Consider the following 42,648-nt stretch of genomic DNA (forward strand, 5'->3'; position numbering starts at 1 on the left):
ATTTTCGTCACCGGCGGTGTTGTGTCCTCTTTGGGCAAAGGTATTGCGTCTGCCTCATTGGCAGCCATCCTGGAGGCACGCGGCCTGAAGGTCACTATTCTCAAGCTGGACCCTTACATCAATGTGGATCCCGGCACCATGAGTCCGTTCCAGCACGGAGAGGTGTTTGTCACCGAAGACGGCGCTGAAACCGACCTTGACCTTGGCCACTATGAGCGTTTTATTCGTACGCCGATGAGCAAGCGGAACAACTTCACCACCGGTCGGGTGTATGAAGAAGTGATTCGCAAAGAGCGCCGAGGCGATTATTTAGGCGGTACGGTTCAGGTGATTCCGCACATCACCGATGAAATTAAGCGTCGTGTTATCGAAGGTGCTGCTGGTTCCGACGTGGCGATGATCGAAGTCGGTGGAACCGTGGGTGATATCGAATCCCTGCCATTCCTGGAAGCGTGCCGTCAGCTGAAAGTTGAAGTGGGTGCTCAGCGTGCTTTGTTCATGCACCTGACATTGGTGCCGTACATTGCGACTGCCGGTGAGATCAAAACCAAGCCGACTCAGCATTCCGTGAAAGAAATGCGTTCTATCGGACTACAGCCCGATATTCTGTTGTGCCGTTCCGAGCACGAAGTCGATGCCAGCTCTCGCCGCAAGATTGCTCTCTTCACTAACGTAGAAGAGCGCGCGGTTATCCCGATGCAGGATGCCAAATCCATCTACGCCATCCCGCGTATGCTGCATGAATACGGTTTGGATCAGCTGGTTATTGATCGTTTCAATCTCGATGCTCGCGAAGCAGATTTGGGTGAGTGGGACGAAGTTGTGGAATCTTTGATGAATCCGCAGCAAGAAGTCACCATTGCGATGGTTGGTAAGTACATGGAGCTTCTGGAGGCCTACAAGTCTCTGATTGAGTCCTTGTTGCACGCCGGCATCAAGACCCGCACCAAGGTCAACATCAATTACATCGATTCCGAAGACATCGAGCGTGACGGTACTCAGGTACTGGAATCCGCTGACGCGATTCTGGTCCCCGGTGGTTTTGGTGAGCGTGGCGTAGAAGGCAAGATTCGTACAGTCCAGTATGCCCGTGAAAACAAGGTTCCGTATCTGGGCATCTGTCTGGGTATGCAGGTCGCCGTTATCGAATACGCCCGTAACGTGGCTGGTTTGAAAGATGCGCACAGCACCGAGTTCCGTGAGCACTCTCCGGCCCCGGTTGTTGGTCTGATCACCGAGTGGCTGGACGCCAGCGGCAACACAGAAGAGCGTACTGAAGCTTCAGACTTGGGCGGCACCATGCGCTTGGGCGCTCAGGATTGCGTGTTGACCGACGGCTCTACTATTGCAGCCTGCTACGGCAAGAAAACCATCCGTGAACGTCATCGTCACCGTTATGAGGTTAACAACCACTATCTGCCGAAACTGGAAGAAGCCGGTTTGAGAATCTCTGGTCGTTCAACCGACGGTCGTTTGGTAGAAGTTGTGGAGGCTCCTGAACATCCGTGGTTTGTGGCGTGTCAGTTCCACCCGGAATTCACCTCAACGCCTCGCGATGGCCATCCGCTGTTCAAAGGCTTTGTTGAGGCAGCTTTGGCGAACAAAAAAGGATCGTAAGCATGGCCAAGAGCGTGGTTAATGTCGCTGGCATTGAAGTCGCTAACGAAAAGCCGTTTGTGCTTTTTGGTGGCATGAACGTACTGGAATCCCCTGAGTTGGCTATGGAGGTTGCTGAAGCCTACGTAGACGTTACCAGCAAACTGGGCATTCCCTACGTATTCAAGGCCTCTTTCGACAAGGCTAACCGCTCATCCGTGAATTCGTTCCGCGGCCCCGGCTTGGATAAAGGCCTGCAGATACTGGCGGACATCAAAAGCAAATTTGGTGTTCCTATTATCTCTGATGTCCACGAGCCGGCGCAGGCTGTACGTGCGGCAGAAGTGTGTGACATTATCCAACTGCCAGCTTTCTTGAGCCGTCAAACCGACCTGGTGGTTGCCATGGCAAAAACCGGCGCGGTGATTAACATCAAAAAAGCCCAGTTCCTCGCCCCTCAGGAGATGAAGCACATCATCACCAAGTGCGAAGAGGCGGGTAACGACAACATTATTCTGTGTGAGCGGGGCAGTAGCTTCGGTTACAACAACTTGGTTGTCGATATGTTGGGCTTTGGCATTATGAAGTCGATGAATGTCCCGGTGATGTTCGACGTGACTCATTCGCTACAGATGCCCGGTGGTCGAGCCGATTCGGCAGGTGGCCGTCGTGCTCAAGTGACCGACTTGGCTCTGGCCGGTATGTCTCAAGGGCTGGCGGGCTTGTTCCTCGAAGCGCACCCTGACCCTGATCAAGCCAAATGCGACGGCCCATGCGCTCTGCGTCTGAGCCAGCTGGAGCCGTTCCTTCAGCGGCTGAAAGCCGTAGACGATCTGGTTAAAAGTTTTAAACCTATAGACACCGCCTGATTGGCGGTGTCCGCAATTTGAAAGCCCGCATATTCCTGGCGTTATTACCACGAAGGCAGACTGCGGACTTGAAGAGCGAACGATTGGAAGGGCCTGGCGAAAATGTCGTAGGCCATGGCTGGCCGGAGAGCTGCGCACATAGATGTGCTCGTAGCGGTTTTCGCCAGGCCCTTCCAGTTGATCGCTTCAGCACCAAAATTGATAACCGGTACAGTATTTAGAAGATAAAATCTGGAGAAATTTTCGAATGACCAAGATTGCCAACATCAAAGCTCGTGAGGTTCTGGATTCACGCGGTAACCCTACCGTTGAAGCCGACGTGATTCTGGAAAATGGAACGCTGGGCCGTGCCTGCGCGCCATCCGGTGCTTCTACCGGTTCCCGCGAAGCGCTGGAGCTTCGTGATGGAGACAGCTCCCGCTACCTTGGTAAAGGTGTTCGCAAAGCGGTTGCAGCTATCAACGGCCAGATTCGTGACGCTCTGGTAGGAACAGTTGCAGCTGAGCAGCGTGCTCTGGACCAGATCATGCTTGATCTGGATGGTACTGAAAACAAAGCCAACCTGGGCGCAAACGCCATTCTGGCGGTGTCTTTGGCTGCGGCTAAAGCGGCTGCAACATCTCTGGGCAAGCCTCTGTACGAGCACATCGCGGATGTAAACGGCACGTCTGGCAAGTTCTCTATGCCGGTCCCGATGATGAATATCCTGAACGGTGGTGAGCACGCCGACAACAACGTCGACATTCAGGAATTCATGGTGCAGCCGGTTTCTGTAACCAGTTTTGCCGAAGCTCTGCGTGTGGGTGCTGAAATCTTCCATAGCCTCAAGAAGGTTCTGAAGGCTAAGGGCCTGAACACTGCCGTCGGTGACGAAGGTGGTTTTGCGCCGAACCTACCGTCCAACGAAGCCGCACTGGCTGCTATTCAGGAAGCGGTTGAGCAAGCCGGTTATGAGCTGGGTAAAGACGTTACCTTGGCTTTGGACTGTGCATCTTCTGAATTCTACAAAGACGGTCAATACCAGCTGACAGGTGAAGGCAAGAGCTTCGATTCCGAAGGCTTCGCGGATTATCTGGCCGGTTTGTGCGAGCGTTACCCGATCGTGTCCATCGAAGATGGTATGGACGAAAGCGACTGGGACGGCTGGAAGGTTCTGACCGACAAGTTGGGCAGCAAAGTTCAGTTGGTAGGTGATGATCTTTTCGTCACTAACACCAAGATCCTCAAGCAGGGTATTGAAATGGGTGTTGGTAACTCCATTCTGATCAAGTTCAACCAGATTGGTAGCCTGTCTGAAACTCTGGATGCTATCAAAATGGCCCAGGATGCTGGTTACACTGCGGTTATTTCGCATCGTTCCGGTGAGACAGAAGACACCACCATTGCCGATTTGGCGGTAGCGACCTGTGCTGGTCAGATCAAGACCGGTTCTTTGTGCCGTTCTGACCGTGTAGCTAAGTACAACCAGCTGCTGCGCATTGAAGATGATCTTGACGGCAAAGCGCCTTACCTCGGCCTGAGCGAAATCAAAGGGCAAGGCTAAACACTAGCCTGAGGTATACCTGATACGTTTATCCATCAGGTAACAAAATGTTAAGGCTATCGCGTTCTGGATGAAAATTCAGACACGATGGCCTTTTTTTCCAACTAGTTGGGACATTTTCTTGTTAATCTACCTGAGCGTCTATACTTAATCCCTGACGTTAATTTTAAACTGGTTATTTTCTGAGCTGATTTGCATGAAAACGCTTTGGGCTATTCTTGCTGTGCTGATTCTCCTGCTACAGGTTCGCCTGTGGGTCGGGGAGGGTAGCTTTGCGCAAGTTTGGGCGCTGGAGGAAGCGATTGGCAAGCAGCAGGCTGAGAATGCCGGGTTAGCGGCTCGGAATGATCGGCTTTATGCAGAGGTTCGTAACCTGCGGAATCAGCAGGGGGCTGTGGAAGAACGAGCCCGTATGAACTTGGGGCTTATTCGTGATGATGAGACCTTTTTCCTCGTTGTCGAAAAGTAGGTTGTAGTTTGGGTGTTTCGAGCGCCGGAGAGTGTCTCTCCGGGAACCGCTACGAGCACTTCCATGTGCGCTTCTCTCTGGCCATCCATGGCCTGCGACATTCCCGGAGAGACACTCCCCGACGCTCTTCTAACATTGTGCGGGTTTTCCCATGAAATATTCTGATCTTTGGCTTGTGGTTCCTGCAGCTGGTATCGGCCAGCGTATGAAAGCCGAATGTCCCAAGCAGTACCTGAAAATCTCTAATCGTTTTATCCTCGATATAACCCTGTCCCGTTTGCTGGATAACGCACCGTTTAAAGGCTGTATGGTGCCGCTGAATCCGCAGGATCAATGGTGGCCCGACAGTGAATCCTCTAAGGATAATCGTATCCAGACCTGCACCGGCGGAAAGGAACGGGCAGACTCTGTGCTTTCCGCGCTACATGCTCTGGATGAGCAGGCGGATGATAACGACTGGGTATTAGTGCACGATGCCGCGCGGCCATGTTTACATCCTCATGATCTATCCAATCTGATTGATACTCTTTTTGAGCATCCGGTAGGCGGACTGCTGTCGGCGCCAGTGGCGGATACGTTGAAGTTGGCCTGTAAGGGCGCAGAGCCTGAGGTGCAGGAAACGGTAGATCGTAGCCAACTATGGCGAGCGTTGACGCCTCAAATGTTTCGCTTCGGTGCTTTGAAGGCGGCGCTGGAATTGTGCCTCGAAAGTGGCCATGGCGTGACGGATGAGTCCTCTGCCATGGAGTTTTCCGGTAATATGCCTCTTTTGGTGGAAGGCCGGGCGGATAATCTGAAGATTACGGTGCCGTCGGATCTTGCCTTGGCCGAGTTCATTCTGAGCCGGCAGTAAGGTTTTCGCCTCCTCGTACATTCTTGTTTTGATTCGGAGATGACCATGCGTATTGGCCAGGGCTTTGATGTCCACGCCTTTTGTGAGGGCGATTTTGTCATTTTGGGTGGGATTAAGATTCCCTTCAGTCAGGGGCTGAAGGCGCACTCGGATGGTGACGTTCTTTTGCATGCGCTGGCGGACGCCCTGTTAGGTGCGGTCGCGTTGGGCGATATCGGTCATTTGTTTCCGGATACCAGTGATGAGTGGGCCGGGGCAGATAGTCGGGATTTGCTGCGAACGGTGATGCAGAGGGTTCAGGATGAGGGCTTTTCGGTGGTCAATGTGGATGCCACGATCATTGCGCAAGCGCCTAAGATGGCGCCTCATGTTGAAGCCATGCGGTTGAACATCGCTGCTGATCTGGGCGTGCCGGTTAATCGGGTGAGTGTAAAGGCTACAACCAGTGAGAAACTCGGATTCACCGGTCGAGGTGAGGGCATTGCCTGTCAGGCGGTGTGCTTGCTTGAGCCGGTGACACTGTGAGTCAGTCAGAGGTAGTAACTGCACGCTGGCGTCTTGATTGGCCCACCTCTTCGGGCACGCGACCCGCATTTGCTGCACTCAAGGTTTGCCCTGAAGATTTTCGGGTGACTGAGTATCTGTGGCCAGATTTTGAGGAGCCGCAGGCAGGTGACTCGGGCGCTGGTGAGCATTTGTGTGTTCGGCTGGAGAAAAAAGGTGATAACACCGAGTACGTTGCTCGTGAGCTGTCGCTCTTGGCAGGTACGAAAGCGTTCGAAGTGGGCTTTTGTGGTCTGAAAGATCGTCATGCGGTAACGGTGCAATGGTTCAGTTTGTACCGCCCCGGGATGGAGGCGGACGATGTCCAGTTACTGGCAGCCATTGCTCAACGTTGGCCCGTGTTGGCTCACCGGCGTCATGCCCGAAAGCTTCGCCGCGGAGAACATGAACATAATGGTTTTGAGCTAGTGCTGCGAGACGTTGCCGGCGAGCGCGTTCAGATTGACGCTGCGCTCGCGTTGTTAGCGGAACGTGGTGCGCCCAATTATTTTGGCCCTCAGCGGTTTGGACTGGGTGGTGGGAATCTGGAGAAGGCGGTCAACCTCGACCCTACTCGCTTGAATCGAAAGCGCGGCGGCCGCCGTGGCAGTGGCGGAAGTGCCTCGAAAAACGTATTGTACTTTTCGGCGGCACGTTCGTGGCTGTTCAATGAGGTGCTGGCGGAGCGTGTCAGTGCCGGTAACTGGTTTACGCTATTGCCCGGAGAGCCCGCTGAAGACGGCTATCCAACCGGGCCGCTTTGGGGTGATGGTGGTACTCACGCCACTGAAGAGCAGGAATTGCTGGAGCGGTCGGTCATAGCGAGGAGCCCGGAATTTGAACAGTTGTTTCTGAGTACTCGCATGAAGCCGGAACGTCGCACGTTGGTCACTCGGCCCGAACAGTTACGTTGGGAGTGGGTGGATGAAAAGACCCTGAGGCTGCACTTTTTGCTGCCACCGGGGCAGTATGCAACCACAGTGTTGGGTGACGTGTATGAGCTGCAGGACATGAGCCTCAGCCGTGATAATAAGTAATAAGCGAGCTAGCTGGAGATCACTTTGCGAATTCTACTGTCTAATGATGATGGCGTTCATTCGCCTGGCCTAGTGGCTCTGTATGAGGGGCTGCAGGGATTGGGTGAACTGGAGGTGGTTGCGCCGGATCGCGATCACAGTGGCGCTAGTAACTCCCTCACATTGAGTCGACCGTTGACGGTTGAAAAACATCCTAACGGTTTTCAATCTGTTGATGGCACACCTACGGATTGTGTCCATCTTGCAGTCAACGGCTTGTTCAACAAGCCTTTCGATCGTGTGGTTTCGGGAATCAATACGCACGCCAATCTCGGTGACGACATTATTTATTCCGGTACCGTGGCGGCAGCCACCGAAGGCCGGCATCTTGGGTTGCCCGCAATCGCCGTTTCGTTGGTGAATGAAGGGCGCTTCCATTACGACACAGCCGCACAGGTTGTGCGTCGTCTGCTTGAAAATCCTCGTACCTTGGCTCTCGGACCAAGGTCGATCCTCAATGTTAATGTTCCCGATGTACCGTGGGATGAGCTGACAGGATTTTGTATCACTCGTTTGGGGCATCGTGAACGCGCTGAAGGGGTTGTTCCTGTGACATGCCCGAGAGGTAAGCAGCGATACTGGATCGGGGCAGCTGGTCGTGGCGGTGATGCAGGGCCGGGAACTGACTTCTACGCAATCAGTCAAAAGTGTGTGTCGATTACTCCGGTGCATACCGATATGACGCGTCACGCAGCACTTCCTGAACTCAAAAACTGGCTGGATGGCATAGATGGAGTAGAGGTCGTAGATCAATGAATGCCCAGATTGAAGGTATTGGAATGACCTCCCGGCGCACCCGGATGCGCCTTGTACAGCGTTTGCGTGAATCGGGCATCGAGTCCGAGCGGGTATTGGACGTGATCGGCCAGATCCCACGACACATTTTCTTGGATGAGGCTCTGTCTCACCGAGCCTATGAAGATACGGCGCTACCCATCGGCTACAGCCAAACCCTTTCCCAGCCCTACATTGTTGCGCGTATGACAGAGCTGCTCCTCGCCCATGAACCGTCCAGAGTGCTGGAGCTTGGAACCGGATCGGGCTATCAGACCTCCGTTCTCTCGCAGCTATTCAAAGAGGTCTACAGTGTTGAGCGAATCCGGCCTCTGCAAGAGCGGGCACGGGATCGACTTCGCCAGTTGAACATCCGCAATGTCGTGCTCAAGCACGCGGATGGAGGTATGGGCTGGCCGGACCGTGGACCCTTTGATGGCATCATCGTCACGGCGGCGCCGGCAGATGTCCCTAAAGAATTGCTGGACCAGCTGGCGGATGGCGGCGTGTTGATTGCGCCAGTGGGCGAGGATAAGCAGGTATTGGTGGAAATTGTTCGCCAGGGCGATAGCTTTGAACGTCGTGAACTGGAACAGGTGAAATTTGTTCCCTTGTTGGGTGGGGTTGTTCGTTGATGTCCGATTCGAGTGTGAATGGGGAAAGCCGAAAGCACCATCCGGTCGGTATTTTTTTCAGAGGCATGGCTATGGGGGCGGCAGATATCGTCCCCGGCGTATCTGGCGGCACTATCGCCTTTATTACCGGTATCTACTTCCGGCTGCTGGAGGCCATCAGCGCCGCGCCGGTGGCATTTTTTCGGCAATTTATCCGTGGCGATTTCGTGGGTTTCTGGCGATCTATCGATGGCTTTTTCCTGGTCGCGTTGTTGGCGGGTATTCTGACCAGTATTGCCAGCCTTGCCTCACTTATTACCTGGCTGTTGGCTCAGCATCCCATTCTTATCTGGAGCTTTTTCTTCGGTTTGATCGTTGCGTCTGTATGGCATGTGGGGCAACAGATCAGAGACTATGCGTTTGGACTGTTAGTGCCTTTGTTTGTCGGTGCGATTTTCGCGTGGTGGGTAACCACATTGCCAGCCAGTGAAGTTGAACCCTCGGCCGTGGCGTTTTTAGGCGCAGGGGCGTTGGCCATCTGTGCCATGATTCTACCGGGCATCTCGGGCAGTTTTCTGCTACTGATCATTGGCATGTACGCTCCTGTCTTGTCTGCGATTAAAAGCGCTGCTATTGGGGATCTGGGCATGTTCATGGCAGGCTGTCTGATTGGTCTGTTGTCTGTGGCCCGCCTCATCACTCTGGCATTTAAGTATTTTCACGATGCCGTGCTGGCCTTGTTAACCGGATTTATGATTGGTGCTCTAGTGAAAGTGTGGCCATGGCAGGAAACGTTAAGCTGGCGCACTAGCAGCTCCGGGGAACAGGTGCCTTTGAGTCAGTTGCCAGTAGGCCCGGAGACCTGGGCTACACTATACGGGCAAGAGCCAATGGTGGGCCTCGCTGCGTTAATGGCGTGCTTCGGATTGTTGATCGTCGTGGGGTTGGAAATGATCGGTAGGAAACGTTCTGATTTTCAGGAATAAGTGGTCTGTTGGGTGAAATGTGTTACTTGGCGCACAAAAAACGTGTTCCGGAAGGTAACAAACCTGAGCCAGCAGTAACTTGGAATCACTGCTGAAACGTGCAATATATTAAAAGGTTAGTCCTGAAACATAAGAATGTGCGTGCAGCACGCCCAGTTTCTTAGATGGATTTATTATAATCAGGCGATGACTTATTTGTGATTTTTTTTAGCAGGCACAATCATTCAGCGGCACCAGACAGGAACCGGCCTCCAAGCGGCGGTTTAAGTTTTTGTCGTTCGCATGTGACTCGTCTGCTGACCGCTCTTAGCTTTTTCTTTTCTGTGATTTTTCTTTCCGGGTGTAATACCTCTGCAATCTACAACGACGATCGTTATAACCCACCGGTCTACTGGGGGAGCCACGTGGTTAAAAGTGGCGAAACCCTTTATGGCATTGCTTGGCGTTATGGTCGGGATTACCGGGAACTTGGTGATGCCAATGGCTTGAAGCCGCCCTGGAATATAAGGGCCGGTCAGGTATTACGGTTGGATCGAAAGGGACGGGTAAGGCAAACCGCAACCTCATCTAGCCAGACTGGGCAAAAGGCGGTGGCAAAACCGCCGGCATCGCGAACTTCAGCGAGTAAAGCGGAGCCGGTTAGGTCGGTATCAAAAGTGCCCCCGGTTCAAAGTTCCCGGTCGGAAGGAAGTCAGACCGTCGCTAATGTCAAATGGCGTTGGCCTCATGCTGGCACCGTAATTGCTTCATTCTCTACGTCGGGGAAAGTCAATAAAGGCATTGATATTGTTGGTCGACCCGGTGATGCTGTAAGAGCAGCCGCAGATGGAAGTGTGGTGTACGCAGGAGATGGTTTACTGGGTTACGGTAACCTGATCATCGTGAATCATAATGAGCACTATCTGAGCGCATACGCACATAACCGTAAGATTTTGGTGCAAGAAGGAGAGGGGGTAAAAGCCGGACAGGTAATTGCTGAACTTGGTAGTAGTGGAACGGAAAAACCGATATTGCATTTTGAGATCAGAAAAAATGGTAACCCGGTCGATCCTTCCAGATACCTGCCAAGGCGCTAAAAAAGGGTTCCCGAAGGGAGCCGGGATGTACCAAGAAGTAAAACAACAAAAACGGCAACGGAAATAGCCAATTAAAACGTTAATGTCCTGAATAGAAGCAAAACCGATGGGCCCGAGATAAAAAAAAGAAGTGCTGGGCAATCACAGGATTATTGAGAGGCGGGATGCATCATGTCACTTGAACAAGAAGACGTCATTGATCGCGTAGCAGAAGCAGACGAATTGGAAGAGCCGGTGTTGTCCGAAGGTAAGCCAGGCAAAGCGCCAGCTACCAAACCGGCAGCCGGCAAAGCAGATGACCTCACATATCGCGGGAAGTTTCTTTCCTCCCAGAAGCAGCTAGACGCAACGCAGCTGTACCTCAACGAAATTGGTTTTTCCCCCCTACTGACTCCAGAAGAAGAAGTGTACTTTGCACGCTTGGCCCGCAAGGGTGAGGAGTCGGGTCGCAAGCGAATGATTGAAAGTAACTTGCGGCTGGTGGTTAAAATTGCCCGGCGCTATGTCAATCGCGGGCTCACCCTCCTCGATTTGATCGAGGAAGGGAATCTGGGGCTCATCCGGGCTGTAGAAAAGTTCGATCCTGAGCGCGGATTCCGGTTTTCAACTTATGCAACCTGGTGGATTCGCCAAACGATCGAACGGGCTATCATGAACCAGACCCGCACGATTCGTTTGCCCATACATGTGGTCAAAGAGTTGAACCTGTACTTGCGTGCGGCGCGAGAGCTGACCCAAAAGCTTGACCACGAGCCGACCTCAGAAGACATTGCCCGGTTGGTTGATAAGCCCGTAAAAGACGTTAAACGCCTGTTGGGGCTTAACGAGCGGGTCGCTTCCATGGATACGCCACTGGGCGCGGGGAGTGATAAGTCCCTTCTGGACACCGTCGCGGATGAAGGCGCGTCGGATCCAGCAGATGTATTGCAAGACAATAATATGAGTTCTTGTCTGGAAAACTGGATAGATCAGCTGAGCGATAAACAGCAGGAAGTTTTGTCACGTCGATTTGGTTTACGCGGCTATCCGATCAGTACTCTGGAAGAAGTAGGGCAAGAGATCGGTCTGACACGGGAGCGTGTTCGTCAGATTCAAGTCGAAGCTCTTCGCCGTTTGAGGGAAATCCTTGAAAAAGAGGGCCTTTCTAGTAACCTATTGTTCGAATAGCTTTCGGTCGATCTAAGACGGTAAAAAACCGGCCATGGAAACATGGCCGGTTTTTCACTTTTGGTCGCCATCAAATGAGAACCAGGTGCCGATGACGGCTTCAGCTTCATTGCTAGAATGTGGTTTCGGTTGGAGGTCGGGAGCAGGCCTCGAAGCCAAAAACACGTTCGACAATAATGACTGAAAGGAAAGGACGATGAAGAAGACTCTTACAACAGGATTTGCATCTCTGCTTCTCGCTGGAGCATTAGTAACGCCTGTACACGCTCTTGAAGTGGCTGGCGTGGATGTTCCGGATACCTTCACAGGAGTGGGTCAGGAGCTTCAGTTGAATGGTGCAGGTACCCGGTCCAAATGGTTTATGGACCTTTATGTCGGCGGCCTTTACGTTCAGGATAAAGTCAGCGATGGCAATGCCGTTATCAATGCCGACGAGCCTCAAGCCATTGCCTTGCACATAACCTCAGGTATGATCACCAGCGATCGTATGACCGAAGCGACAATGGATGGCTTCAAGGCAGCAACAGAAGGCGATCTGTCGTCCATTCAGTCCGATGTTGACCAGTTCTTGGCTGTGTTCCAGGACGAAATTAAAGAAGGTGATGTGTTTGAGCTGGTGTACGTACCCAGCAATGGTGTGCAGGTGTTGAAAAACGGTGAACAGAAAGACACCGTGGGCGACCTGGAATTCAAGAAGGCGCTATTCGGCATTTGGTTATCAGACGATCCAGCTCAGGAAGACCTGAAAGCCAAGATGCTTGGTCAGAGCTAAGTACTGGTTCCGGCTTGGATGACATTAAAAAAACCGGCGACAGCCGGTTTTTTTATGCGTGAGATAAGCTCAGGAAAAGCCTACTGGTAATCTCGTTTCTGTTTGAATTCACAGAGATCTTCGATCAGGCAAGCACCGCATTTGGGTTTGCGGGCCACACAGGTGTATCGGCCGTGGAGAATGAGCCAGTGATGCGCATCCATCAAAAACTCTTTCGGCACTAGCCGCATCAACCTTTTTTCGACTTCGAGTACCGTTTTCCCTGGCGCTATACCCGTGCGATTAGAGACTCGGAAGATGTGAGTGTCTACCGCCATAGCGGGCTGGCGGAAAGCGGTATTCAGCACGACGTTCGCGGTTTTACGGCCAACGCCGGGCAGAGCTTCAAGATCTTCACGATTATCGGGCACCACACTGTTGTGTTGGTCGATAAGGATCTTGCAGGTCTTGATCACGTTTTCGGCTTTGCTGTTAAACAGTCCGATGGTTTTAATGTATTCCTTCAGTCCGTCGACGCCGAGTGCATAGATGGCTTCTGGTGTATTAGCCACCGGGTATAGCTTGTCAGTGGCTTTATTTACGCCCACGTCAGTGGCTTGTGCCGACAGAATGACAGCAATCAACAGCTCGAAAGACGAGCTGTAGTTCAGCTCGGTTGTCGGGTTCGGGTTTTCGTTCCGGAGCCGTGCGAAAATTTCAGTGCGCTTTTCTTTGTTCATGATCTTCCTGGATTAAAGTCGTGCACGGGGGAGTCAGGAAATGCTGCCGGTTACCCGAACCCGTTTGCTACCCGCTTCTGCTTGCGCAGGCTCAGCCGCTAGCCGTCTCTCTTTCAGACGTTGATCAATACCATTCTTCAGTGCGATCAGAAGACCTAGCCCAACGAATGCACCTGGTGGCAGCACCATAAATAGCATGTCGGGGTATTGTTCGAATGGACGAATGGTCCAGTTTGCTGCCTCCGGGCCAAGCAGCAAGTGCATGTCAGCAAACAGCGTGCCTTGGCCGAGTATTTCCCGCATACCACCGAGTACGATCAATACTAAGAGGAAGCCTAACCCCATCATGGCGCCATCCAGTAGCGCGGGCAGAGGCGGGTTTTTTGAGGCAAAAGCATCGGCACGTCCAAGAATGGCGCAGTTGGTCACGATCAGCGGAATGAAAATCCCGAGAATCTGGTAAAGCTCGTAGGTGAACGCCTGCATCAGTAATTCCGCGCACGTCACGAACGAGGCGATGATCATGACGAAAGCCGGCAGACGAACGGATTCGCTGACAAAATTGCGGATCAGCGAGACGGACAGATTAGAGCCGATCAGCACCAGCAAGGTCGCGAGGCCCAAGCCGATGGCGTTGACCACGGTGCTGGTTACCGCCAGAAGAGGGCAGAGCCCAAGTACCTGAACCAATGCCGGGTTGTTGGTCCAGAGGCCATCTTTTATGATTTCAGAGGAGGTTTTGGTGGCCATAATCAAGAATGCTCCGCAGGATTGAGTTCACCCGCAATGGCTTCGGGGCGCTGCGTTTTGGGGTTGCTTGGCGGTGCTTCATTCAAGCGTTCGCGAATTTCTTGCCGGTGTTGCTGGAAGTAGATTAGCGATTTTTGGACGGCTTTCACGATGGCGCGGGGGGTGATTGTGGCGCCGGTGAATTGGTCGAATACGCCGCCATTCTTTTTAACGTTCCAAAGCTTGGTACGTGGGTTGGTAAGGGAACGTCCTTCGAAATTGTAGATCCAATCCGACTTTCGTGTTTCGATTCGGTCGCCCAAACCCGGTGTTTCCCGATGATTAGTCACGCGAACGCCGAGTACTTCACCGGTCATGTTGATGCCGACGAGCAATCGAATTTCACCGGAGTAGCCGTCAGGGGCTATGGTGGGCATGATTATGCCAATGGGCTGCTCGTTGCGCCGGGCAACCCACACATGAACCGGTTCTTGCGGATGCTCTTGATATGAGGCCGGCAGCGCCACAACGTCTTTCAGCAAGTCATTGTCGTGCTGGTTTTCCGGGATAATCTCAAACAGCGCTTTCGCTTCTGCCCGTTCGGCCTGTTCGGTTATCCGGTCCTTGGTGATGCCCTGGGTCAGCGCGATGGTGCCGCCGGTAATGACGGCAAACAGACCAAGGCCAATAGCGCTGCGGCGAATGGAGGTCATCATTGCATTCATGATTTGGCTCCATTCTTACTGGGTAGGCCGCGGCGAGCCTTGTGGTGTCCGTAGGTGCGTGGTGGCGTGTAATGGTCAATAAACGGCACCGCAAAGTTCATCAACAAAACGCTAAAGGCGACCGCATCCGGATAGTTGCCCCAGGTGCGGATGAGGTAAATCAGCACGCCGATGCCTGCCCCGTAGATCGCCTTGCCTTGATGACTGCTTGCAGCGGATACGGGATCGGTGGCAATGAAAAACGCACCGAGCATGGTGCCGCCGGCCAATAGGTGAAGCTGCAGGGGAGCGTACTGGTCAGCATTGCTACCGAATGCCAGGCTCATAATGCCAATGGCGGCAAGGAAGGCTACCGGAATGTGCCAGGTGATGATTTTCAGGGCAATCAGAACCAGACCGCCAAGCAGAAACGCTAGATTAATCCACTCCCAGCCACGAGCGATCTGGTCGCCAAAGGTGGGATGCTGAAGCACTTCGGCGGCAGTATGAGTGGCGATTTTATGTTTGTATTCATCCAATGGCGTCGCCATGGTCCAGCCGTCGACAGCGGTTTGGCTGGCGGAGAAAATCGTGGATAGGGTCTCACCAAACCCGGGCGCACCAGCCCAAAGGGTGGCTGGCTGGGCCCAGTTCGTCGTCATCGCCACTGGAAATGACACAAGTACCAGAGCATAGCCCACCATGGCGGGGTTGAATGGGTTAGAGCCCAGGCCGCCGTACAGCTGTTTCGCTACTACAATGGCGGTAATGACAGCAACGCCCGATACCCACCAAGGAGCGAGCTGGGGCAGGGAAAGGCCAAGCAAAAGGCCGGTCACAGCCGCGGTGTTGTCACGCAGGAAAAATGAAATGGGCTTGCTTCGGAGTTTCAGGATCGCAGCTTCGGTCGCCATAGCCAGTGCAACGCACCAAACCACATTGATTAGGTTGCCCCAGCCGAAGAACGCCGTTTGGGCGAGTAAGCCCGGAAGAGCTGCCAGAATAACCCAAAGCATCACGCGCGAGGTGGAGCGAGCGTTGTGAGCATGAGGGGAAGACTGTTGAATTAATGCCATGAACTATCAGCCTGTAATAAGTTACTCGGACGACGGAGTTTCGGGTTCAGCCGCGACCTGTTTCCTCGCCTCGGAAAGTGCTTCTTCTGCTCGTTTAACGCGATCGTGATTCTTCGCGACTGCACGTTCCAGCTTGTCCACGTTATCAGCTTGCTGGGCCTTCGCTTCGTCCAGCATCCCTTGCATCGTGTTGAGCTTGGCTTTGGCCTGCATTAACTGCTTCTCAAGTGCGTCGAAGTCTGGTTGCTCTTTGGTTTCAGCGGGTGCCGTTGGCGAAGGCTCAGCGCTGGTTTCTGAAGCCTTGGCTTTTTTGCGTTCCAGTGCCTGCTGAACCAAGGCAGCTTTCGCTGCACGGTCATCAACAGCCTCGCCTTGGGCTGCGGCTTGTTCGGCTTCGGCCTGCTTCTTCGCCTGAGCTTCGGCGGCGGCCTTAGCTCGTTCCTTGCGGCGCTGCTCTTTCTCTTGCTGCTCCCGCTCAAGACGTGCCTGACGGGCTTCGAACCGCTCTCTTGCCCGATCGGATTTGAGCTGTTCTTCGCGCTGGTTGCGGATTTCACCTTTGGAAAAACGGTAGTACTGCACCAATGGAATCGAACTGGGGCAAACGTAGGAGCATGCGCCACACTCGATGCAATCGAACAGGTTAAGGTGCTCTGCTTTCTCAAACTCTTCCGCTTTGGAGTACCAGAACAGTTGCTGCGGCAACAATTCCATCGGGCACACTTCAGCGCATTGGCCGCAGCGGATACAGGGTTGTTCCGGTGCTGGGGCCTGCAATTCCTGCGCGGTGGCAGCAATCACACAGTTGGATGTTTTGACCACGGGTACGGCGTCTGTGGTGAGCGTGTAGCCCATCATCGGGCCGCCTTGTATCAGGCGATTTAGCAAATTTGATTGCAATCCCGCTTCGGCCAATAACGCACTAACTGGTGTGCCAATCAGAGCGTCGAAATTGCCGGCTTCCTGAACTGCGTCACCGGTGATTGTCACGGTGCGAGAAATCAGTGGTTTGCCTTCAAATATGGCTCGCGAAACGGCCACGGCGGTACCCACGTTTTGGCACATCACGCCGATGTCGGCTGGAATGCCTCCGCTGGGTACTTCCAGGCCGGTAAGGATTTGGACCAGCTGTTTTTCGCCACCCGATGGGTATTTGGTCGGGATGACGGTTACTTCAATCTGAGTGCCTTGTACCGCTTTGCGCAGAGCAGCAATGGCCTCGGGTTTGTTGTCTTCGATGCCGATAACACAGCGGGAAGGCCTGAGAATCCAAGCCATGACTTGCATGCCTGTCACAACCTCGGAGGCGCGCTCACGCATGGTCATGTCATCAGCCGTGATGTAAGGCTCGCATTCCGCACCGTTGAGAATCAACGTCTCAACTTTGCGATCACGGGGCGGTCGTAACTTAATGGTCGTTGGGAAGCCCGCGCCGCCCATGCCAGCGATACCCGCGTCACGGATATGCCGTAACACCTCATCCCGCTCGAGTTTCTGGTAGTTCTCGACCGGTTGCAGGTCTACCCATTGATCTTCTTCATCAGGCTTTAAGATGACACACAGATCTGACATGCCAGAAGGGTGGGGGACCTGCTGGAGTTCAATGGCCTCGATAATACCCGAAGTCGGTGCGTGAACCGGGACGCCCATGCCGGTGGTGACATCTGCAACTTTCTGGCCCTTAAGAACTCGATCACCCACGTTGACCAGCGCCTCAGCTTGCACGCCAATATGCTGCTGCAAAGGCAAGATCAGGCGTTCCGGAATACTCGCTGTCCTGATGGGGCGGCGGGTGGATTGAATTTTGTTTTCGGGCGGATGAATGCCGCCTGAAAAATCCCACAACTGGCTCATCAGACGGTGGCTCCCTGGCGGTCAGTGGCAATGATTTCGGGGGCGGGCGGTGTCCAGGTTCGGATGTCTGGCTCGATGGTAATCATGTCAATGCAATCGACGGGGCAAGGCTCCACGCACAAGTCGCAGCCGGTGCATTCGCTTTCGATCACCGTATGCATGTGTTTGGCTGCGCCGAGTATGGCGTCGACCGGACAAGCCTGAATGCACTTGGTACAGCCAATGCATTCGTCTTCCCGGATGACCGCAACGCGCTTGGCCTGCTCGGCACCGTGTTCGGCGTCCAGAGGCTGAGGCTCGATATCGAGAAGGTCAGCCAGAGCCTTGATTGTGCCTTCGCCGCCCGGCGGACATTTGTTGATGGCATCGCCTTCGGCGATAGCATCGGCATAAGGGCGGCAGCCCGGATAGCCGCATTGCCCGCATTGAGTTTGTGGCAGCAGGGAGTCGATTTGATCAACCAGAGGGTTGCCTTCTACTTTGAAACGCTCGGAGGCAAAGCCCAGCAGCCCGCCAAACACCAAGGACAACGCAAGGAGGACGGCAACGGCAATCAGGAAGCTTATCCACATAGTGCGTGCTCCTTTACACCGCGACCAGGCCAGTGAAGCCCAGAAACGCCAGAGCCATTAGACCGGCGGTGATCAAACCGATCGAGGCGCCGCGAAAGGCCACGGGCACGTCTGAAACAGCGATGCGTTCGCGCATAGCCGCAAATAGAACCAGCACCAGCGAAAACCCGGCAGCCGCCCCGAAACCGTAAAGAACAGACTCGATGAAATTGTTGTTCTTGTTGATGTTAAGCAGAGCGACACCCAGAACGGCGCAGTTGGTGGTGATCAATGGCAAGAAGATTCCCAGCACCCGGTACAGCAAAGGGCTGGTTTTGCGGACCACCATTTCGGTGAACTGAACCACCACTGCGATCACCAGAATGAACGTGATGGTGCGCAAAAAGGTGAGGTCGAGAGGCTCCAGCAGGTAGGTATACGCCAGATAGCTGCATACCGATGCCAGCGTCAGCACAAAAGTAGTGGCCAGAGACATGCCCATGGCGGTTTCCAGTTTCCCGGAAACCCCCATGAAAGGGCATAGCCCAAGGAATTGAACCAGCACAAAGTTGTTTACCAAAATCGTGCTGACCAAAATAAGCAAATACTCTGTCATCGGGAGCGTCTCTGCCTGATGCTGCTTACATCACCCGCATGCCCGGCGTAGCGCCGGAATCCGGGGACAAAATGAAGATGTCTTTGCCACCTGGCCCAGCGGCCAGAACCATGCCTTCCGACAGACCGAATTTCATCTTCCGGGGCTTCAGGTTGGCAACCATCACCGTCAAGCGGCCTTCCAGCTCTTCCGGTTTGTAGGCAGATTTGATACCAGCAAACACGTTTCGCTCGCCATGCCCTACATCAAGAGTCAGACGAAGAAGCTTGTCGGCACCTTCAACATGCTCGGCCTTGACGATTTTGACCACTCGCAGATCCACTTTCGCGAAATCACCGAACTCGATTTCATCCGCGATGGGTTCCAGATCAGACGCGGGCGCCTGCTGCTGGCCTGTGGCGGCGGGCATTTCTTCCTTGGAGGCGTCCAGCATCTTCTCAACATGGGCCATATCGACACGGCTCATCAGAGGTTTGAACTTGTCGATGCCGTGATTTTCCAGCAGATTCGCTCGCTCATTCCAGGTCAGGCGAACATTCAAGAACGATGCGGAAGCCTTGGCTGTTTCCGGCAATACCGGTGTCAGATATGTCATCAGCAAACGGAACATGTTGATCGCATTGGTGCAGATCGCTTGCAGTTTATCGTCCTGACCTTCCTGCTTGGCGATGATCCACGGCTGCTCGTCGTTAACGTATTGGTTGGCAATGTCTGCCAGCTCCATAATCCGGCGCATGGCACGGCCAAACTCACGGGTTTCGTAGAACTCGGCAATTTGCTCGCCAGCGTCGATGAATTCCTGCAGCTTGTCTTGCTCTGTGACTTTGCCCAGCTGGCCATCGAAACGCTTGGTGATAAAACCGGCGCTGCGGCTGGCGATATTGACGACCTTGCCCACGAGATCGGAATTCACTCGTGCCGCGAAATCCTCAAGGTTGAGGTCCATATCATCGACACCGCCGGTGAGCTTGGCGGCGAAGTAATAGCGCAGGTATTCGGGATTGAGGTGATCCAGATAGGTGCGAGCCATAATGAAGGTGCCACGGGATTTCGACATCTTCTTGCCATTCACCGTTACAAATCCGTGCGCCCAAACCGCAGTTGGCGTGCGGAAGCCCGCATCATGCAACATGGATGGCCAGAACAGCGCGTGGAAATTGATGATGTCCTTACCGATGAAGTGATACACCTCGGCAGTGGAATCTTTCTTCCAGAAATGCTCGAAATCGATGCCTTCACGGTTACAGAGGTTCTTGAAGCTGGCGAGGTAGCCAATGGGTGCGTCTAGCCAGACATAGAAGAACTTGCCGGGCGCATCCGGAATCTCAAAGCCAAAGTAAGGCGCATCACGGCTGATGTCCCACTCTTGAAGCCCCGCATCCAACCACTCGGCCAGTTTGTTGGCCACTTGCGGCTGCAAGGAACCGCTGCGAGTCCATTTGCTCAGGAAGTCCTGGAACTCCGGCAATTTGAAGAAATAATGCTCAGACTCTTTCTCCACCGGCGTGGCACCGGAAACCGCGGAACGAGGGTTGATCAACTCGGCCGGTGTGTACGTTGCACCACAGGCTTCACAGTTGTCGCCGTATTGGTCGTCCGCCTTACATTTCGGGCAGGTGCCCTTGATGAAGCGGTCCGCCAGAAACATCTCTTTCTCAGGATCAAAGAACTGCGTGATCTTGCGAGTCGCGATATTGCCGTTGGCTTGAATCTGCCGGTAGATATATTCGGAGAAATATTGGTTTTCCTCCGAATGAGTTGAGTAATAGTTGTCGAACTGGATGTGAAAGCCAGCGAAGTCTTGCTGATGCTCTTCGCGAATCCGGTCAATCAGCTGTTCAGGAGTAATGCCTTCTCGCTCGGCCCGCAGCATGATAGCCGTACCATGGGCATCGTCGGCGCAAACGTAATAGCAGTTGTGACTACGCATTTTCTGGTAACGCACCCAGATATCGGTCTGAATGTATTCCAGCAGGTGCCCCAAGTGGATGGGCCCGTTGGCGTAGGGCAGAGCGCTGGTAACCAGAATATCGCGCTGTTGATTGCTCGCTTGCGTCATGGTGATGTCCGAACCTTTTGTTGATACGGGTTGGAAAGACAAACGGGGTTTTGGTGACAATCAGAATTGATTGTTCCAGACGAAGACCCCATATGGTCAGAAACGGCCACAGATGATACCTTCCAAGCCATCAATTTTCACCTTCATTCAGGGTGATAAGCTTATTCCGGAGACCTCGATGACCCAGATTCCCCAAAAGGCGCTTGAAGATGCTGTGCGCGAATACCGTGACCCCTACCTGAACAAAGACTTGTATGAGCTGGGTGCGGTGAAAAATCTGACGGCAGACGAGCAGGGAAATGTTACCTTGATGGTCGAGCTGCCATACCCTTCAAAAGGGATAGCGGGCGGCCTGAAACAAATTGTCGCCAACGCTATCGAATTTGTTAAGGGCGTAGAAAGTGCCGAAGTGCACGTGGCTCAGAAAATCCACGCCTGCAAAATCGATAAAGAAATTGCCTCCGTCCCTGGCGTGAAAAACATCATCGCCGTGGCCTCCGGCAAAGGCGGCGTCGGCAAATCCACTACCGCCGTCAACCTGGCACTGGCCCTGCACGCCGAGGGCGCCCGAGTCGGTATTCTGGATGCAGACATATACGGTCCCAGCATCGGCATGATGCTCGGTGTTCCCGAAGGCAAGCGCCCGGACGTGCGCGAAAATAAATACTTCGTACCCATGCAGGCCCACGGTCTACAAGCTAATTCCATGGCCTTTGTCACCACCGACAAAACCCCCATGGCCTGGCGTGGCCCTATGGTCAGCGGTGCCGTCATGCAGTTACTGCAACAAACTCTCTGGGATGAGCTCGACTACCTTGTGGTCGATATGCCCCCAGGTACCGGCGACATCCAGCTCACCCTCGGCCAAAAAGTCCCGGTCACCGGTACGGTTATCGTCACCACCCCGCAAGACATCGCCTTGCTGGACGGTAAAAAAGGTATCGAAATGTTCCGCAAAGTGGACATCCCGGTGATCGGCGTTATCGAAAACATGAGCGTCCACATCTGCAGCAACTGCGGCCACGAAGAACACCTGTTTGGCTGCGAAGGCGGCGCGCGCATCGCAGAAGAATATAACACCACTCTGCTGGGGCAGCTGCCCCTGCACATGACCATCCGCGAACAAACCGACAGCGGTTCGCCAACTGTCGTTGCCGAGCCGGATTCTGAAGTGGCTCGCCGCTACCGCGATATTGCTCGCAGAGTGGGTGCGGAGCTGTCCACCAGGGAGCGGAATCTAGGCGGAACGATTTCAAGCGTTTCAGTAGTTGAGCCGTAAAAAAACAAGCGGGTCCGTAGGGCGGCTTTCACAAAAATTTGATCGCGGCATCGGGCACGCCTTCCAAAAATGTCGTAGGCCATGGAAGGCTGGTGAGAAGCGCACATGGATGTGCTCGTGGCGGTTTTTGGAAGGCGTGCCTGATAAAAGCCCAAGCCTTCGACACAACCCCAAGGACAAGGTAAACTACGCCCCAATTTTTCCCAGCTGGAAACGAGAATTCCCCCATGAGCATAAAGTCCGATAAGTGGATCCGCCGGATGTCCGAAGAGCACGGCATGATCGAACCCTTCGAAGCCGGGCAAGTTCGTGAAAACGAAAGCGGCCGCGTCATCTCCTACGGCACCTCAAGCTACGGCTACGACGTACGTTGCAGCAACGAATTTAAAATCTTCACCAACGTACACAGCGCCACCGTAGACCCAAAGAACTTCGACGAAAACAGCTTCGTTAACATCACCAGCGATGTCTGCATCATACCGCCGAACAGCTTCGCACTGGCGCGCACAGTTGAATACTTCCGTATTCCCAGAAGCGTACTCACTATCTGCCTCGGCAAAAGCACTTACGCACGTTGCGGCATCATCGTGAACGTAACCCCGCTGGAGCCGGAATGGGAAGGTCAGGTGACTTTGGAATTCTCCAACACCACCAACCTGCCAGCGAAAATATACGCCAACGAAGGCGTCGCCCAGATGCTGTTCTTCGAATCTGATGAAATGTGCGAAACCAGCTACAAAGACCGTGGCGGTAAATACCTTGGCCAGACAGGCGTGACCCTGCCTCGGACATGAACGCCAACCAGTTTTTGAAAGCCGTCTCACAAATGCAGGGCTGGCGCGAATGCGCCTACCTGCTGGCCCTTGCCGAGCGCTCCTTCCCCAACTACGCCCTGTTCGCAGATGCGGTAGGCATGAAGAGCGGCGGTAAAATGCGCCAGCTGCTCGATCTCGCTTGGGGAACGCTACAGCTGGAGACCGTCGAAGCGGCGATCCCGCAGTTGCTCAGCAAACTCGAAACTCTCAGTCCGAATGTCGATGAGTACGACGCCTATGGCGTATACCCCGCCTTCGACTTCTGCCAGTTGCTGGAGCAAGCACTGCTCAACCGCCTGAACCCGAGTAAGCATCGGGCAACGGAAGCGTCACAGCTGGCCACAAAAACCGTGATGGATTTTGTGGAAATGTCTGAAGGTGAGGGGATGGATGATGACGAACTGATTCGATTGTTCGAACAGCACCCCTTGCTTAAAGAAGACAAAGTTTTTCAGCGCGACACCGTGCTTGCCTTGAAGCGACAGCGCGTGCCCAGTGAAGACTTTATCGAAGATCTGCGAAATGACGCTTCGAACGAAGGTGTCAGCAATCTGGGTATCTCTCTCGATACCTGATTGCCGCAGTCCGCAGTAGAATTAGTCCAAACTTTCTTAATCGCTTTGCAACGGATAAGAGACATGAAACTCTCTGCTTTTGGTCGTAAGTTCACAGCTGATGCCGGCATCACTTCTCTCATGGATGACTTGGGAAATGCCATGGCGTCCGGTGAAGATATGATCATGATGGGGGGCGGCAATCCCGGTCACATCCCTGAAGTGCAGCAGAGGGTGCAAGAGATTTTGGCGAATATGGCCACCGATGAGAATCAGGTGCGCCGCTTGGTGGGGATTTACGATCCTCCCCAAGGTGAAAAGCAGTTCATTGCCTCGTTGGCTGAGCTGCTGAGCAAAGAATACGGATGGGGACTTAAGCCAGGGAATATTGCGCTCACCAATGGCAGTCAGGCGGCCTTCTTCATGTTATTTAACATGTTTGGCGGTGAATACGGCAATGGACAGCGTAAGCACATTCTATTGCCTCTGGCGCCGGAATACATTGGTTATGCCGATGCGGGCATTGAGCAAGGCTTGTTTCATGCCGTGCGGCCTGATATTTCGTTTACCGATGCCCATGAATTCAAGTACCGCGTCGACTTTGATGCGGTTGAAGTGACGGGTGAGACCGGAGCCATCTGCGTATCGCGCCCTACGAACCCCACGGGTAACGTCATTACCGATGACGAGTTGGCCCGTCTTGAGGGGATGGCTCGTGAACACGACATTCCGCTGATTGTAGATGGCGCTTACGGCACGCCCTTTCCGAGCTTGTTATTTGTGGATGCAAAGCCCACCTGGAACGAACAGATCATCCTTTGTCTGAGTTTGTCCAAGCTTGGTTTGCCGGCCGCCCGAACCGGTATCGTGATTGCCTCTGAGGCGGTTATCAAAGCATTGTCGGGTATTAACGCCATCATGAACCTGGCAACCGGTAGTTTTGGTGCGATGCTGGCTGAGCCGCTGGTTAAATCTGGCGAGATACTGACCCTTAGTCGCGAAGTGATTTGCCCGTTCTACAAGGAAAAGATGGAAAGGGCGGTAGAGGCGTTCCGCTTAGCGATGGGTGAAGACAGCTGTCGCTGGTATATCCACAAACCCGAAGGTGCCATGTTCCTCTGGTTGTGGTTTCCGGATCTGCCTATTTCGAGTCTGGAGCTCTACCAGCGCTTGAAGGAGCGGGGCGTCCTGGTCGTTTCCGGCCATTACTTCTTCCCGGGTTTGCCGGATGATGATTGGAAGCATCGCCACGAATGCCTGCGAGTTACCTACTCCCAGGATGATGAGCAGGTCGCGAAAGGGTTGCGCATTATCGCGGATGAAGTGAAAGCGGTGTGGGCAGAGCACGGCGTCGTGGGTCAGTCCTGAACCTGGGCATCCTTCAGGCGTAATTCGTATTCGCTGCCGTCTGGTTCTACCTGAAGCAAGCGGGCCAGCAGGTAGTTCTGTTCCGGGTCGAACCACATCAAGGTTTGGCGTTTGGAATCCTGATCCCGGACCTTCTCCGCTTTTAGTGTTTTCATGTTTCGGCCATGGTCGCTTAGGCTTTCTTCCGCAATAACGGCAAAGCGATCGGTGTCGTAATCACCTTTGTCCAAGACCCGGTAGGTAACGTCCCGTTTTCCCGCCTTCAGGTCCTGATGGAGCTGTAGTTGATAGCCCAGCGGATCCAGAGTGCCTTTCTCAAGTTTTACTTCGAACGAGTCGTCGCGATATTTTCCTTTCGCTATGCCTGTTTGCCAGTTGAAATCGATCGATTGCTGCCGGTCTTTGATAAGGAAGCCGGATAGCCGATAGCGGTAGCGTAGGGGGATAACGTGCCCGTTTTCCCATTTGAAGATAAGTGATTCGTTGATGTCGGCAATAAAAGAGTCAACGTCGGTGCGGTAAAGCCATACGTTGTTGCCTTGGCTGCTCAGCGTGCGGACACCACGGCCGTTTAAACTCACCCCTTTAGACATGGACGCGGTGTAGCTGGCCTCGTACGGGGTCAGTTCGGCTTTGGTGGTGCTATCTGTTGAGGCGCTCACAGCGAGACTGGAAAAAACAAGCCCCGCGAGCAGGAAAAGAATTCTGGTTGGCTTTTTGTAGCGTTGCATCCGAAGGCCTCTTCACGGTCTTTGCATGTGACAGTCTAGCCGTTCCTTGGCCTAGAGGGGATGACAATCTGTTCAGTTGTCAGCGAGGCGCATAGGTGCTGAGAGGTGTGCTCCGTCGAATTGCACGCCATCGGCCGTAAGCTGGATGCGCCCTTCGCAGAACCAGCGCAGAACGATCGGGTAGAGCAGGTGCTCCTGCTGTTGAACGCGCTCTGCCAATGATTCCGGAGTATCATCGTCATTCACCGCAATTTCGGATTGCGCGACGACGGGGCCGCCGTCGAGCTCCTCCGTCACAAAGTGTATGGATACACCGTGTACTTTGTCGCCGGCTTCCAGCGCGCGCTTATGCGTGTTCAGGCCGGTGTAGGCCGGAAGCAGGGACGGGTGAATGTTCAGCATTCGGCCCCGGAAAGCGCGCACAAAGTCTGGCGTCAAGATGCGCATGAAGCCTGCCAGAACAATGACGTCCGGGTTGTGTCGATGCAGTTCAGCCATCAGAGAGGCGTCGAACGCCTCTCTCGAATCCGATTTCGTATGATCAACCACGAAAGTCGGGATGTTCGCCTGAGCTGCACGTTCCAAAGCAAACGCTCCGGGGCGGTTGCAACCTACGGCAATGATTTCGCCAGGAAAGTCGCGGTCGCGGCTGGCTTCGATCAGCGCTTGCAGGTTGGTTCCGCTGCCTGAGGCTAGTACAACAATTTTCGGTAGCGGCGCTGGATCTGCCATCATGCTTTCAGCAGCCCTGGCGCGTAACGAACTTCTGAGGCGGAGTCACCGGCGTTTGCGTTCTCGATGACGCCCACCTGCCATACGGTTTCGCCCAGAGCATTCAGCGTGTCGATGGCCAGATCTTTTTGATCTTCAGGCACGCAGACAATCATGCCAATGCCGCAGTTGAAGGTGCGGTACATTTCTTCTGTGGCCACACCGCCGGCATCTTTCAGCCACTGGAATACTGGGGGCAGTTCCCAGCTCTCAGTGTCGATTGCGGCAACCGTGTTGTCGGGCAGTACGCGGGGAATATTTTCCGGAAGCCCGCCGCCGGTAATGTGTGACATGGCGCGAACGTCTACTTCACGGATTAGCTTGAGCAGGTTTTTCACATAAATACGGGTCGGGGCCATGAGTGCATCAGCCAGAGTGGCATCGCCCATAGGCTGGCTCAAATCGGCGCCACTCACTTCGATGATTTTGCGAATCAGCGAGTAACCGTTCGAGTGTGGGCCGGAAGAGCCCAGGGCCAGCAATGCATCGCCGGTCTGAACGCGGCTGCCATCAATAATGTTGTCGCGCTCGACTACGCCGACGCAGAAACCGGCGAGGTCGTAGTCATCGCCTTCGTACATGCCCGGCATCTCGGCGGTTTCACCACCGACCAATGCGCAGCCGGACAGCTCACAGCCTTTGCCTATGCCTTCAACAACATTGGCCGCGATGTCGACGTTGAGCTTGCCAGTGGCGTAGTAGTCCAGGAAGAACAGAGGCTCGGCTCCGCCGACAATCAAGTCGTTCACGCACATGGCGACCAGATCGATGCCGATGGTGTCGTGCTTTTCGAGTTGCATGGCGAGGCGAAGCTTGGTGCCTACGCCATCAGTGCCAGAGACCAGCACCGGCTCTTTGTAGCCGGCTGGAATGGACACCATGGCACCAAAACCACCAAGGCCGCCGAGTACTTCGGGGCGGCGGGTTTTGGCCGCGGTGTTCTTAATGCGGTTAACCAGCTCGTTGCCGGCATCAATATCAACACCCGCATCGCGGTAGGTGAGGGAGGGCTTCTGTTCGCTCATGGACAATAACCATTGGACTGTGGGTCTGGCCGCGGATTTTAACAGGTGCGCACGGGGGCTCCAACTGGTATTCGGCGATACTGTCACGAATCATTGGTTAATATACGGTTATCACGTAGAGCTGGCGTTGCTACTCAGCTGACAGGTGATGGTGTATCCTGTGCGCCAATCATGGGAACGGCAGGGTGCTACATCTACATGACGATTTCAGTCAACGGGTATTCAGCAAGAATAAAGCGAGCAATGCTCGTAGCAATCGCAATGGTATGCGCCTTGGTTATTGCGGCGCCGGCGACTGCGGTCACTATAACTGGCCTATATAATGCCGGTGTGCCCATTTCGGGCGCCAGTAGCTCGAGTGTGAAAGCCGGCTATGAGGCTGGGCTGCGTGAAGTTCTGGTTCGTGTTTCGGGTAGCCGGGATGTACTGGAGCTTGAAGGTGTCGATGAGCTCCTGGCCAATGCGGAATCGTTGGTGTTGTCCTATCAAGTCGGGCAGAGCCGGGGCCAAGGCCGCATGCAGATGAGTTTTGGTGCGGTAGGCGTGAATCGTGGGCTTGCCGCGCTGAATGCGCCGGTTTGGGGCGCGAATCGCCCTCTTACACTGGCTTGGATTGCGGTCGAGGATCGAGGTCAGCGCCAGTTGATTACCGGGGAGAACGATTCCTCTACTCAATCGGGTGGCGCGGCTGAGTGGCGCAAGCATTTTATGGCGGCTGCGTCTGAGCGCGGGTTGCCGATGGTTTTTCCTGCTGATCGATTTTCGGACGACCGTTCGCTTCTGTCCGATCTGTGGGGGCAGTTTGTCGACCGTATCGAAACAGCTTCCGAAGGGCAGCCTTATGATGTGATCACACTGATGCGGATCAGCCGCTCAGGCGGGCAGTGGCGCGCGGGCTGGGTCTTTGAAGGTATGGGAATGGATGCAAACGAGCGTTCAGCCGGTGCTGGCAATCCAGAAGAATTGGTGGCCAAAGTCGTGGACCAATGGGCTGAGCTCTATGCCAGCCGTTATGCGGTTTCCGCGGGTAATGTAGCGGATTCCCCAGTAGTCGACGTGGTTTTGGATAACGTTACGTCCTTGGCTGATTACGGCAATGTGGTGAAAGCGCTGCAGAGCATGACGCCTGTGCGCTCCGTTGGTGCTTCGCGGATTCGTGGCGAGCGCATGACGTTAGAGGTGGCCTTCACTGGTGAGTTGAATCAGTTGCAAGAATACATTGCTCTGGATCCCCGCTTTGTTGCCCAGAGCTCAGAGGAAGTGACGCTTGCTCCTGCGCCGGCAGGTGAGCAGTCGACGGCTCCTGTTGCGCAAGCGGCGGAAGCTGAGCAAGGGGCTGAAGAAAGTGCAGCCGAAGCTCCCGGCGCTGCCGGTCCTGCTTATCAGTCGTTGCCGGAAGGGGATGAACAGGACGCAGCAGACGCATTTGGGTCACTTTATGAAGTGTTGTACTACCGTTGGCAGAGAGCCCCAAGTCGTGGTGATGGCAACTCATAAACTGACGGAGACCGTAACGTGAGATCGGAGCAGTGGCGTTGGATTCCCAACGCACTGACCTTTTTGCGGATCGTACTGATCATTCCGTTCGCCGGTGCCTTACTTGACGGCGGTTACCGGTTTGCGTTGTTGATCTTTGCTGTGGCAGCGCTGACAGACGCAATTGATGGCTTTCTTGCCCGTTCATTCAGTTGGAAAAGCCGGCTTGGCGCGATTGCCGACCCTTTGGCGGATAAAGCGTTGCTTATCACTACGTACCTGATGTTGACGATTACAGGTGTGCTGCCTGTCTGGTTGTTTGTCTTGGTGCTAGGGCGTGATTTGATTATTGTGTGCGGGGGCCTTGCGTTCCATTATGGCGTAGGGCGCTTTGAAATGGAGCCAAGTTTACCGGGCAAAATGAATACCTTTATCCAAATTCTGGCAGCCTTGGTGATCATTATTCTTATGGCTGGCTTGCCGATGGAGCCTTGGATCCTCAACGCCAGTATCTGGATGGTTGCTGTTTCTGCGGTGTTTAGCGGCGGTCATTATATTCTGGTTTGGGGTGTGCGGGCATGGAGGGCAAAACGGTCGTGATACCGTCTCAGATGATCCTCGGGGTCAAACTCAGGGATGACGCTCGTTTCGATAATTTTCACGGTGACAGGAACCGTGAGGTCGCTCGTCGCCTTGAAGCTATCTGTGAGGCGCCGCAGGGGCTTCCTGTGGTCGTGATTTGCGGGGATTCCGATACCGGCAAGAGTCATTTGCTTCAAGCCGCCTGCAATAAAACAGATCAGTTTGGTCGAGCCGGCGTGTGTATCAGCATTGCCGAGTTGCTCCCGTTCGGCCCCGAAGCTCTGGACGGACTTGAGGTGCATCCGTTGCTTTGTCTCGATGATCTCGAAAAGATTGCCGGTAAAGCAGACTGGGAAGAGGCTATTTTTCATCTCTACAACCGGGTAATGGACCGCGGCGGACTCTTGGTTGTGAGTATGTCGGAAGTGCCCGGGTCGGTGCCGTTTGGCTTGCCGGATCTGGTTTCCCGATTAGCGCACGGCTTGTTGCTCCAGCTGGGCTTGTATCGGGATGAAGATCGGATGCACATACTGATGGCCAGGGCCGAGCAGCGAGGCTTGGTGGTCAGCGATGATGTGGCGAATTTCATCATGCGCCGTGCTCCGAGAAAGTTGGGCGAGTTGCTCGGCATACTGGACACTTTGGATGAAAACTCGCTGCAGGCTCAGCGGCGTTTAACCATTCCGTTCGTAAAAACGGTGATGGGGTGGTAGTGGCACAATAACAACGAATTCAAAATTATAACGACGATTGGAGAGACGACATGAGACGGGTTGTATTCAACCAAAAAGGTGGTGTGGGCAAGTCCAGTATCACCTGTAATCTTGCAGCCATCAGTGCTGCCCGGGGAAAGCGAACTCTGGTTGTTGATCTTGATCCCCAAGGTAACTCAACGCACTATCTGCTGGGTAAGGCGTCCTCTGAACTGAAGGATACCGTGGCGGACCTGCTGGAACAGACGGTTGCGTTCAGTATGTTTACCCGTCGCCCGGATGAGTTTGTGCATGCCACGCCCTTCGATAACCTGTTTGTGCTGCCATCCAGCCCCGAGCTGGATTTCCTGGAGCGGAAACTGGAAGCCAAGCACAAGATCTACAAGCTGCGTGAGTTTTTAAAGAAACTGGGCGACAGTTTTGACGAAATTTTTATTGATACCGCGCCGGCGCTTAACTTCTACACTCGATCCGCCTTGATTGCGGCGCAGCGTTGCTTGATTCCGTTTGATTGCGATGATTTCTCACGCCAGGCGTTGTACAACATTTTGCATGAGATTCGTGAGCTACAGGAAGACCATAACGAGGAGTTGGTGGTTGAAGGTATTGTGGCAAACCAGTTTCAGCCCAGAGCCAGTCTGCCCAAACAGTTGGTGCGGGAGTTGATTGAAGAAGGTTTGCCGGTACTGCCGGTACGCTTGTCGAGCTCGGTGAAAATGAAAGAATCTCATCAGGCCCGGAAACCACTGATACATATGGCGCCCAAGCATGCGCTCACTCAGCAGTTCGAAGACCTGTATCGGGTGCTGCACGGTGAAGCGGTCGAATTGGAAGCGCTGGCGGATTGATGGGGCGATTGACCATGATAAACACACAAACTCATGCAAGTAACGTGGCCGACAGTTTACTTCAGATTGAAGCGGAGCTGAGGGGCTTGGGGGCGTGGCAAGAACAGCCGCTGCCACCAGAAGCGTTTGAAAGCACGCAGCCCTTTTGTCTGGATACCATGAACTTTCCTCAGTGGCTGCAGTTTGTGTTCGTTGCGCGTATGAAACTGCTGCTTGAGGCAGGGCAGCCGCTGCCGTCAGTGTCCGGTATTGCGCCTATGGCGGAGGAATACTTTCGAGGGCGGAGTGAGAGTGGCGCCAAGCTTATTCAGGCATTGGCGCAAATGGATCGCTTGCTGTCGGGTGAGTGAGCTGTGGGCGTCTGGATCAGTCCAGACGCATGGACAGGTCAATGGCTTTCACGTCTTTGGTCAATGCGCCGATCGAAATGTAGTCGACGCCGGTTTCTGCAATGGGGGCCAGCGTCTTATCGTTGATGCCGCCTGAAGCTTCAAGTTTTGCGCGTCCTGCAACAAGCTCAACCGCCTTCTTCATATCCTCCATGGAAAACTCATCCAGCATGATGATGTCAGCGCTGGCGTCCAGAGCTTGTCGGAGCTCATCCAGCGTTTCGGTTTCGACTTCCACGGGTTTGCCCGGAGCAATGCGGTGAGCCTCGGCAATGGCTGCCGCGATGGAACCACAGGCGGCAATGTGATTTTCCTTGATTAAGAAGGCATCCCATAAGCCGATTCGATGGTTGTTGCAGTCGCCACAAGTTACCGCGTATTTTTGGGCAAATCTTAATCCGGGCAGAGTCTTCCGGGTATCAAGCAGCTGTACCTGTGTGTGGGCAACTTTGGCCGCGTAATGAGCGCACTGGGTTGCCACGCCTGAGAGCATTTGCAGCCAGTTCAAAGCGGATCTTTCTGCGGTCAGAAGCGAGCGGGCATTTCCTGACATACGGAAGATCACGTCGTTCGCCTGAAGTTGATCGCCATCTTCGTGTAACCATTCCAGCTTAACGTCAGGGTCCACTTGGCGGAAGACTTCGTTCACCCACTCTTTACCTGCCAAGCGAGCGGGTTCGCGAGTAATAACCCGGCCTTGGGTCTGCTTATCGACAGGGATCAGCATAGCGGTAATGTCGCCATCACCGATATCTTCCCGGAGGCTTTGGGCGACGGATTCAATGCGGGCCTGTCGAAGCAATTCAGGGCTGATCATGGTGGATGTCCGGAAAAGTGAATGTTGGTCGATGGAGGGGCAATTCTACTGCTCTCGAGAGGTTTATCAAAATGTAGAGCGCAAAGTCGGCGTAATGTGATGAAGTTCCGGACTAAACAAAAGGTGACAATTTCTGACAGAAGGTGACAAGCAATGCCTATATGATGTAAATACACCGTGTTTTACATTGTTTAACAGGTTTGGAGCGGAGCAAGTTCATGACGCAACACAGTAAGGTCGTTCACTTGGGTGGCCAGAAATCGGTAGGCAAGTTTTCGCTGCCGGTTGCGTTAATGCGGCTTCGGGATACCTCTGGCCAGTCCCTGAAGGCGGTCCTCGCGGGATTCTTTGATGAAGCGGATGATAGCCTGTTTGCGTTGGCTGATAGAGCCGGTTCGAATCAGGACCAAACGTCCTACTTCGACGCGATGCGGGAGTTGCGCTTGCGGCGCAAATCCATGACCGTTTCAATTCTTCAGTACATCAGTCAGGCCTTTAACGAACTCGGGCGCTTCAATCCGGCCCAGAAGGGTGAAGTGCTGGAAGAAGTGGATCGCGACTCCTTGAGTTTGATGGACCACTCGGACCTTGAGCAGCAGGTCGCCCTGGATAATCTGACTAACCGTTTGAGAAGCCGGTATTCGGAAGTGTTTGGTTTGTTAGCGGCGAGAGTTCGCCACACCGTTCCGGACGTATCTTTGACCGATGCTCAAGTCCCGTTGAGCCCCGAAGTCTTGTGCGGTGCGATTTCAGAAGCCTGTGAGGATCTGGATATTGATATTCGCGCCAAGCTGGTGGTGCTGAAACTGTTTGAGCGCATGCTGACAGAGCAACTTGGCGAATTCTATCAGGCCTGCAACCAGACGCTGATGAGCCAGGGTGTGTTGGCTGAGATGAAAACGCCACCGCGCGCAGGTGCTCCCGTGCCGCAGCGACGTGCGGTGCCATCGCCAGAGCGTGCTCGACAGGATGATGGCGCGGAGCGGGTGTTTCAATATGATCAAGCGGAAGTCACGCCTACGCTGAGTGAACTGAGTGCCTTGCTGCATCAAACGGATCATCAACAGGCGTCGTCTCAAAAGGCGGGAGCAAGGGTCATAGACACAGAGCGGCTGATCATGCAGTTGAGCGAGCTTCAAACGGCCGCCCAGAATGTGCAGAGTGAGCGAGTACTGCCATTGCGGGAGCAGTTGCAGCCGGTACTACGATCTGCCGAAGGAGAGCACGCCTCGGTCGGTCAGGTTGATGGTGATGTCATTAACCTGGTTTCAATGTTGTTTGAATTTATTTTGGAAGATCGCCAGCTGCACCCGGTTATGAAGGCGCTGATTGGGCGGCTTCAAATACCGGTGCTGAAAGTAGCTCTGAGTGATCGCAACTTTTTTAATCGCGGCGGGCACCCGGTTCGCAAGTTGCTGAACGAGCTGGCGTTGGCAGCGATAGGGTGGGCGGAAAAACGTCCGGGAGTGCGGGATCCACTGCGCGATAAAATTGAGGAAGTTGTTGAGCGCGTATTGTCCGAGTATACCCAGAATGTCCGACTGTTCGAGGAACTTGTGAAGGACTTTGGCCACTTCATGGACTTGGACCGTCGCCGCAGAGAATTGGTGGAACAGCGGCTTAGAGATGCCGAAGAGGGGCGGGCCAAGCAGGAACGGGCTCATCAGGCCGCAGCTGAACTAATTCGCCGCTATACCGAAGATCATGAGATTCCAGAGCCGGTGTCACAGATTATTAATGACCCGCTTTCCCGCTACCTTCAGTGGGTGGTTTTACGTCATGGCGAGGAAAGCCCGTTATGGGATAGTGCGAACGAGTTAACCCGCCGTTTGTTGTGGAGTGTCGATCCGCGGCCGGTTTCTGTTGAGACTCGTTCGGAACTGTTGCGGTCTATTCCGGGTGTGGTTGAAGGGCTGAGAAAAGCGTTGCAGGAAATTTCTTGGGATCCGTTTGCGACCGATGCGGTGATAAGAGATCTGGAACTCGTACACGTTGATGTCTTGCAGACCCTGGTGACTGCGCCGGTAGAGACGGCTGAACGTCAGGAAGAGACTGCCGAACTTGCGGAGGTTGAGATCGATGTGCAGGCAGATGTTGCTCCATCGTTTCCTGTGCCAAACGGGATGGACGAGGCGCCGGAAGACTCTGCCCCGCCAGAGATTGGCGATGGTGCTGGCGGCTCAGATGAAAGGGTTGCTCAGACCTCGCCTCAAGACGCACCCGAAATCGCGGCTCAGCAGTGGTTTGATGCCGCCGATCAACTGGGTGTGGGCGCATGGTTGGAGTTGCAGAAGGAGGGTGTTCGGGTTCGTTGTAAGCTGGCCGCCTTCATTAAAGCTACCGGCAAGTACATATTTGTGAACCGCAATGGCGCCAAGGTCGCTGAATATTTGCGTGACGACCTCGCGTTGGCGATGCAGGACCAGGAAATCACGTTATTGGATGACGGGCTGATCTTTGACCGTGCCCTCGAATCCATCATCGATAACCTTAGGCACAGCCGAAAGGACTAAGACCGGCGCTGTCCGCTAATTCGTGGCATCTGTAGGCACTTTGTGATTCAATCAAATGTCATGAATCACTCATTGCCCCTACGGATGAGCCTTGCCAAACACACGATCTGATCTCATCGACACACCTATCTCCACCGTTACTTTTTCCGAGCAGGTTGAAACGCTGCGGGCAACAGGGCGGTTGCCTGAGAGCCGATGGTGCCCTTCGCCAAACTTTGGTGCCCGGCCAGATGGGGCCGGTATCACGCTATTGGTGGTGCATAACATCAGCCTGCCTCCCGGGCAGTTTGGTGGCCCCTATATTGAAGACTTCTTTTGTAATCGTCTTGAACGGCATGCTCACCCCTACTTTTCTGAAATAGCCGGCATGCAAGTGTCTGCGCATGCGCTGGTGCGGCGGGATGGCTCGATAGTCCAGTTTGTTAGCTGTCTTGACCGAGCCTGGCATGCGGGTCGTTCCTGTTTTGGCGATGAAGAAGAATGTAATGATTTCGCTATTGGGATAGAGCTGGAGGGAGCCGATGACGTGCCTTACACGGAGCATCAGTATCGCACTCTGGCGCGCCTCACCCGATTGACGATGGCGGCTTGGCCTGCAATAACGCCTGACCGAATCACCGGCCATAGCGATATTGCCCCGGGCCGAAAGACCGATCCCGGCCCAGCTTTTCAGTGGCCATACTTCAAAAACCTTGTGCGTGCCTCGGAGAAAGACTGAATGGTTCTGGTGATTTTTCTGTTGGCGTACGTGATACGCCGCAAGTTGGACCGGCAAGAAGCATTCAGCAGTGATGGTTTTTGGCGGATCTGGTTTCAACGGGGCGCAACAACGGAGTCTGGACGCGAAAACTCGTTGGTAAAGGGGTATGCGTTAATCATATTGCCCGCGATTTGCCTGATGGTATTGACGGTGATTGCCGAGCAGCTCGGTTTCCGGTTGGCGCTCTATCCGCTAGAGATGGTCCTGCTTGTCTTGCTGATGGGGGTGCCAGGTTGGCAATCATCGCTGAAAGTCTACTCGGGGGCCTGGGCCCGTGGTGACATGCAGGGGGCATGGCACCACGTTAAAGACCGGCTGCCAGCCGATGAGCGGGGTGCAGCGCTGTCCCCTGAAGCGTTGCATTTGTCGATTTCCAAGACATTGATTCTATGCGTGTTTGATCGCTTCTTTTTGGTGGTGTTCTGGTATGTCATTGGTGGTATTGGGGCTGCTGTGCTGGCGCGTGGAGCCTTGGCACTGGCCGAGCATTGGCCGCAAGCCGGCGCACGACCGGCGTACCGCAAGATGGCTGACTGGATTGGTTGGCTCCCTGCAAGATTGCTGGCCTGCACGTTCGGGCTGGCAGGCGATCTGTCGGGGTGGTCTCGTAAAGTCAGGCACGTTGTGCCCGGTTTTAAGAAATCGACGTCGGAAGTGCTAATGATTTCCGCCAACGGGTCGTTAACCGGGTATGCACTTGATCCTGAACGGTTCTCAGAGCTACATCCGGAAGACTGGCCCCGTTTTGGTGGGCGCAGTCTGATCGCTATCAGAGATCTGCTTAGCCGCAGTATGCTGGTTTGGATTTGTGCCATTGCCTTGCTGGTCATCGCCGGCGTGGTTTAAGTCCAATACCACTTTGGAGCGATGAAAGTTCTTCAGGCGTGAGTGAAAATCAAAACAATAAAATTCATGGTTCGGTTTGCGAATCTGGGCGAGGGCGCTTTGAGCTACATAATTAATCCAGCGATTGCATTGATGAACCGGCTGCCGATGGTTTATAAGTTCAGCCTCATCAGCATCTTGTTTCTTGGTCCGATTCTGGTTCTGTCCTGGTTGGTCATTTCCGGGCTCAACCAATCCGTACAAACCATGAACCGCAGCATTGACGGGTTGGTCGAACTTCAGACCGCCGATCAGTTGTTGGTCGCGGCTATGGATTTTCGTGACTACAAGGCGCCAGCCATCCTTAAGGAAGACCCTGCGCTGATCGAGAAAGCCGATCGCGCCGCGAAGAAGGTCGATGAACTGCTGACAGATTTAGCTGAACCTCGCCGTTCGTTTGATTTATCCGGTTCCTGGCAAGAGCAGATTTTGGCGTTGCAACAAGATTGGCGTGCGCTCCGGAAAAGCAACAGCTATCAGGGCAGCATGGACGCGCAGTTCAAGTTTTATCAGGAATTCGTTCAGAAAGTATTGGCGGTGTTGCCTGCCACCATGGAAGTCTCCGGCTTGGGGCAAGATGCCTCACGTGAGAACCAGCTATTGCTTGGGTTGGTGCGTGATGTGTTCCCCGATGCCCGGAATGCCATCGGCAGCGCCCGTTCTTACGGCATTTTCTCACTGGTAGAAGGCCAAGTGGGGTATGCCATGAGTGAAAATCTGAATGGGATTTTCGATAGGTTAACCAACCGAAGCTCTCTGCTTTCGCCCAGTCTGGTTGTCGCAAAAGATACTTCATCGGAGCTTGCTCAGTCGCCAGCGCTTTCACCTGTAGATGGAAGTCTGCTGGTTGTTAGAAAGGCATTGGACGTGCAGGTGATTACTCCGATGCGACTGGAAACGCCGTGGCAAGAATACGACGCGGCGGTTACTGCCCAAGCCAAACATTTTGATGCGCTGACAACGAAAATTTTTGAGATTGTGGGTGCTAATCTGGAGCGCCGTTTGGCGAGTGAAACCCGTCAGCGCACGACGATTGTCGTTTCTCTGATCGCGGTGATGTTGGTTGTGGTGTACCTGTATATCGGTTTCTTCATGTCGGTCAGAGTTGCCATCAATCGTTTCAGTTCTGCAGCCAGAAACGTGGCGGCCGGTGATATGACCACTCACATCCAGCTTTCCAATCGTGATGAGTTGGGCGAGCTAACCACCGAATTCAACAACATGACGGACAAGATTGCCGAATTGATTCGGTCGGTCAGTGCTACTACGGCAGATGTAGGGCTGCAAGCCGTCAGAGTTAACGATACGGCTGTCGCGAACAGTGAAGCTGTGGCACGCCAGATGGATGAAAGCAGTCAGATTAACGAAGCCATGGGGCAAATGGTGGAAGCGGTCAACGAAGTGACCGAAAGTGCCCACAGGGTTGCTGATAGCGCGGGCAGCGCCGAGCGTGACACCGAAACGGGCCGGCAAGTTGTTGCGGGTACGGTTGAAACCATTCATAAGCTGGCCAGCGAAATAGCGAGTGCGATGGAGGTGATCAACCGGGTTAACAAAGACAGCGACAACATCAGTCAGGTCTTGGTTGAGATCAAAGCCATCGCGGAGCAGACCAATTTGCTTGCGCTTAACGCTGCCATCGAGGCGGCGCGTGCTGGAGAGTATGGCCGAGGTTTTGCGGTCGTCGCTGATGAAGTTCGCTCTTTGTCACAACGCACGCATAAGTCTACTGAAGAAATCGAAGACATGATTTCCCGTTTGCAGGGCGGTGTGAAAGAAGCGGTTTCGGCCATGACCAGCAGTCATGGTGCGACTGAATTGACGGTGCACAAGTCCACGGAAGTGACTCAGGCTCTGGATAGCATTGCTCGCGGCATTTCAGAAATCGTGGATATGAGTCACCAGATTGCTCAGGCGGCAGAAGAGCAGTCAGCGGTTGCTAAGAACGTAAATGCCAATGTTGAAAGCATCGGTGAGCTTGGCCAAACCACGGCAGAAAACGCGCAGGAGACGCTGGATTCTTCTCGCCAGATGTCAGACCTGACCGCATCACTTCAGAAGCTGGTTGAGACCTTCAAGGTCTGAGATCACCGCCGCTGAGTGCTTCTCAGAATCCGGCCTCTAGAGGCCGGATTTTTTTTGTTCCCAAAGAATTTCCCGTGCACCTTCCCGGCGGGCCAATACGCGAGACACCACGAACAACAAATCGGAAAGCCGGTTCAGATACTGGCGTGCACCGGCATTGATCTCCTCTTCCTGGCTCAGGCCAACCACGATGCGTTCGGCGCGACGACAAACTGCTCGGGCCAAATGACATTGGGCTGCTGCGGGCGATCCGCCGGGCAGAATAAAGTTTTTCAGTGGCGGCAGGTCTTCGTTGTGCTCGTCCAGCACTTGTTCCAACCAGCCGATGTGTTTCTCGTCAATCATCACGCTGCCAGGAATCGCAAACTCGCCACCAATGTCGAATAGGTGGTGTTGGATGCGCCGGAATAGCTCCACCAAAGCATCGTCAGTCGGCAGTGTCTCGACCAGAATGCCTAGGTGGCAGCTCAACTCGTCCACGGTCCCCATGGCTTCCACCCGAAATGCGTTCTTGGTAACGCGGTTGCCGTCTGCCAGACCGGTGGTGCCGTCATCGCCAGTGCGGGTATAAATTTTAGATAGGCGGTTGCCCATGTTGTTAGCGCTCCTAATGAAAGAGGGTCAGTCGAGTTGTTTTACTCGATCGGTGAGCATTTGGTTCACGGGGGTGTCGATGCCGTACTCGGCACCAAGGCGCGCCAGATAGCCGTTAATGAAGTCGATTTCGGTAGGGCGCCGGGCCAGTCTGTCTGCTCGCATGGAGGACGTATTGGCTGCGGTGTTGCGCGCTACGGTTTCAATTGCACCCCTTAGCGACGTCGGAGACCTTGGAGGTTGGCCGCTGGCCGCCAGCAGCGCGCTGATTTCGTTGCACAGAGGACCAATCCATTGTTGGTAAAACGAATGGTTCAGGATCTCGCCGTTCGGGCAGTTCAGGATGGCGGTGAAGGCATTGATGCCAGCGTTGATGACCAGTTTTTGCCAGAGTCTGGTGAGAATCTCGGGTTCAGCTTGAACGCTCAAGCCAGTTTCGGCGAGTGTGGAAACGGATTTGGAAACCAGAGTTTCCCCTGTCGGGGTTAAAGCGCCTATCCAGGTTTCACCTTTCCCGGCATGAACGGTCAGCCCGCTTTCGGGGCGGTTTGCGCCCTCCGTGGTGGTGGCCGCAAGAATAGGGCGGTTTGGCCAGGTTTCGGCAACGCGCTGTTGGCTGCCCAAGCCATTCTGAAACAAGACGATCGGCGTGGTGTCGGGCAGTCGGGATAATACCGGCTGCAGAGCATTGAGGGTGTCACCGGCTTTTGTGGTGACGACAAGTAATGACGGCGATTGGAAGTCGTATAGCCAACGGATTTGGACAGATATTTCCGGCCCTTGGAGGGGCCGGAAATGATAGGCGAGGGGGGCGACAGACTGTTCCGGGCGAGGCACGAAGGCCACCTGCCCGGTAGGCAATTTAGCAGCCCAAAGCCGGCCCATCGAGCCGGCTCCCAGAATCGCAATCATAGCCCTACATGGCCTCGATTTCGGCTCGCTGTGCACTCAACCGCTGCAGGCTGCCTTGTGCATCGCGCAGCTTGCCTTTCTCTTTTTCGATCACTTCAGCCGGAGCCTTGGCGGTGAACTTTTCATTGCTTAGCTTGCCTTCAACGCGGCTGATTTCTTTCTGCAATCGATCCAGTTCTTTGTCCAAGCGCTTGAGTTCGGCGTCTTTGTCAATCAAACCGGCCATGGGAACCAGGACTTCCATTTCACCAACCAGTTGGGTGGCACTCATTGGCGCTTTTTCTGAGCCTAGCCATTCCAGCTTCTCAAGCTTCGCCAAGGACATCAGGAACTGGCGGTTGGCATTCAGGCGTTGCTCGTCTTCGCTGTTGCCGCCTTTGAGGAATACCGGCACGGGCTTGCCCGGGGAAATGTTCATTTCACCGCGGATGTTCCGAACGGCCACAATGACACCTTTCACCCACTCGATATCGGCTTTGGCGCTGGCGTCCTGTTTGCTTTCTTCAGGCTGCGGGAACGGCTGCAGCATGATGCTGTCTCCGCTCTTGCCGGCCAATGGAGCAATACGCTGCCAGATTTCTTCGGTGATGTACGGCATCATCGGGTGTGCCAGACGCAGGATAGCTTCCAGAACACGAACCAGTGTGCGACGGGTGCCGCGTTTAGCTTCAGCGCTGCCGCCGTCGCTGCTCAGGCAGGGCTTGGCCAGTTCGAGGTACCAGTCACAGTATTCGTTCCAGATGAATTCGTACAGCGCGTAGGCCGCCAGATCAAAGCGGTACTGCTCAAGATGGCGGGTGACTTCCTGTTCGCAGTGCTGCAGTTCGCTGATGATCCAGCGATCGGCCAGAGATAGCTCTACCGGCTCGTCATTCACGCCGCAGTCTTCGCCTTCGGTGTTCATCAGCACGTAGCGCGCCGCGTTCCACAGTTTGTTACAGAAGTTACGGTAGCCTTCCAGTCGCTTCATGTCCCAGTTGATGTCACGGCCGGTGGTAGCCATTGCCGCAAGCGTGAAGCGCAGGGCGTCGGTGCCGTGGGCGGCGATGCCTTCGGGGAATTCTTTCTGGGTGCGCTTGCCGATCTTTTCAGCCAGCTTGGGCTGCATCAGGTTGCCGGTACGCTTTTCCAGTAGGTTGTCCAGAGCGATGCCGTCGATCATATCCAGCGGGTCGATGACGTTGCCCTTGGACTTGGACATCTTGTCGCCGTGCTCGTCGCGGATCAGGCCGGTCACGTAAACGGTTTTGAACGGTACCTGTGGCGTGCCGTCTTCATTCTTCATGAAGTGCATGGTCATCATGATCATCCGGGCAACCCAGAAGAAAATGATGTCAAAGCCGGTCACCAGTACATCTGTGGGGTGGAAAGTTTTCAGGCGCTCGGTGATTTCCGGCCAACCCAAGGTACCGAAGGTCCACAAAGCAGAGCTGAACCAGGTGTCCAGAACGTCGTCATCTTGCTTCAGTTCCAGATCGGCGGCCAGGTTGTGCTTCTTGCGCACTTCGTCTTCGTCGCGACCAACGTAGATGTTGCCTTCAGCGTCGTACCAGGCTGGAATCCGGTGGCCCCACCACAGTTGTCGGGAAATACACCAGTCCTGGATGTCGCGCATCCAGGAGAAGTACATGTTTTCATACTGCTTGGGCACAAACTGGATGCGGCCGTCTTCTACGGCTTCAATGGCAGGCTTGGCCAATGTTTTGGCGTCAGCAAACCATTGGTCAGTGAGCATCGGTTCGATGATCAGGCCGGAGCGGTCGCCGCGGGGTACGCTGAGTACGTGGTCTTCAACCTGTTGTACCAGACCTTCAGCTTCCATGTCCGCAACGATTTGTTTGCGGGCGACTTCGCGGGTCAGGCCGGCGTAGGCTGCCGGCATGCTGCCGTCGATGTCGGTATTTTCGGTGCCGTCGCTGTTGAAGACTTCGGCGGTTTCACGAATGTTGGCGTCTTGGGTCAGGACGTTGATCATCGGCAGGTTGTTGCGTTTGCCGACGGCGTAATCGTTAAAGTCGTGGGCCGGGGTGATCTTCACGCAGCCGGAGCCTTTTTCCGGGTCGGCGTGGTGGTCGGCCACGATCGGGATTCTGCGGTTTACCAGCGGCAACATGATGTGTTTGCCAATCAGGTGCTGGTAACGCTCGTCGTCCGGATGCACGGCTACAGCGGTGTCGCCGAGCATGGTTTCAGGACGGGTAGTGGCGACGACGACGTAGTCTTTGCCGTCTTGGGTGGTTGCGCCATCAGCCAGTGGGTAGCGCAGGTGCCAGAAGAAGCCTTTTTCTTCTTTGTTTTCCACTTCCAGGTCGGAAATGGCAGTGTGCAGTTTCGGGTCCCAGTTGACCAAGCGCTTGCCGCGGTAGACCAGGCCGTCTTCGTACAGGCGGATGAAGACTTCTTGTACAGCTTTGTAGAAGCCTTCGTCCATGGTGAAGCGTTCGTTGCTCCAGTCTACGGAGTTGCCAAGGCGGCGCATCTGGCGGGTGATGGTTCCGCCGGATTCTTCTTTCCAGTTCCAGATGCGTTTGATGAATTCGTCCCGGCCGAGGTCGTGGCGGGTTTTGCCTTCTTCTGCGGCGAGTTTCCGCTCAACCACCATTTGGGTGGCGATGCCGGCGTGGTCGGTGCCGACGGTCCAGACAGTGTTGTTGCCCTGCATGCGCTTGTAGCGAGTGAGGGTGTCCATGATGGTGTGCTGGAAAGCATGGCCCATGTGCAGGCTGCCGGTCACGTTAGGTGGCGGAATAGCGATGCTGTATGACTGGCCTTCTCCGCTGGGGCGGAAGTACCCTTTGGATTCCCAGTTTTCGTACCACTGGCGCTCGATGTTTTCTGGCTGGTAGGTTTTTTCCATGGGTTTCTGCAGTGACCGTTGGTTGATT

At 54.3% G+C, this 42,648-nt stretch carries 41 protein-coding genes; 26 read left to right on the top strand and 15 right to left on the bottom strand.

The genetic code is table 11. The features are described from left to right. The 13 genes from VOI14_RS14385 to VOI14_RS14445 all read left to right on the top strand — a co-directional run. A partial coding sequence (locus VOI14_RS14385; protein ID WP_323752736.1) for a CTP synthase occupies positions 1–1,617 on the top strand: 1,617 nt, incomplete at its 5' end. A gap of 2 nt (positions 1,618–1,619) precedes the next feature. Then, the gene (gene kdsA, locus VOI14_RS14390; protein ID WP_323752737.1) at positions 1,620–2,465 is read left to right on the top strand and encodes a 3-deoxy-8-phosphooctulonate synthase; all 846 of its coding nucleotides are present in this window, start codon (positions 1,620–1,622) and stop codon (positions 2,463–2,465) included. A gap of 247 nt (positions 2,466–2,712) precedes the next feature. Next, positions 2,713–4,008 (top strand): phosphopyruvate hydratase, encoded by a 1,296-nt coding sequence (gene eno, locus VOI14_RS14395; protein WP_323752738.1) that lies wholly within the window; start codon positions 2,713–2,715, stop codon positions 4,006–4,008. Positions 4,009–4,204: 196 nt separating this feature from the next. Beyond that, entirely contained in the window at positions 4,205–4,477 is a 273-nt protein-coding gene (locus tag VOI14_RS14400) for a septum formation initiator family protein (RefSeq protein WP_323752739.1), read from the top strand. Between the two features lie 151 nt (positions 4,478–4,628). Continuing rightward, complete coding sequence (gene ispD / locus VOI14_RS14405) at positions 4,629–5,330, top strand: 2-C-methyl-D-erythritol 4-phosphate cytidylyltransferase (protein WP_323752740.1); 702 nt, start codon at positions 4,629–4,631, stop codon at positions 5,328–5,330. Positions 5,331–5,375: 45 nt separating this feature from the next. After that, positions 5,376–5,855, top strand: a complete 480-nt coding sequence (gene ispF, locus VOI14_RS14410) for a 2-C-methyl-D-erythritol 2,4-cyclodiphosphate synthase (RefSeq protein WP_323752741.1) — start codon at positions 5,376–5,378, stop codon at positions 5,853–5,855. Then, entirely contained in the window at positions 5,852–6,910 is a 1,059-nt protein-coding gene (gene truD, locus VOI14_RS14415; RefSeq protein ID WP_323752742.1) for a tRNA pseudouridine(13) synthase TruD, read from the top strand. The genes ispF and truD overlap by 4 nt, the downstream gene beginning before the upstream one ends. Before the next feature lie 24 nt (positions 6,911–6,934). Then, entirely contained in the window at positions 6,935–7,705 is a 771-nt protein-coding gene (surE, locus tag VOI14_RS14420; RefSeq protein WP_323752743.1) for a 5'/3'-nucleotidase SurE, read from the top strand. Further along, on the top strand, positions 7,702–8,358 hold the full coding sequence (locus VOI14_RS14425; RefSeq protein ID WP_323752744.1) for a protein-L-isoaspartate(D-aspartate) O-methyltransferase: 657 nt from the start codon (positions 7,702–7,704) through the stop codon (positions 8,356–8,358). The genes surE and VOI14_RS14425 overlap by 4 nt, the downstream gene beginning before the upstream one ends. After that, positions 8,358–9,323 (top strand): DUF368 domain-containing protein, encoded by a 966-nt coding sequence (locus tag VOI14_RS14430; RefSeq protein WP_323752745.1) that lies wholly within the window; start codon positions 8,358–8,360, stop codon positions 9,321–9,323. Before VOI14_RS14425 ends, VOI14_RS14430 begins: the two co-directional genes overlap by 1 nt. Before the next feature lie 284 nt (positions 9,324–9,607). Further along, on the top strand, positions 9,608–10,399 hold the full coding sequence (locus tag VOI14_RS14435; RefSeq protein WP_323752746.1) for a peptidoglycan DD-metalloendopeptidase family protein: 792 nt from the start codon (positions 9,608–9,610) through the stop codon (positions 10,397–10,399). A 171-nt stretch (positions 10,400–10,570) separates the two neighbouring features. Next, positions 10,571–11,566 (top strand): RNA polymerase sigma factor RpoS, encoded by a 996-nt coding sequence (gene rpoS, locus VOI14_RS14440; RefSeq protein ID WP_323752747.1) that lies wholly within the window; start codon positions 10,571–10,573, stop codon positions 11,564–11,566. 196 nt (positions 11,567–11,762) lie between these two features. Continuing rightward, positions 11,763–12,338, top strand: coding sequence for a chalcone isomerase family protein (locus VOI14_RS14445; protein ID WP_323752748.1), 576 nt, complete (start codon positions 11,763–11,765; stop codon positions 12,336–12,338). Between the two features lie 80 nt (positions 12,339–12,418). Here VOI14_RS14445 and nth read toward each other — a convergent pair whose 3' ends face one another. From nth to metG, 8 genes are read right to left on the bottom strand one after another with little or no spacing between them, the layout of a single operon-like run. Further along, on the bottom strand, positions 12,419–13,057 hold the full coding sequence (gene nth / locus VOI14_RS14450; protein ID WP_323752749.1) for an endonuclease III: 639 nt from the start codon (positions 13,055–13,057) through the stop codon (positions 12,419–12,421). 33 nt (positions 13,058–13,090) lie between these two features. Continuing rightward, a complete protein-coding gene (locus VOI14_RS14455; RefSeq protein ID WP_323752750.1) occupies positions 13,091–13,807 on the bottom strand; it encodes an electron transport complex subunit E in 717 nt (238 codons plus the stop codon). A gap of 2 nt (positions 13,808–13,809) precedes the next feature. Further along, on the bottom strand, positions 13,810–14,511 hold the full coding sequence (gene rsxG, locus VOI14_RS14460) for an electron transport complex subunit RsxG (protein WP_323752751.1): 702 nt from the start codon (positions 14,509–14,511) through the stop codon (positions 13,810–13,812). Beyond that, positions 14,508–15,566, bottom strand: a complete 1,059-nt coding sequence (gene rsxD / locus VOI14_RS14465; RefSeq protein ID WP_323752752.1) for an electron transport complex subunit RsxD — start codon at positions 15,564–15,566, stop codon at positions 14,508–14,510. Before rsxD ends, rsxG begins: the two co-directional genes overlap by 4 nt. 21 nt (positions 15,567–15,587) lie before the next feature. Next, complete coding sequence (gene rsxC / locus VOI14_RS14470) at positions 15,588–17,420, bottom strand: electron transport complex subunit RsxC (protein ID WP_323752753.1); 1,833 nt, start codon at positions 17,418–17,420, stop codon at positions 15,588–15,590. After that, entirely contained in the window at positions 17,420–17,992 is a 573-nt protein-coding gene (rsxB, locus tag VOI14_RS14475) for an electron transport complex subunit RsxB (RefSeq protein WP_323752754.1), read from the bottom strand. The genes rsxC and rsxB overlap by 1 nt, the downstream gene beginning before the upstream one ends. Before the next feature lie 13 nt (positions 17,993–18,005). Continuing rightward, positions 18,006–18,587, bottom strand: a complete 582-nt coding sequence (rsxA, locus tag VOI14_RS14480) for an electron transport complex subunit RsxA (protein ID WP_323752755.1) — start codon at positions 18,585–18,587, stop codon at positions 18,006–18,008. Between the two features lie 25 nt (positions 18,588–18,612). Beyond that, on the bottom strand, positions 18,613–20,646 hold the full coding sequence (gene metG, locus VOI14_RS14485) for a methionine--tRNA ligase (RefSeq protein WP_323752756.1): 2,034 nt from the start codon (positions 20,644–20,646) through the stop codon (positions 18,613–18,615). Positions 20,647–20,824: 178 nt separating this feature from the next. Here metG and apbC point away from each other — a divergent pair, with 178 nt between their 5' ends. The 4 genes from apbC (at position 20,825) to VOI14_RS14505 (ending at position 24,662) form a co-directional block, all read left to right on the top strand. After that, positions 20,825–21,925: an iron-sulfur cluster carrier protein ApbC gene (gene apbC / locus VOI14_RS14490; protein WP_323752757.1), complete on the top strand. Its 1,101-nt coding sequence runs from the start codon at positions 20,825–20,827 to the stop codon at positions 21,923–21,925. A 227-nt stretch (positions 21,926–22,152) separates the two neighbouring features. Next, complete coding sequence (gene dcd / locus VOI14_RS14495; RefSeq protein WP_323752758.1) at positions 22,153–22,719, top strand: dCTP deaminase; 567 nt, start codon at positions 22,153–22,155, stop codon at positions 22,717–22,719. Continuing rightward, positions 22,716–23,315, top strand: coding sequence for a YjaG family protein (locus tag VOI14_RS14500; RefSeq protein ID WP_323752759.1), 600 nt, complete (start codon positions 22,716–22,718; stop codon positions 23,313–23,315). Before dcd ends, VOI14_RS14500 begins: the two co-directional genes overlap by 4 nt. Before the next feature lie 63 nt (positions 23,316–23,378). Further along, positions 23,379–24,662, top strand: a complete 1,284-nt coding sequence (locus tag VOI14_RS14505; RefSeq protein WP_323752760.1) for a valine--pyruvate transaminase — start codon at positions 23,379–23,381, stop codon at positions 24,660–24,662. Here VOI14_RS14505 and VOI14_RS14510 read toward each other — a convergent pair. From VOI14_RS14510 to purM, 3 genes are all read right to left on the bottom strand, one after another. Next, entirely contained in the window at positions 24,653–25,393 is a 741-nt protein-coding gene (locus tag VOI14_RS14510; RefSeq protein WP_323752761.1) for a DUF3108 domain-containing protein, read from the bottom strand. The two genes, VOI14_RS14505 and VOI14_RS14510, sit on opposite strands and share 10 nt — an antisense overlap. 72 nt (positions 25,394–25,465) lie before the next feature. Continuing rightward, positions 25,466–26,128, bottom strand: coding sequence for a phosphoribosylglycinamide formyltransferase (gene purN, locus VOI14_RS14515; RefSeq protein WP_323752762.1), 663 nt, complete (start codon positions 26,126–26,128; stop codon positions 25,466–25,468). Further along, complete coding sequence (gene purM / locus VOI14_RS14520) at positions 26,125–27,189, bottom strand: phosphoribosylformylglycinamidine cyclo-ligase (RefSeq protein ID WP_323752763.1); 1,065 nt, start codon at positions 27,187–27,189, stop codon at positions 26,125–26,127. Before purM ends, purN begins: the two co-directional genes overlap by 4 nt. Before the next feature lie 243 nt (positions 27,190–27,432). Here purM and VOI14_RS14525 point away from each other — a divergent pair, with 243 nt between their 5' ends. From VOI14_RS14525 to VOI14_RS14545, 5 genes are read left to right on the top strand one after another with little or no spacing between them, the layout of a single operon-like run. Next, positions 27,433–28,686, top strand: a complete 1,254-nt coding sequence (locus VOI14_RS14525) for a DUF2066 domain-containing protein (RefSeq protein WP_323752764.1) — start codon at positions 27,433–27,435, stop codon at positions 28,684–28,686. Between the two features lie 18 nt (positions 28,687–28,704). Continuing rightward, positions 28,705–29,265 carry a CDP-alcohol phosphatidyltransferase family protein gene (locus VOI14_RS14530; protein WP_323752765.1) on the top strand — a complete coding sequence of 187 codons (561 nt, stop codon included), beginning with the start codon at positions 28,705–28,707 and terminating at the stop codon, positions 29,263–29,265. Next, positions 29,244–29,960: a DnaA regulatory inactivator Hda gene (gene hda, locus VOI14_RS14535; protein WP_323752766.1), complete on the top strand. Its 717-nt coding sequence runs from the start codon at positions 29,244–29,246 to the stop codon at positions 29,958–29,960. The genes VOI14_RS14530 and hda overlap by 22 nt, the downstream gene beginning before the upstream one ends. A 50-nt stretch (positions 29,961–30,010) precedes the next feature. Next, the gene (locus tag VOI14_RS14540) at positions 30,011–30,808 is read left to right on the top strand and encodes a ParA family protein (RefSeq protein WP_323752767.1); all 798 of its coding nucleotides are present in this window, start codon (positions 30,011–30,013) and stop codon (positions 30,806–30,808) included. 14 nt (positions 30,809–30,822) lie between these two features. Next, positions 30,823–31,158 (top strand): YqcC family protein, encoded by a 336-nt coding sequence (locus tag VOI14_RS14545; RefSeq protein WP_323752768.1) that lies wholly within the window; start codon positions 30,823–30,825, stop codon positions 31,156–31,158. A 16-nt stretch (positions 31,159–31,174) separates the two neighbouring features. On the opposite strand, the gene nadC is transcribed toward VOI14_RS14545, so the two are convergent. Then, positions 31,175–32,014 (bottom strand): carboxylating nicotinate-nucleotide diphosphorylase, encoded by an 840-nt coding sequence (gene nadC, locus VOI14_RS14550; RefSeq protein WP_323752769.1) that lies wholly within the window; start codon positions 32,012–32,014, stop codon positions 31,175–31,177. Positions 32,015–32,232: 218 nt separating this feature from the next. Here nadC and VOI14_RS14555 point away from each other — a divergent pair, with 218 nt between their 5' ends. The 4 genes from VOI14_RS14555 to VOI14_RS14570 all read left to right on the top strand — a co-directional run bounded on the left by VOI14_RS14555 (position 32,233) and on the right by VOI14_RS14570 (position 38,257). Next, on the top strand, positions 32,233–34,527 hold the full coding sequence (locus VOI14_RS14555; protein WP_323752770.1) for a DUF1631 domain-containing protein: 2,295 nt from the start codon (positions 32,233–32,235) through the stop codon (positions 34,525–34,527). A gap of 163 nt (positions 34,528–34,690) precedes the next feature. Continuing rightward, positions 34,691–35,245, top strand: a complete 555-nt coding sequence (gene ampD / locus VOI14_RS14560) for a 1,6-anhydro-N-acetylmuramyl-L-alanine amidase AmpD (protein WP_416361435.1) — start codon at positions 34,691–34,693, stop codon at positions 35,243–35,245. Beyond that, entirely contained in the window at positions 35,246–36,133 is an 888-nt protein-coding gene (gene ampE / locus VOI14_RS14565) for a regulatory signaling modulator protein AmpE (RefSeq protein ID WP_323752771.1), read from the top strand. Positions 36,134–36,232: 99 nt separating this feature from the next. After that, a complete protein-coding gene (locus tag VOI14_RS14570) occupies positions 36,233–38,257 on the top strand; it encodes a methyl-accepting chemotaxis protein (protein WP_323752772.1) in 2,025 nt (674 codons plus the stop codon). 36 nt (positions 38,258–38,293) lie between these two features. On the opposite strand, the gene VOI14_RS14575 is transcribed toward VOI14_RS14570, so the two are convergent. The 3 genes from VOI14_RS14575 to VOI14_RS14585 are packed head-to-tail and all read right to left on the bottom strand — an operon-like array spanning position 38,294 to position 42,620. Further along, on the bottom strand, positions 38,294–38,851 hold the full coding sequence (locus tag VOI14_RS14575) for a cob(I)yrinic acid a,c-diamide adenosyltransferase (protein WP_323752773.1): 558 nt from the start codon (positions 38,849–38,851) through the stop codon (positions 38,294–38,296). 27 nt (positions 38,852–38,878) lie between these two features. Beyond that, positions 38,879–39,763 (bottom strand): 2-dehydropantoate 2-reductase, encoded by an 885-nt coding sequence (locus VOI14_RS14580; RefSeq protein WP_323752774.1) that lies wholly within the window; start codon positions 39,761–39,763, stop codon positions 38,879–38,881. A 4-nt stretch (positions 39,764–39,767) separates the two neighbouring features. Continuing rightward, the gene (locus tag VOI14_RS14585; protein ID WP_323752776.1) at positions 39,768–42,620 is read right to left on the bottom strand and encodes a valine--tRNA ligase; all 2,853 of its coding nucleotides are present in this window, start codon (positions 42,618–42,620) and stop codon (positions 39,768–39,770) included. Positions 42,621–42,648 lie beyond the last annotated feature (28 nt).

It is taken from the genome of Marinobacter sp., assembly GCF_034669625.1.
In the GTDB taxonomy this organism is placed as follows: domain Bacteria; phylum Pseudomonadota; class Gammaproteobacteria; order Pseudomonadales; family Oleiphilaceae; genus Marinobacter.

Excerpts from the sequence above, each read along its gene's own strand:
- kdsA (WP_323752737.1), top strand. The coding sequence starts at position 1,620 with ATGGCCAAGAGCGTGGTTAATGTCGCTGGCATTGAAGTCGCTAACGAA.
- eno (WP_323752738.1), top strand. The coding sequence starts at position 2,713 with ATGACCAAGATTGCCAACATCAAAGCTCGTGAGGTTCTGGATTCACGC.
- VOI14_RS14400 (WP_323752739.1), top strand. The coding sequence starts at position 4,205 with ATGAAAACGCTTTGGGCTATTCTTGCTGTGCTGATTCTCCTGCTACAG.
- ispD (WP_323752740.1), top strand. The coding sequence starts at position 4,629 with ATGAAATATTCTGATCTTTGGCTTGTGGTTCCTGCAGCTGGTATCGGC.
- ispF (WP_323752741.1), top strand. The coding sequence starts at position 5,376 with ATGCGTATTGGCCAGGGCTTTGATGTCCACGCCTTTTGTGAGGGCGAT.
- VOI14_RS14425 (WP_323752744.1), top strand. The coding sequence starts at position 7,702 with ATGAATGCCCAGATTGAAGGTATTGGAATGACCTCCCGGCGCACCCGG.
- VOI14_RS14430 (WP_323752745.1), top strand. The coding sequence starts at position 8,358 with ATGTCCGATTCGAGTGTGAATGGGGAAAGCCGAAAGCACCATCCGGTC.
- rpoS (WP_323752747.1), top strand. The coding sequence starts at position 10,571 with ATGTCACTTGAACAAGAAGACGTCATTGATCGCGTAGCAGAAGCAGAC.
- VOI14_RS14445 (WP_323752748.1), top strand. The coding sequence starts at position 11,763 with ATGAAGAAGACTCTTACAACAGGATTTGCATCTCTGCTTCTCGCTGGA.
- nth (WP_323752749.1), bottom strand. The coding sequence starts at position 13,057 with ATGAACAAAGAAAAGCGCACTGAAATTTTCGCACGGCTCCGGAACGAA.
- VOI14_RS14455 (WP_323752750.1), bottom strand. The coding sequence starts at position 13,807 with ATGGCCACCAAAACCTCCTCTGAAATCATAAAAGATGGCCTCTGGACC.
- rsxG (WP_323752751.1), bottom strand. The coding sequence starts at position 14,511 with ATGAATGCAATGATGACCTCCATTCGCCGCAGCGCTATTGGCCTTGGT.
- rsxD (WP_323752752.1), bottom strand. The coding sequence starts at position 15,566 with ATGGCATTAATTCAACAGTCTTCCCCTCATGCTCACAACGCTCGCTCC.
- rsxC (WP_323752753.1), bottom strand. The coding sequence starts at position 17,420 with ATGAGCCAGTTGTGGGATTTTTCAGGCGGCATTCATCCGCCCGAAAAC.
- rsxB (WP_323752754.1), bottom strand. The coding sequence starts at position 17,992 with ATGTGGATAAGCTTCCTGATTGCCGTTGCCGTCCTCCTTGCGTTGTCC.
- rsxA (WP_323752755.1), bottom strand. The coding sequence starts at position 18,587 with ATGACAGAGTATTTGCTTATTTTGGTCAGCACGATTTTGGTAAACAAC.
- metG (WP_323752756.1), bottom strand. The coding sequence starts at position 20,646 with ATGACGCAAGCGAGCAATCAACAGCGCGATATTCTGGTTACCAGCGCT.
- apbC (WP_323752757.1), top strand. The coding sequence starts at position 20,825 with ATGACCCAGATTCCCCAAAAGGCGCTTGAAGATGCTGTGCGCGAATAC.
- dcd (WP_323752758.1), top strand. The coding sequence starts at position 22,153 with ATGAGCATAAAGTCCGATAAGTGGATCCGCCGGATGTCCGAAGAGCAC.
- VOI14_RS14500 (WP_323752759.1), top strand. The coding sequence starts at position 22,716 with ATGAACGCCAACCAGTTTTTGAAAGCCGTCTCACAAATGCAGGGCTGG.
- VOI14_RS14505 (WP_323752760.1), top strand. The coding sequence starts at position 23,379 with ATGAAACTCTCTGCTTTTGGTCGTAAGTTCACAGCTGATGCCGGCATC.
- VOI14_RS14510 (WP_323752761.1), bottom strand. The coding sequence starts at position 25,393 with ATGCAACGCTACAAAAAGCCAACCAGAATTCTTTTCCTGCTCGCGGGG.
- purN (WP_323752762.1), bottom strand. The coding sequence starts at position 26,128 with ATGATGGCAGATCCAGCGCCGCTACCGAAAATTGTTGTACTAGCCTCA.
- purM (WP_323752763.1), bottom strand. The coding sequence starts at position 27,189 with ATGAGCGAACAGAAGCCCTCCCTCACCTACCGCGATGCGGGTGTTGAT.
- VOI14_RS14525 (WP_323752764.1), top strand. The coding sequence starts at position 27,433 with ATGCTCGTAGCAATCGCAATGGTATGCGCCTTGGTTATTGCGGCGCCG.
- hda (WP_323752766.1), top strand. The coding sequence starts at position 29,244 with ATGGAGGGCAAAACGGTCGTGATACCGTCTCAGATGATCCTCGGGGTC.
- VOI14_RS14540 (WP_323752767.1), top strand. The coding sequence starts at position 30,011 with ATGAGACGGGTTGTATTCAACCAAAAAGGTGGTGTGGGCAAGTCCAGT.
- VOI14_RS14545 (WP_323752768.1), top strand. The coding sequence starts at position 30,823 with ATGATAAACACACAAACTCATGCAAGTAACGTGGCCGACAGTTTACTT.
- nadC (WP_323752769.1), bottom strand. The coding sequence starts at position 32,014 with ATGATCAGCCCTGAATTGCTTCGACAGGCCCGCATTGAATCCGTCGCC.
- VOI14_RS14555 (WP_323752770.1), top strand. The coding sequence starts at position 32,233 with ATGACGCAACACAGTAAGGTCGTTCACTTGGGTGGCCAGAAATCGGTA.
- ampE (WP_323752771.1), top strand. The coding sequence starts at position 35,246 with ATGGTTCTGGTGATTTTTCTGTTGGCGTACGTGATACGCCGCAAGTTG.
- VOI14_RS14575 (WP_323752773.1), bottom strand. The coding sequence starts at position 38,851 with ATGGGCAACCGCCTATCTAAAATTTATACCCGCACTGGCGATGACGGC.
- VOI14_RS14580 (WP_323752774.1), bottom strand. The coding sequence starts at position 39,763 with ATGATTGCGATTCTGGGAGCCGGCTCGATGGGCCGGCTTTGGGCTGCT.
- VOI14_RS14585 (WP_323752776.1), bottom strand. The coding sequence starts at position 42,620 with ATGGAAAAAACCTACCAGCCAGAAAACATCGAGCGCCAGTGGTACGAA.